The organism is Actinoplanes sp. NPDC051388 (assembly GCF_055586225.1).
Genome location: NZ_JBVJIP010000002.1, coordinates 311,234 through 359,137, shown reverse-complemented (window position 1 = coordinate 359,137; position 47,904 = coordinate 311,234). Strand labels below are relative to the sequence as shown.

At 70.6% G+C, this 47,904-nt stretch carries 49 protein-coding genes (1 of these 49 running past the window's edge); 36 read left to right on the top strand and 13 right to left on the bottom strand.

Annotated features, from left to right (window positions below):
• Positions 1–170 precede the first annotated feature (170 nt).
• From ACZ6TI_RS05870 to ACZ6TI_RS05860, 3 genes are all read right to left on the bottom strand, one after another.
• Positions 171–1,064 carry a DMT family transporter gene (locus tag ACZ6TI_RS05870; protein WP_465343844.1) on the bottom strand — a complete coding sequence of 298 codons (894 nt, stop codon included), beginning with the start codon at positions 1,062–1,064 and terminating at the stop codon, positions 171–173.
• 161 nt (positions 1,065–1,225) lie between these two features.
• Complete coding sequence (locus ACZ6TI_RS05865; protein WP_465343843.1) at positions 1,226–2,134, bottom strand: rhomboid family intramembrane serine protease; 909 nt, start codon at positions 2,132–2,134, stop codon at positions 1,226–1,228.
• Positions 2,135–2,146: 12 nt separating this feature from the next.
• Entirely contained in the window at positions 2,147–2,677 is a 531-nt protein-coding gene (locus ACZ6TI_RS05860) for a peptidylprolyl isomerase (RefSeq protein WP_465343842.1), read from the bottom strand.
• Positions 2,678–2,806: 129 nt separating this feature from the next.
• Here ACZ6TI_RS05860 and ACZ6TI_RS05855 point away from each other — a divergent pair, with 129 nt between their 5' ends.
• On the top strand, positions 2,807–3,415 hold the full coding sequence (locus tag ACZ6TI_RS05855; protein ID WP_465343841.1) for a hypothetical protein: 609 nt from the start codon (positions 2,807–2,809) through the stop codon (positions 3,413–3,415).
• A 67-nt stretch (positions 3,416–3,482) separates the two neighbouring features.
• Here ACZ6TI_RS05855 and eccB read toward each other — a convergent pair whose 3' ends face one another.
• The 3 genes from eccB to ACZ6TI_RS05840 form a co-directional block, all read right to left on the bottom strand.
• The gene (gene eccB, locus ACZ6TI_RS05850; protein WP_465343840.1) at positions 3,483–4,886 is read right to left on the bottom strand and encodes a type VII secretion protein EccB; all 1,404 of its coding nucleotides are present in this window, start codon (positions 4,884–4,886) and stop codon (positions 3,483–3,485) included.
• A gap of 44 nt (positions 4,887–4,930) precedes the next feature.
• Positions 4,931–6,052: a magnesium/cobalt transporter CorA gene (corA, locus tag ACZ6TI_RS05845; protein ID WP_465343839.1), complete on the bottom strand. Its 1,122-nt coding sequence runs from the start codon at positions 6,050–6,052 to the stop codon at positions 4,931–4,933.
• Between the two features lie 195 nt (positions 6,053–6,247).
• Complete coding sequence (locus ACZ6TI_RS05840) at positions 6,248–7,345, bottom strand: aminotransferase-like domain-containing protein (protein WP_465343838.1); 1,098 nt, start codon at positions 7,343–7,345, stop codon at positions 6,248–6,250.
• A gap of 69 nt (positions 7,346–7,414) precedes the next feature.
• Between ACZ6TI_RS05840 and ACZ6TI_RS05835 the strand changes: the two genes are divergently transcribed.
• Genes ACZ6TI_RS05835 through ACZ6TI_RS05825 form a run of 3 tightly spaced genes read left to right on the top strand, consistent with a single transcriptional unit; the run spans position 7,415 to position 9,889 of the window.
• Entirely contained in the window at positions 7,415–8,146 is a 732-nt protein-coding gene (locus ACZ6TI_RS05835; protein ID WP_465343837.1) for a phosphocholine cytidylyltransferase family protein, read from the top strand.
• Positions 8,134–9,195, top strand: a complete 1,062-nt coding sequence (locus ACZ6TI_RS05830; RefSeq protein WP_465343836.1) for an iron-containing alcohol dehydrogenase family protein — start codon at positions 8,134–8,136, stop codon at positions 9,193–9,195. The genes ACZ6TI_RS05835 and ACZ6TI_RS05830 overlap by 13 nt, the downstream gene beginning before the upstream one ends.
• Positions 9,170–9,889, top strand: a complete 720-nt coding sequence (locus tag ACZ6TI_RS05825; RefSeq protein ID WP_465343835.1) for a CDP-alcohol phosphatidyltransferase family protein — start codon at positions 9,170–9,172, stop codon at positions 9,887–9,889. Before ACZ6TI_RS05830 ends, ACZ6TI_RS05825 begins: the two co-directional genes overlap by 26 nt.
• Positions 9,890–9,916: 27 nt before the next feature.
• On the opposite strand, the gene ACZ6TI_RS05820 is transcribed toward ACZ6TI_RS05825, so the two are convergent.
• Together ACZ6TI_RS05820 and ACZ6TI_RS05815 are read right to left on the bottom strand one after the other, a co-directional pair.
• Positions 9,917–11,458 carry an arylsulfotransferase family protein gene (locus ACZ6TI_RS05820; RefSeq protein ID WP_465343834.1) on the bottom strand — a complete coding sequence of 514 codons (1,542 nt, stop codon included), beginning with the start codon at positions 11,456–11,458 and terminating at the stop codon, positions 9,917–9,919.
• 30 nt (positions 11,459–11,488) lie between these two features.
• Entirely contained in the window at positions 11,489–12,676 is a 1,188-nt protein-coding gene (locus tag ACZ6TI_RS05815; protein ID WP_465343833.1) for a glycosyltransferase family 4 protein, read from the bottom strand.
• 25 nt (positions 12,677–12,701) lie between these two features.
• Here ACZ6TI_RS05815 and ACZ6TI_RS05810 point away from each other — a divergent pair, with 25 nt between their 5' ends.
• The 3 genes from ACZ6TI_RS05810 to ACZ6TI_RS05800 all read left to right on the top strand — a co-directional run bounded on the left by ACZ6TI_RS05810 (position 12,702) and on the right by ACZ6TI_RS05800 (position 16,331).
• Positions 12,702–13,562, top strand: a complete 861-nt coding sequence (locus tag ACZ6TI_RS05810; RefSeq protein ID WP_465343832.1) for an Fpg/Nei family DNA glycosylase — start codon at positions 12,702–12,704, stop codon at positions 13,560–13,562.
• A 273-nt stretch (positions 13,563–13,835) separates the two neighbouring features.
• Complete coding sequence (locus ACZ6TI_RS05805; RefSeq protein WP_465343831.1) at positions 13,836–15,398, top strand: sugar transferase; 1,563 nt, start codon at positions 13,836–13,838, stop codon at positions 15,396–15,398.
• Positions 15,399–15,443: 45 nt separating this feature from the next.
• Entirely contained in the window at positions 15,444–16,331 is an 888-nt protein-coding gene (locus tag ACZ6TI_RS05800; RefSeq protein WP_465343830.1) for a class I SAM-dependent methyltransferase, read from the top strand.
• Between the two features lie 9 nt (positions 16,332–16,340).
• On the opposite strand, the gene ACZ6TI_RS05795 is transcribed toward ACZ6TI_RS05800, so the two are convergent.
• Positions 16,341–17,183, bottom strand: coding sequence for a helix-turn-helix transcriptional regulator (locus ACZ6TI_RS05795; protein WP_465343829.1), 843 nt, complete (start codon positions 17,181–17,183; stop codon positions 16,341–16,343).
• A 101-nt stretch (positions 17,184–17,284) separates the two neighbouring features.
• Between ACZ6TI_RS05795 and ACZ6TI_RS05790 the strand changes: the two genes are divergently transcribed.
• From ACZ6TI_RS05790 to ACZ6TI_RS05685, 22 genes are all read left to right on the top strand, one after another.
• Positions 17,285–18,013, top strand: coding sequence for an SDR family oxidoreductase (locus ACZ6TI_RS05790; RefSeq protein WP_465343828.1), 729 nt, complete (start codon positions 17,285–17,287; stop codon positions 18,011–18,013).
• 29 nt (positions 18,014–18,042) lie between these two features.
• The gene (locus tag ACZ6TI_RS05785) at positions 18,043–19,236 is read left to right on the top strand and encodes a sensor histidine kinase (protein WP_465343827.1); all 1,194 of its coding nucleotides are present in this window, start codon (positions 18,043–18,045) and stop codon (positions 19,234–19,236) included.
• Positions 19,233–19,979, top strand: coding sequence for a LytR/AlgR family response regulator transcription factor (locus tag ACZ6TI_RS05780; protein ID WP_465343826.1), 747 nt, complete (start codon positions 19,233–19,235; stop codon positions 19,977–19,979). The genes ACZ6TI_RS05785 and ACZ6TI_RS05780 overlap by 4 nt, the downstream gene beginning before the upstream one ends.
• 181 nt (positions 19,980–20,160) lie before the next feature.
• Positions 20,161–20,874 (top strand): response regulator transcription factor, encoded by a 714-nt coding sequence (locus ACZ6TI_RS05775; protein WP_465344294.1) that lies wholly within the window; start codon positions 20,161–20,163, stop codon positions 20,872–20,874.
• Complete coding sequence (locus ACZ6TI_RS05770) at positions 20,871–22,169, top strand: sensor histidine kinase (RefSeq protein ID WP_465343825.1); 1,299 nt, start codon at positions 20,871–20,873, stop codon at positions 22,167–22,169. Before ACZ6TI_RS05775 ends, ACZ6TI_RS05770 begins: the two co-directional genes overlap by 4 nt.
• 112 nt (positions 22,170–22,281) lie before the next feature.
• Entirely contained in the window at positions 22,282–24,213 is a 1,932-nt protein-coding gene (locus tag ACZ6TI_RS05765) for a DUF4153 domain-containing protein (protein WP_465343824.1), read from the top strand.
• 38 nt (positions 24,214–24,251) lie between these two features.
• A complete protein-coding gene (locus ACZ6TI_RS05760; protein WP_465343823.1) occupies positions 24,252–24,641 on the top strand; it encodes a DUF485 domain-containing protein in 390 nt (129 codons plus the stop codon).
• Between the two features lie 10 nt (positions 24,642–24,651).
• Positions 24,652–26,289: a sodium/solute symporter gene (locus ACZ6TI_RS05755; protein ID WP_465343822.1), complete on the top strand. Its 1,638-nt coding sequence runs from the start codon at positions 24,652–24,654 to the stop codon at positions 26,287–26,289.
• Positions 26,290–26,389: 100 nt separating this feature from the next.
• A complete protein-coding gene (locus ACZ6TI_RS05750) occupies positions 26,390–27,001 on the top strand; it encodes a hypothetical protein (RefSeq protein ID WP_465343821.1) in 612 nt (203 codons plus the stop codon).
• A 72-nt stretch (positions 27,002–27,073) separates the two neighbouring features.
• Positions 27,074–27,853: an ABC transporter ATP-binding protein gene (locus tag ACZ6TI_RS05745; protein WP_465343820.1), complete on the top strand. Its 780-nt coding sequence runs from the start codon at positions 27,074–27,076 to the stop codon at positions 27,851–27,853.
• 95 nt (positions 27,854–27,948) lie between these two features.
• Complete coding sequence (locus ACZ6TI_RS05740) at positions 27,949–29,481, top strand: ABC transporter permease (protein WP_465344293.1); 1,533 nt, start codon at positions 27,949–27,951, stop codon at positions 29,479–29,481.
• Between the two features lie 13 nt (positions 29,482–29,494).
• A complete protein-coding gene (locus ACZ6TI_RS05735; protein WP_465343819.1) occupies positions 29,495–30,019 on the top strand; it encodes a flavin reductase family protein in 525 nt (174 codons plus the stop codon).
• A 120-nt stretch (positions 30,020–30,139) separates the two neighbouring features.
• Positions 30,140–30,484 (top strand): DUF485 domain-containing protein, encoded by a 345-nt coding sequence (locus ACZ6TI_RS05730; protein WP_465343818.1) that lies wholly within the window; start codon positions 30,140–30,142, stop codon positions 30,482–30,484.
• Positions 30,485–32,164, top strand: a complete 1,680-nt coding sequence (locus ACZ6TI_RS05725) for a solute symporter family protein (RefSeq protein WP_465343817.1) — start codon at positions 30,485–30,487, stop codon at positions 32,162–32,164. It begins immediately after the preceding gene.
• A 68-nt stretch (positions 32,165–32,232) separates the two neighbouring features.
• The gene (locus tag ACZ6TI_RS05720; protein ID WP_465343816.1) at positions 32,233–33,189 is read left to right on the top strand and encodes a GDP-mannose 4,6-dehydratase; all 957 of its coding nucleotides are present in this window, start codon (positions 32,233–32,235) and stop codon (positions 33,187–33,189) included.
• A gap of 110 nt (positions 33,190–33,299) precedes the next feature.
• Positions 33,300–34,550 carry an LCP family protein gene (locus ACZ6TI_RS05715; protein WP_465343815.1) on the top strand — a complete coding sequence of 417 codons (1,251 nt, stop codon included), beginning with the start codon at positions 33,300–33,302 and terminating at the stop codon, positions 34,548–34,550.
• A gap of 156 nt (positions 34,551–34,706) precedes the next feature.
• Entirely contained in the window at positions 34,707–35,858 is a 1,152-nt protein-coding gene (locus ACZ6TI_RS05710; protein ID WP_465343814.1) for an LCP family protein, read from the top strand.
• A gap of 19 nt (positions 35,859–35,877) precedes the next feature.
• Entirely contained in the window at positions 35,878–36,213 is a 336-nt protein-coding gene (locus ACZ6TI_RS05705) for a rhodanese-like domain-containing protein (RefSeq protein WP_465343813.1), read from the top strand.
• Complete coding sequence (locus tag ACZ6TI_RS05700; protein ID WP_465343812.1) at positions 36,210–36,998, top strand: glycerophosphodiester phosphodiesterase; 789 nt, start codon at positions 36,210–36,212, stop codon at positions 36,996–36,998. The genes ACZ6TI_RS05705 and ACZ6TI_RS05700 overlap by 4 nt, the downstream gene beginning before the upstream one ends.
• Before the next feature lie 106 nt (positions 36,999–37,104).
• On the top strand, positions 37,105–38,292 hold the full coding sequence (locus ACZ6TI_RS05695) for a sensor histidine kinase (protein ID WP_465343811.1): 1,188 nt from the start codon (positions 37,105–37,107) through the stop codon (positions 38,290–38,292).
• 25 nt (positions 38,293–38,317) lie between these two features.
• On the top strand, positions 38,318–39,193 hold the full coding sequence (locus ACZ6TI_RS05690) for a DUF5926 family protein (protein WP_465343810.1): 876 nt from the start codon (positions 38,318–38,320) through the stop codon (positions 39,191–39,193).
• Between the two features lie 28 nt (positions 39,194–39,221).
• Complete coding sequence (locus ACZ6TI_RS05685) at positions 39,222–39,977, top strand: glycoside hydrolase family 16 protein (RefSeq protein WP_465343809.1); 756 nt, start codon at positions 39,222–39,224, stop codon at positions 39,975–39,977.
• Between the two features lie 169 nt (positions 39,978–40,146).
• On the opposite strand, the gene ACZ6TI_RS05680 is transcribed toward ACZ6TI_RS05685, so the two are convergent.
• Positions 40,147–41,340 (bottom strand): arginine deiminase, encoded by a 1,194-nt coding sequence (locus ACZ6TI_RS05680; RefSeq protein ID WP_465343808.1) that lies wholly within the window; start codon positions 41,338–41,340, stop codon positions 40,147–40,149.
• Positions 41,341–41,604: 264 nt separating this feature from the next.
• Here ACZ6TI_RS05680 and ACZ6TI_RS05675 point away from each other — a divergent pair, with 264 nt between their 5' ends.
• The 5 genes from ACZ6TI_RS05675 (at position 41,605) to pheA (ending at position 44,941) form a co-directional block, all read left to right on the top strand.
• Positions 41,605–42,351 (top strand): hypothetical protein, encoded by a 747-nt coding sequence (locus tag ACZ6TI_RS05675; protein WP_465343807.1) that lies wholly within the window; start codon positions 41,605–41,607, stop codon positions 42,349–42,351.
• A gap of 105 nt (positions 42,352–42,456) precedes the next feature.
• Entirely contained in the window at positions 42,457–42,921 is a 465-nt protein-coding gene (locus ACZ6TI_RS05670; RefSeq protein ID WP_465343806.1) for a hypothetical protein, read from the top strand.
• A 55-nt stretch (positions 42,922–42,976) separates the two neighbouring features.
• On the top strand, positions 42,977–43,366 hold the full coding sequence (locus ACZ6TI_RS05665; RefSeq protein WP_465343805.1) for an ACT domain-containing protein: 390 nt from the start codon (positions 42,977–42,979) through the stop codon (positions 43,364–43,366).
• Positions 43,367–43,411: 45 nt separating this feature from the next.
• Positions 43,412–43,972, top strand: coding sequence for a hypothetical protein (locus tag ACZ6TI_RS05660; protein WP_465343804.1), 561 nt, complete (start codon positions 43,412–43,414; stop codon positions 43,970–43,972).
• Between the two features lie 12 nt (positions 43,973–43,984).
• Positions 43,985–44,941, top strand: coding sequence for a prephenate dehydratase (pheA, locus tag ACZ6TI_RS05655; RefSeq protein ID WP_465343803.1), 957 nt, complete (start codon positions 43,985–43,987; stop codon positions 44,939–44,941).
• A 19-nt stretch (positions 44,942–44,960) separates the two neighbouring features.
• Here the strand turns inward: pheA and ACZ6TI_RS05650 are convergent, their stop codons facing one another.
• The 3 genes from ACZ6TI_RS05650 to ACZ6TI_RS05640 form a co-directional block, all read right to left on the bottom strand.
• Positions 44,961–45,692, bottom strand: a complete 732-nt coding sequence (locus ACZ6TI_RS05650) for an AIM24 family protein (RefSeq protein ID WP_465343802.1) — start codon at positions 45,690–45,692, stop codon at positions 44,961–44,963.
• A 66-nt stretch (positions 45,693–45,758) separates the two neighbouring features.
• Positions 45,759–46,100 (bottom strand): metallopeptidase family protein, encoded by a 342-nt coding sequence (locus tag ACZ6TI_RS05645; protein WP_465344292.1) that lies wholly within the window; start codon positions 46,098–46,100, stop codon positions 45,759–45,761.
• Between the two features lie 73 nt (positions 46,101–46,173).
• Positions 46,174–46,602 carry an OsmC family protein gene (locus tag ACZ6TI_RS05640; protein ID WP_465343801.1) on the bottom strand — a complete coding sequence of 143 codons (429 nt, stop codon included), beginning with the start codon at positions 46,600–46,602 and terminating at the stop codon, positions 46,174–46,176.
• A gap of 66 nt (positions 46,603–46,668) precedes the next feature.
• Here ACZ6TI_RS05640 and ACZ6TI_RS05635 point away from each other — a divergent pair, with 66 nt between their 5' ends.
• The gene (locus tag ACZ6TI_RS05635) at positions 46,669–47,493 is read left to right on the top strand and encodes an MnhB domain-containing protein (protein ID WP_465343800.1); all 825 of its coding nucleotides are present in this window, start codon (positions 46,669–46,671) and stop codon (positions 47,491–47,493) included.
• A gap of 49 nt (positions 47,494–47,542) precedes the next feature.
• Positions 47,543–47,904, top strand: the 5' end (the start) of a protein-coding gene (serS, locus tag ACZ6TI_RS05630; RefSeq protein ID WP_465343799.1) for a serine--tRNA ligase. Its footprint extends 898 nt past the window's final position; only the first 362 of its 1,260 coding nucleotides appear in the window; the start codon lies at positions 47,543–47,545; the stop codon falls past the right edge of the window.

Sequence of the window (47,904 nt, the reverse complement as noted above, 5' to 3'; positions counted from 1 at the left end):
GAGCCGCTCTGCTCCCCGCAAGGAAGCGCTGGCTATCAGGCCGCAAAGCCGCTCTGCTCCCCGCAAGGAAGCGCTGGCTATCAGGCCGCAAAGCCGCTCTGCTCCCCGCAAGGAAGCGCTGGCTATCAGGCCGCAAAGCCGCTCTGCTCCCCGCAAGGAAGCGCCGCCCCTCAGGCCGCAGGGCGCCCTGCTCCCGCCGAGGCAGCGCGGGCCGGCCTTGCATAGAGAGTGGCCACCGCCGACAGCAACAGCGCGCTCCCCGCGACGGCCGCCGCGGACAGCGTCTCGCCGAGGATCGCGGCGGCCAACAGGGTGGCGGTCAGCGGCTCGATCAAGGTCAGCACGGCCGCGACGCTGCCCGGCACCCCGCGCAACCCGGCATAGAACAGCGCATAGGCCACGGCCGTCGTGACCACGCCCAGGTAGATCAGCAGGGTCACCGCGCCGGGTGCGGGTGTGAACAGCAAGCCGGGCGCGGCCAGGGGCAGCAACGCCAGTGCGCCCACCGCCGACGTCGCCGCGGTCAGTGACGTGGCGTCGCCTCGGGTCGACAGGTTTCGGCTCAGCAGGGCTGACACCGCGTACCCGAGGCCTGAACCGATCGCGGCCAGCAGGCCGAGGAAGGGGCGGGGCGCGCCCCCCGCGGGTTGTGCGGAGATCAGCAGGAGACCGATGAGCGCGGCGGCCACGATGATCACCGTGCGGAATTCCAGGCGCCGGGCCCGCAGCGCGTCCCAGGCGGTGAGGCCGACCGGCGCGATGCCGAGGCTCACCATGGTGGCGATGCCGACGCCCGCGTTGGCGACGGCGATGAAGTACAGGGCTTGGTAGCCGCCCAGGAAGACGCCGGTCACCGTGACCCGGAAGGGTGCGATCCGGAAGAGCCGGACCACCCCGCGGGCGGCGGTGAGCAGGACCAGGGCGGCGATCGCCAGGCGGTAGAAGCCGATGGCGACGGGAGTCAGGGTCGTCGACTCGCCCAGCAGGGCTACGGCGACGCCGGTGGTGCCCCACAGCACGGCGGCGGTGGAGATCTGGGACAGGTGGACACGGTCGTGCGACATGAAACGCGCTCCGGACGTGAGTCGTGACGGCGGGCGGCTGTCGGAGCGCGGACAGCAGCCGGCGACCTCATCGCGGGACGAGACCCGCGATGAGGTTGGGCGCGCACGCTCCGATCAGGAGCGCGGCGGGGAAAGGACGAGACTCACGGCCGGAAGGCTAGTCAGTTGAGCAGGCTGACGGTATGGAATATCGCCGCGAAGAGCAGCACCACCACGATCACCGCGCAGCCGGCCGCCTGGATCATCGTGCGGTTCTTCGCCGGCGCATAGGCCAGCACCGCCGCGGCCAGGGCGCCGGTGACCAGCCCACCGAGGTGGCCGGGGACCGAGAGGCCGGAGATCGCGAAGGTGAAGACCACGTTGATGACCAGCACCGGCAGGATCGGCGCGACGCTCATCTTCATCCGGCGCAGGATCACGAAGATCGCCGCCATCAGGCCGAAGACGGCGGTGGACGCGCCGACGGTCTTCTGCCACGGGTACGCGAACAGGTAGGCCGCCACGTTGCCGCCGAGTCCGGCCAACACGTAGAGCGCCACGAACCGCGCCCGGCCCAGCACCGACTCGAGCTCGCGGCCGAGGATCCACAGTGCGTACATGTTCATCAGCAGGTGCAGCACGCCGTAGTGCAGGAACATCGCGGTGATCAGGCGCCACCACTCGCCGGTGGCGATGCCGTGCGCCGCGCCGCCCTCGACATATGCCCCGTAGGCCAGCACCGAGCCCCAGTTGGTCAGCGGGGTCTGCTGACCGAGCAGGCCACCCCAGCCGCCGCCGGCCACCGCGCCGAGCCCACCGGTGAACACCGACAGGATCATCGCGCCGATGTTGATGCCGATCAGCGCGCGGGTGGCGGCGCCCGCACGGCCGGCCACGCTTCCGCCGAAGACGGTGCGGGCCGACCGCTGCGTGCGCTGTCCTTCTTTCACGCAATCGGGGCACTGGTGGCCGACCGACGCCTCGGTCATGCAATCGGGGCAGATCGGCTTCTCGCACCTGGTGCACCGGACATAAGTCTCCTTGGACGGGTGTCGGTAGCACACCGGAACCGTCACGGGAGAGTCACTCATAAAACAAAGGTACTAGTCGTTCACGCGCTCGATCTCGACGCGTTGGATCACGACGTCCTCGCGGGGACGGTCGCCCGGGCCGGTCGGCGTGGTGGCGATCGAGTCGACGACCTTGGCGCTCTGGTCGTCGGCCACGGTGCCGAAGATGGTGTGCCGGCGGTTCAGGTGCGGGGTCGGGCCCACCGTGATGAAGAACTGCGAGCCGTTCGTGCCCGGCCCGGCGTTCGCCATGGCCAGCAGATAAGGGCGGTCGAACTGCAGGTCAGGATGGAACTCGTCGCCGAACTGGAAGCCGGGGCCACCGCGGCCGGTGCCGGTGGGGTCACCCATCTGCACCATGAAGCCGGAGATCACGCGGTGCGAGATGGTCCCGTCGTAGTACGGCCCGCTGCCCTTCTCGCCGGTCCGGGGGTCCGTGTAGTCCTTGGTGCCCTCGGCCAGCTCCACGAAGTTGCGCACCGTGGCCGGCGCGTGGTCCGGGAAGAGCTGAACCCGGATCGGGCCGTGATTGGTGTGCAGGATGGCGTAAAGCTTCTCTGCCACGGGTACTCCTGTCTCTGGAGACATGTGTATAGCAGTTCGGATCCTCCCCCATGTGTCTGATTCCGGCAGCGCGGGGGTACCCGAGAAGGCACGATGATGTGGGAGAGAGCCACAGGAGGTGGGGCACTGGTGTTCGCAACGATGCGGCGGAAACGCCGCGCGACGAAGATGAAGAGTGAGCTCGGGCAGAGCGTGGACCACTTCAAGCGCGCCGCCACGCTCGCCGCGCAGGAGACCAGCGCGACGGTCGCACCGCGGATCGATGCCGCGCGTGACCGCGTGCAGCCTGCGGTGACGCAGGCCAAGGACGCCGCGTCCAGCAGCTGGGGCTCGGCGGTGGCAACGATCACGCCGCTGGTCGCGGCCGTGGCGGACAACGTCCGGTCGGCCGGCCACGAGTCCGCCAAGACGGGCCGGAAGACGGCCAAGGTCAGCAAGAAGAAGGCGAAGAAGCTCGAGAAGCGCGCCAACAAGGTGCTGAACCGGAACCAGAGCAGTGGTCGCACCGGCAAGCTGGTCGGTCTGGCGCTGGCAGGCGCCGCGATCGGCGCGGGCGCGGCCTGGTGGATGCGCCGCCGGCAGGCGGCGCAGTGGGACGAGTACGACCCCGCACCCGCCACCACCGAGCCGGTGGGCGCCGACGACGCTGCTTTCGAGCCGGCGCCGTTGAACAAGCTGGCCTCGGTCGAGGACCCGACGATCGCCGAAACGACCGGCGGTCGTCACAAGGAGTCCTGAGCCTCGGTTCACAGCATGCGACGGGTGGAGCGCCGACACGGCGGTCCACCCGCCGCTGTGCGTGCGCCTACTGCGTGGAGACGGCCTCGCGGGCCCTCTCGGCGTCGAGTGACGGCCCCTGCGGGAGCAGGGCGACGAACTGGGCGGGCACCTGCCGCGGCGTGACGTTGCCATAACCCAGCCGGGCGAGCAGGTCGCGGTTGGCGATCGGGTAACGCGTGGTGGTGTCGGTGACGATGCTGACCGTGCCGGTGCCGGCCGGCGCGTTCTCCGACGCGGCGGCCACGACCAGCGCACCCTTGCCGCGGGCGATGTGCACGAAGTCGGCCTGCACCCCGCCGGGGATGAACGCGTCACTGCGCACCGGCGCGCCGGTCGGCGCGCCCGGGTCGACCCGCAGCCCGATCTGGGTGTCCTTCTTGATCGGCAGCGTCATGCACGCCCGCTCACGCGGCTCGAGCAACTCGGGCACGGTGGCCGGCACCCCCTCGCCGGCGGCCAGCCGGAAGCGCGAGGGCGGCAGCGTGTTGAACGCGTTGCCCAGCTCGACCGGCGACTCGGCCCAGGTCTCCGCCTGCAGCAGCCGCGCCTGCAGCTCGGTGACCGCGGCCGCGCCGTCGGGCATCGCGACCGACCACTGCTGCCCGTCGGTGAGCAGCTGACCGACGTCGAAGCTCTGCACTCCGGACGGCGCGCCCTGGCGCTCGATGCGCGGCGCGCGCAGGTCGGCGCCGAGCGGGATCGAGTTGATGAACGCGGTGGCGACCGGCCACGGCGTCTGCGCGTTCCACCCTAGCGCCCGCAGCGTCGCCGTGCGCCGGCTCGCCGGGACCTGGAAGCGCCGGTTGCCATAGAGCAGATAGACCCGCTGGGCGACGTCCTCCACCAGCAGCGCCTTGCTCGCGCCGGGCGCCGCCAGCACGGTGCCGCCGCTCAGCGGGGCGCCGACCACCAGCGTGCTCTGCGCGGCGGAGTCGGTGGTGGTCACGCCGGCCGGGGTGGGTGCCGAACAGACCGACCAGTCGGCGGTGACCAGGTCTTTCTTCACCGGCAGCGAGTCGGGCGCGTCCGGGATGCCGAGCGGGTCGCCGAGCGACATGGTGGCCAGCCGCTCCCGGGACGTGCTCTTCATCTTGGGCGCCTGGCCGTTGGCGATCAGCAGGCCGGACGTGTAATTGAGCACCGGGTGCAGCTTGTCGTCCGACTTCAGATAGACGAAACGGGCGCCGGAGCCCTTTTCCATGAACACCACGGACTCGTCCTTGAGCTGCACGTTGCTCGCGCCGGTGAGCAGGCCGTAGACCGCCGCACCGCCGACCGCGAGCGCGGCGATGACCAGGCTGACCAGCGCGGTCGTGCCGGCTCGGCGCAGCGGTGAGCGATGCGGGTCGGGGTCATGGGTGACCAGCGCGGCCACCACTCGCTGCAGCGAGTACTGGTACGAATGAAGCTGGTCCTGACGCGACGGCACCCCGTCACTCTAGAAGCTCACATCGATGCGTGGGGGGTGGGTCCTCACAGCCAGCCGTTGCGGCGGAAGGCTCGATAGAGCAGCACCGAGATCAGAACCATGATGGTCAGCATCACCGGGTAGCCGTAGAGCCACTGGGTTTCCGGCATGTGCGCGAAGTTCATGCCGTAGACGCCGGCGATCGCGGTCCACACGGCCGAGATGCCGGCCCACGCGGCGATCTTGCGCATGTCGTTGTTCTGGTCGACGGTGACCTGGGCGAGGCGCGCCTGCAGGATCGAGTTCAGCAGGTCGTCATAGGACGTGACCTGCTCGACCGTACGGGTCAAATGGTCCTGCACGTCGCGGAAGTAGCGCCGGATCTCCTTGGGCACCAGCCGGTTCTGCGTCGCGGTGATGGTGGCCAGCGGGCGCTGCAGCGGCACCACCGCCCGGCGGAACTCCACCAGCTCCCGCTTCATCTGATAGATCTGCTGGATGCGGGCGCCGCTGTCCCGGGAGAACACGCTCTCCTCGATGATGTCCAGATCGGCCTCGACCTGGTCGGCCACCTCGACATAGAGGTCGACCACCCGGTCGGTCACCGCATAGGCCACCGCCCACGGCCCCTGCTCGAGCAGCGCGGGCCGCTCGTTCTCCAGGTTGGCCCGCACCGGCGCGAGCTCGGAGGCGTCGCCGTGCCGCACCGTGATCACAAAGCGCTCGCCGATGAACATCATCATGTGGCCGGTCTCGACCACCTGCGACGTCTCGGTCAGCTCGCTGTGCGGCACATAGCGGGCGGTGCGCAGCACCAGGAACTGGACCGCGCCGAACTGCTCCAGCTTGGGCCGCTGCTCGGCCTTGACCGCGTCCTCCACGGCGAGTTCGTGCAGGCCGTAGGTGCTCGCGATGTCGGTCATCTCGTCCGCGGACGGCTCGTGCAGACCGAGCCAGACGAATGCGTTCTCCCGCTCGCACGCCTCGCGCAGCGCGTCGTCGGGGCTGATGTCGCCGGGCACCCGCTTGCCGTCCACGTACAGCCCGCAGTCGACGACCGCGCTGCCGTAGTCACGGGAGCGGGAGGGGCGGTTGCTCGCGTCGGTGGTGCCGAGGAAGCGGTTCATCGCCCGCACCGGGGCGGTCCACGCTCGTGACAGCGACTTGTTGATGCTGCTTTCGCTCATGGTTTCCCTCCCCTGCTCCCGGCGGACCGGCCAACGCTACGTGACGTCGGGCGGACCAATCGCATCCCGGAGGGGGTGTGGGTCGCGAGTGGTCCGCCCGTCGCCGGGGGCGGGGGGTGAAGTCCGATGCATTGTCTGCCCGCGAGGGTGTGCAACGGAAATCACCAATGAGTCAGAAACCCGACAGTTGCGTATTTACGAAGCGCTGAGCTCCTCGATGGCGGCCGCCATGCGCTGCACGCCCACCTCGATCTGGTCCACGGTGACCGCGGAGAACGCCAGCCGCACCGAGTGCCGGCCGCCGTCCAGCAGGAAGTCGCTGCCCTTGACGATCGCGACGCCCTTCTTCATGGCGACCGGGAAGAGCTGCTCGACGTCCACCGACTCGGGCAGGTCGACCCAGAGGAAGTAGCCGCCGTCCGGCTCGGTGAAGGTCGCGCCGGGGATGTGCTTGCGGATCGCCTCGGCCAGCACCCGGGCCCGCTCGCCCAGCGCCGCGCTCACCGTCGCGACCGACCGGTCGATGTCGCCGGAGACACAGAACTGGTGCACGATCGCCTCGGACACCATGCCGGGCGAGATGTAGAGGTTCGTCGCCTTCTTGGCGATCGCGTCGATCAGTGCGGCCGGGCCGACCAGATAACCGACGCGGACGCCGGGGCACACCGTCTTGGTGAAGCTGGACGCGTGCACCACCACGTTGTCGGTGTCCATCGACAGCATCGACGGCAGCGCGTCGCCGCGGAACCGGATGTCGACGTACGGGTCGTCCTCGAAGATCACGAAGCCGTATTGCACCGCGAGGGCGAGCAGCTCGCGCCGCTTGTCGAGGCCGAGGGTCACGCCGGCCGGGTTCTGGTAGTTCGGGATCACGTGCGCGAGCTTGGGACGCAGGCCGTTTTCCAGCAGGCCGCGGAACTCGTCGACGTCCATGCCGTCCGGCTCGATGGTCACCTGGTGCACCTTGGCGCCCAGGTTCTGCAGCCCGAGCAGGGTGCGGTCGTAGGTCGGCTTCTCCACCACCACGTCGTCGCCGGGCGAGACCAGGTGGTTGAACAGGAACGCGTCGGCCTGGAGCGAGCCGTTGGTGACGATGACCTGATCCGGCGAGACCCCGTGCTTGTCGGCGATCCACTTGCGCAGCGGCAGATAGCCGACGGAAGTGCCGTACGCCGTCATCCCGGCCGGGTCGGCGTCGAAAGCACGGGCAGCCGCGGCCTTGAGGCCCTGGACATCGACGATGTCGAGGGAGGGGGCGCCACGGGCGAACGAGATCAGCTGCTCAGCGGTCATGCGGACAAGCATAGGAGCCGCCGCTATCCTCGCTAGGCACCCCTCTGCTCTGGGAAGGACCCCAAGACCATGATCGGACTCGTCCTAGCGGCCGGCGCCGGCCGCAGGCTACGGCCTTACACCGACACGTTGCCCAAGGCACTCGTGCCGGTCGACGGCGAGACCACGATCATGGACATTTCCCTGCGCAACCTGGCCGCGGCCGGGCTGACGGACGTCACGGTCGTCGTCGGTTACTGCGCGAGCGCGGTCGAGGACCGCAAGGACGCTTTCGAGCAGAAGTACGGCGTCAAGATCACCCTCGTCCACAACGACAAGGCCGAGGAGTGGAACAACGCCTACTCCCTCTGGCTCGCCCGGGACCACTTCGCCCAGGGCGCACTGCTGGTCAACGGCGACACCGTGCATCCGATCAGTGTCGAGGAGACCCTGCTGGCAAGCCGTGGACCCGGCATCCTGCTCGCCATCGACAGCCTCAAGAAGCTGGGTGACGAGGAGATGAAGACGATCTTCTCGCCGGATGGCCAGCTCGTGAGGATCACGAAGCTGATGGATCCGGCCGAGGCCTACGGCGAATACATCGGCGCCACCGTGATCGAGGCCTCCGCGGCGGCCGGGCTGGCCGACGCGTTGCAGGCCACCTGGGAGCGCGACCCCAACCTCTATTACGAGGACGGATACCAGGAGTACGCGAACCGCGGCGGCGAGGTGCGCGGCGCCGAGATCGGCGACGTGTCTTGGGTCGAGGTCGACAATCACGACGACCTGGCCAAGGCGCGGGAGATCGCATGCCGCTACTGACCCGCAGCGTCCAGGCGCCGCTGCACATCGACGTGCGCCGCGGCGCGGTCGCCGACCTGCGGCGGATCCTCGCCGACGGCCGGATCTCGGCCGGCGGCGACGTGGCGGTCGTGGTCGGCGCCGGCCAGGGCGAGCGGATTGCCGAGCTGATCCGCCCCTCGCTGCAGTCGGCGGACGTCTTCACCACTTCGGGCGGCACCCTCGACTCGGCCCTCGACCTGGCCGCCAAGCTGCGCTCGGGGCACTACGACGCGGTGGTCGGCATCGGCGGCGGCACCACAGTGGACACCGCGAAGTACGCGGCCGCCCGGTGGGCCATCCCGATGGTGTCGGTGGCCACCAGCCTGGCCAACGACGGCATCGCGTCCCCGGTGGCGAGCCTGATCAACGACGGCATCAAGGGCTCCTACGGCGTGCAGATCCCGATCGCGGTGATCATCGACCTGGACTTCGTGGAGAACGGCCCGGAGCGCACCAACCGCGGCGGCATCGGCGACGTGATCAGCAACATCAGCGCGCTGGCCGACTGGGAGCTGTCCCGCGAGGTGCGCGGCGAGCCGGTCGACGGGCTGGCCGCGTCGCTGGCCCGGATGGGCGCCGAGGCCGTGCTCACGCACCCCGGCGACATGAACGACGACGGCTTCGTGACGGTGCTGGCCGAGGCGCTGATCTCCAGCGGCCTGGCGATGGCGGTGTGCGGCAGCAGCCGGCCGACCAGCGGCGGGTGCCACGAGATCATGCACGCCACCGACTCGCTCTATCCCGGCACCGCCTCGCACGGTGAGCTGGCCGGGCTGGGCGCGCTGTTCTGCACCTTCCTGCGCGAGGACGGGAAGCGCTTCGCGCAGATGTCCGCCTGCCTGTCCCGGCACCGCCTGCCCCGCACGCCGGCCGACGTCGGCCTGGACTCCGAGCAGTTCGTCCGGATCGTCGAGTTCGCACCGCGGACCCGCCCGGATCGTTACACCATTCTCGAGCACGTCGAGATGAAGCCCGACGAGATCGCCCGGAAGCTGGCCGAGTATGACGACGCCGTCGCCGCAAGCTGAGCCCACCGCGGCGGACTACTACCAGGTCAACCGCGGTGGCGGGCTCTTCAGCGAGCTGATCGGTCAGCGTCTGGGCGCCCGCATCGCGGTGTTCGCCAAGAAGCACCACCTCGCGCCGACCGTGCTGACCGTCGCCAACCTGGGCATCGGCTGCCTGGTCTCGGTGGCGGTGGTGGCGCTGGCCCAGCCGGTGGCGGACGGCCGGGTGTGGGCCTGGCCGGTCGGCCTGCTCGCGCTGGTCGGCTGGCATCTGGCATATGCACTGGACTGTTCCGACGGCCAGCTCGCGCGAGTCACCGGGCAGACCAGCCCGGCCGGCGCCCGGATCGACGTGCTGTGCGACGTGGCCTCGCAGATCGCCCTGGTCGCGGCCCTGTCCGCGACCGCGGCGGCCCAGGTGCCGGACACCCCGGCCTGGCTGCTCGCCGCCTTCGCGGGCAGCTGGATGGTCAACCTGGTCACCTCGGTGATGCAGTCCGGCCCGTCGGCGACCAGCATGGTGACCAGCACCTCGACGCCGGTCCGGGTGCTCAAGCTGGTCCGCGACTACGGCGCGGTGATCTTCCTGGCGGGCCTGGTGCTGACCGTCGCGCCGCAGCTGACCATCTGGCTGGTCGGCCTCTTCACCCTGATCAACGCCGCGTTCCTGGCGGCCAGCATCGCGTTCTCCGGCCGCGAGGCGATCCGCCGCTGAGCCGGCCATCCCTTTTGAGAACAGACCCTAGACGCGTACCGGAATGGCCGAGCTGGTGCCGATCACGTTCCCGGCGGCGTCCAGGGCGTCCACCACCACGTATTCCGGCGTGCCGGTGACCTGCATGCGCGTCTCGAAGCCCTCGCGCGTCGCCTCGGCCGCCGCGATCAGCTCGCGCGGCTGGCCGCCCGCCCGGGCCCGCCACTTCGCCACCTTCGTGCTGCCGTTCCAGCTCGCGCTCACCGCCACGTTGCCACCCTCGACGGCCAGGCCCAGGGCCGGCTGGTCCAGCGGTTCGCCGGCCCATTCCGCCTTGTAGGCCCGGTAGGACTGGTTGTCCAGCGGCAGGTGCCCGTTCAGTCGCACGGTGCCGTCCGCGGCGAACTCGGTGAAGTGCGGCAGCTGCCCCCAGCCGATGAAGCTGCCGCCGTCGGCCAGCTCGCGGAAGCTGCCCTGGGTCGGTGCGGACAGCTTGTCGGGGTGCACGAACTCGCGGACGAAGGTGGCGGTCTTGGCCGACTCGTCGAGCTCGAGCACCAGCCCGCGCGAGTACGGCCGCTCCTTGGTCACCCCGGCGCCGTTGTCGAACATCCCGTAGGAGCCGTCGCGGCGCCGGCGGAAGTCGTGCTGCCAGGAGAACGTGGCCTGCTGGGCGACCGTGAAGTCGCTCTTCTTGCCGCCCAGGCGCCACATCACGTCGCCGGTCTTTTTATTGATCTTGTAGCAGGTCCAGGTGTGCCGGGCCGAGATGATCAGGTGCCCGTCCGCGTCCAGCCCGACCGAGTTGGGGTGGAAGTAGTCCCAGGGCAGGTGCGCCGACTCGCCCTGTGGCAGCGGCGCATAGGACTCGTCGACCGAGACGTGGTCGCGCGCCCGCCACTCGAAGACCCGTTTGCCGGTGGCGATGTCGATCTCCTGGATCACGCCGTCGTGCAGCACGCCGTCCGCCGGGCCGCCCTTGGCGGTCAGGTCGAACGGGATCGGGTCGTACACCCAGAACAGCGCCGTGCCGCGCGGGGTGATCACGAAGTCGTGCTGGTCGGCCTGCTCGGTGCCGAACGCGCGGACCCGGGTGATCTCGCGGTAATTCTGGTCGGCGATCACGAACTCGCCCTGCCCGACGCCCTGCCCGCCGGTGCCGCCGATGGTCCCTTCCCACCAGGTCAGCACCGGCTTGTTGCGATATTGCTGGACCTTGAAGTCGATCGCGACGGTGGCCGGGTCGGGCACCTTGCGGAACCAGATCGGCGAGCCCTTCTCGTCCACGATCAGCGGTCCCCACAGGCCGGCGCCGGAGGCCGGCGTCAGGAAGATGTGGCCCGGCGCGGTGCCGTTGGCCGGCACGGTGATCGTCACGTCCGGCAGGGTGCGCAGGTCCGGCCGCGAGCGGTATTTCGGCGGCGGGGCCTGGGCGGCATCGGTGGCCGCCGGGGTCGCGGCCGGCTGGTCGTCGGTGTTGGCGATCGCATAGCCGGCGCCACCACCGGCCGCGGTGAACAACGCCGCGCCGCCGACACCCAGCAGCACGTTCCGACGAGAGGTCTTGGGCGAGGAGGGGGTATCCGTCACCGCACTACCTTGCCCATATTCGATGAAGATCTACCTGGGTCCGGGGTGTGAAGTGACTGTGAAACCGGTGTAGACGTCGATCAAACGACCGATGAGCAGATCGGGGTGAAAGGTGCTTACGTACCGCTCTCGGGCGGCTCCGGACATCGCCCTCGCCTCGGTCCGAGCCGTCGGCAGCGCCGCGGCGAGGGCCTCGGGCTCGGGCGCGACCGCCCACCCCGCCGGGGCCGCGGACCCGGCGCCGAGCAGATAGGGGATGCCGCCGACCGCCGTGCCGAGCACCGGCCGCCCGGCCGACATCGCCTCCAGCACCACCGTGGGCAGCACGTCCTCCCAGGTCGGCACCACCACGGCCACGGACGCCGCACGCCGGGCGGCGGCCATGCCGTCCCGGTCGAGCACCCCCAGATATTCCACGTCGGAGCGTGCCGCGGCCGCCTCCTCCGCGAGCCCGCGCAGTTCGCCGTCGCCCGCGATGCGCAGTTGTCCCAGCGAGCCCTCGGGATGCCGGCGCCACGCGTCGAGCAGCAGCGCGAGGCCCTTCTCGGGGGACAGTCGCGCCGCGTAGAGGAAACCGTCACCCAGCGGCGCCGGCTCGCCCGGATCCGGCAGCCCGTTCGGCTTGATCACGATGCGGTCGTCCGGAATGCCATAGTTTTGCAGATGCTCGGCGATCCGGTCGGTCAGCGCGATGAACCGGTCCACCGACTTCCAGGTCGGCCGATGCACCGCCAGCGTGGTCGCCATCAGGGCGCTCTGCGCGCTCGAGCCGCGGTAACACTTGTGCTGCACGGCCGGATAGCCGATCACCTTGCCGCGGCATTCGTAGCAATTGTGGCCGTCCCGGAAATACAGCCCCGAGGCACACACCTGCCGATAGTTGTGCACGGTCTGCACCACCGGCACACCGTGCTTGTGCGCGGTCTTCACGATCCAGGGCGAGATCAGCGGGTACGGGTTGTGCAGGTGCACGACGTCCGGCCGGTGCTCGGTCAGCAGCGCGGCCAGGTCCCGCTGCGCCGGGCCGCCATAGATCGGCGAGATCGGCAACAGCGCTTTCTGCAGGACCGGCAGGTCCCCGATCGAGTCGGAACTGCGCAGGAACGGCAGCACCTCGACCCCGGCCGCCCGCAACTGGACGATCTCGGTGTCGACGATCACGTTCTCACCGGACGGCATCGCCTCGCGATACCGGTTGTGCGCAACGACGACCTTCACGCTCAGGGAGGTTACCGTTAGGGACGTGCCTGAACTTCCCGAGGTAGAGGCGCTCGGCGCCTATCTTCGCGACCGCGCCGTCGGCCACACGGTCGAGCGGCTGGAGGTGTCGTCCTTCAGCGCGCTGAAGACGTTCGACCCGCCACCGAGCGCCGTCGCCGGGCTGGAGGTCACGTCCGCCGGCCGGCACGGCAAGTTCCTCGACATCGGCCTCGGCCCTCAGTTTCATCTGGTCGTGCACCTGGCCCGGGCCGGCTGGCTGCACTATCGGGACGCGTTCAAGTCGGCTGCCCCGCTCAAGCCGGGCAGCGGTCCGATCGCGCTCCGCGTACGGCTGGATGATGGGTCTGGTTTTGATCTGACCGAGGCCGGGACGCAGAAGTCCCTGGCGGCCTACCTGGTGCGCGACCCGCGGGAGGTGCCCGGGGTGACGCGGCTGGGCCCGGACGCGCTGGCCGTCGACCGTGACGAGTTCGCCGAGCGGATCCGATCGCGGAACGGGCAGGTCAAGGGCGTGCTGGTCGACCAGGAGGTGCTGGCCGGCATCGGCAACGCCTACTCCGACGAAATCCTGCACACCGCCCGGATGTCGCCGTTCGCGATGACCGCGAAGCTCACCGAGGAGCAGATCACCACGCTCTTCGAGGCGATGCGGCAGGTGGAGACGGACGCGGTGGCGCGCTCGGTCGGGCAGAAGTCGGCCGAGCTCAAGGGCGAGAAGCGGGCCGGCATGCGGGTGCACGCACGGACCGGTCTGCCCTGCCCGGTCTGCGGCGACACCGTGCGCGAGGTGTCTTTCGCGAGCAAGAGCCTGCAGTACTGCCCGACCTGTCAGACCGGCGGCAAACCCCTGGCGGATCGCCGCCTCTCGAAGTTGATTAGGTAGAGCACACTCTCATCGGGGTTCAATTCTGTTTTCCGCCGCGGGTTGGCTCCGCTCACTACTTCGGTGGATGTTGATCCAATCACTCAGCGTGTCGGGTGGGAATGTGGGCGTAACGTCCGCTTCTCCCGTCCCGATCCATCGGTATAGTGGCTCGGTCCCACGCTTCGCCCACGGTGCGAGCAGGATCGGCGAGCCATGCCGCAGAGCACCGACCGTGGCGGTGCGTAATGGGCCGGACGCCAACCGGACGGCCTCGGAGGTCGGGCGGTCGTGATGCGGGAGGACGTCGGCGAGGTGACGACCAGCCTCTCGAGACCGTCTACGCCGAGCAGCCGGAGCAACATGCCGTACGACAGCTTCGAGTGGCAGGAGCCACCGCCGAGCAACGGCGTGCCCAGATCCGCGTGGACCAGGTCACGCCGCCGGGTGTCGCGCTGGCATCGGCCCTACACGCTGATCCTGATCGTGCTCGACTTCCTCTCCGCGTTGCTGGCCAGCCGAGTCGCGGTGATCACGCTGGAGCAGGCCAACTCGGGTTTCCAGGACTCGCCGGGCATCTTCCGGGCGACGGCCTACCTGGTCCTGCCGGCCGCCTGGGTGATCACCCTGTGGGGTGTCGGCAGCTACGACCGGCGCTACCTGGGCCTGGGCAGCGAGGAGTTCAAGCGGGTCTTCCGCTCGTTCGTGGTGATCGTCGCGAGCGTCTCGCTGGCCTCCTTCGCCACCAAGACCCAGCTGTCCCGTGGCACCGTCGCCCTGGTCTCCGCCGGCGCGCTGATCTTCATCCTGCTGTGCCGCTACTTCGCCCGGCAGGTCCTGCACCTCGCACGGCGGCGCACCGGGCACGGCGCGCACCGGATGGTCCTGGTCGGCACGCTGCCCGAGGCGCTCGAGGTCTACACCGCGGTGACCCGCAGCCCGGCGGCCGGCCTGATCCCGGTCGCGATCCACATCACCGACGGTCTGGCGGCCGTGCGCGGCATCGAGACCCCGGTGCCGGTGTACGCGGGCCGTGACGTGCTGTCCCTGGTCCGGGAGGTCGGAGCGGACACCATCGCGGTCTGCGGCTCGGCCAGCGCGGAGCCCGGAGAGCTGCGCCGCCTCGCCTGGCAGCTGGAGGGCACCGGCATCGACCTGGTGGTCGCCCCGCAGCTCACCGACATCGCCGGCCCCCGAGTGCACATCCGCCCGATCGAGGGCCTGCCGCTGCTGCACGTCGAGGAGCCCACCCTCTCCGGTCCGAGCTGGCTGGCGAAGAACCTGCTGGATCGGGTCGCCGCCTTCCTCGGCCTGCTGATGCTGAGCCCGGTGCTGCTGGTCGTGGCGATCGGCATCCGGCTCTCCGACCCCGGGCCGGTGTTCTTCCGCCAGCCCCGCGTCGGCCACGAGGGCCGCACCTTCCGGGTGTGGAAGTTCCGGACGATGTATGTGGACGCCGAGGAGCGCAAGGCCACCCTCGAGGAGCTGAACGACTCCGACGGCATGCTGTTCAAGATGAAGGAGGATCCGCGGATCTTCTCCTTCGGCCGCACCCTGCGGGCCACGTCGCTGGACGAGCTGCCGCAGCTGATCAACGTGCTCAAGGGCGAGATGTCGCTGGTCGGTCCGCGGCCGCTGCCCGCCGACGACGGCGACTACCTGGGCGACGTGCGGCGCCGGCTGCTGGTGCGGCCGGGCATCACCGGCCTGTGGCAGGTGAGCGGCCGCTCCGACCTGTCCTGGGACGAGGCGGTCCGGCTCGACCTCTATTACGTGGACAACTGGTCGCTGACCTATGACCTGGCGATCCTGTGGCGCACGATCTGGGTGGTCCTCAGGCGCAAGGGCGCCTACTGAGGTAATTGGATCGATCGATCGGCGGGTCGTCGTTACGGTCGCTTGGTGGCATATCAGCACCCGCTCGCGTACACCCTGGCGTTGGAGGGCGTGGCGTTGCTGCGGGCCTTCGCCGGCGACTACGACCGGGAGTTCGTCGAAGCGCGGATCGCCGAGGTCCGGCGTCTTCTGGACAGTCCAGCCCTGCACGGTGAGGGCGTCTCCGCGCAGCGGCTCGACACCGTGGACGGTTACCGGGTCTGGTCCGTGACCTACGACGAACCGGGCAACGGCCTGTTCGGCATCGAAGAGCCGATCGTGCACGAGATGCTCGGCTCCCTGCCGCCCGGCGTCGCCCTGGACGCGGCCTGCGGCACCGGCAGATACACCGCGTACCTCGCCGGACAGGGCCACCGGGTGATCGGCGTCGACAGTTCGCCGGACATGCTGGCGCACGCCCGGGCGCGCGTTCCGGAGGCCGATCTGCGGCAGGGCGACCTGCACCGGCTGCCCGTCCCCGACGACCACGTCGACATCGTCGTGTGCGCGTTGGCGCTGACCCACCTTCCCGATCTCGGGCCGCCGATCGCCGAATTCGCCCGGGTCCTGCGTCCGGGTGGCCACCTGGTGATCTCCGATGTGCACCATGAGCTGGTGGCCCTCGGGTCGGTGCCGCGAGTGCGCACGGCCGGCGGCGAGCCCGGGCTGCTGCCCGGGTTCCGCCATCGGGCCGGTGACTATCTCGGCGCCGCCCTGCCGCTGGGACTGCAGGTTCTCCGGTGCGCGGAGCCGCGGATGTCCGGCGAGGTGGGTGCGGACATGCCCGCGGAGATCGTGACCGGGCCGTGGGATGCCTGGCCGTGGTCGCTGCTGGGCATCGTTCCGGCGGCTGCGGGCGCCGCCTGGGACGGCACACCCAGCCAGATCATCTGGCACTTCCAACTGGGGCGATAGACGCGCCGGTTACGACTCGGTGCGGTCGAGGGCCGGGGCGGCCATGCTGCCCAGCAGGCGCAACGCGTCGGCGGAGGGACTGTTCGGCTCGGCGTGATAGATGAACAGCAGCTGGCCGTCCGTGCCCTGTGGAGCCAGGCTCTCGTACTCGAGGGTCAGCGGGCCGACCGCGGGGCTCACCATCCGCTTCGTACCCCTGGTCTTGGCCTTGACCTCGTGCCGCGCCCACCAGGCGCGAAACTCCGTGCTCTTCACCGACAGCTCGCCGACGATCTCGGCCAGCCGCGAATTGTCGGGGTCCGCCCCGGCCGCCGCCCGCAGGCTCGCCACCGTCTCCTGGGCGATCTTGTCCCACTCCGCATAGCACTCGCGGGCGGCCGGGTGGAGGAACGTCTCGCGCACCAGGTTCGCGCCCTCGACGAAGAACGGATGCAGCGCGGTCGCCATCCGATTCGCGGCCAGCACGTCCAGGTAGCGGTTGGTGACCATGGCCGGGCTGCCGCTCAGCGCGTCGAGCAGCCGCCGCAGGCCGGGCTCGACCCGCTCCGGCCGGGACGCCCGGCGGCGTGACACCGGGGTCGGGCCGGCCAGCCGGCGCGCGTGCTCGAGACCGTCCGGGCCCAGGTCGAGCACCCGGGAGAGCGCCTCCAGCACCTGGTCCGAGGGGTGCTTGTCGCGGCCCTGCTCGAGCCGCACGTAGTAGTCCGAGCTCACCCCGGACAGCATCGCGACCTCTTCCCGGCGCAGACCCGGCACCCGGCGGCGAACCGCGCCCGAGGGCAGTCCGACCTGCTCGGGGCGGGTCAGCTCACGCCGGGCCCGGAGGAACTCGCCCAAACTGTTGTCCGCCACCCCTCGACGGTAGAAGGTGCGGCGGCCGGTTGGGTGGCCGTGCGACTACCAGGGTCGACGCGGCCTTCCCCGGGCGTCGCGGCCGGCGCAGCGTGGTCGGCATGACAAATCTGCAGAACCGCATCGCCGTCGTCACCGGAGCCTCCAGCGGGATCGGCGCCGCCACCGCCAGGTTGCTCGCCGGCCAGGGCGCCAAGGTGGCCGCCCTGGCGCGCCGCGAGGACCGCCTCAAAGACCTGGACGCGCTGGCCGTCGCGGTCGACGTGCAGGACGCCGGGGCGGTCACCGAGGCGGCCGGCCGGATCCGCGCCGAGCTGGGCCGCCCCGATCTGGTGGTGGCGAACGCCGGCGTGATGCTGGCCGCACCGTTCGAGAAGGCCGACACCCGCGAGTGGGCCGACATGATCGGCACCAACGTGACCGGGCTGCTGCACACCGCCCGCGCGTTCATCGACGACCTGATCGCGGCCGCCGACCAGGGCCGGCCCGCCGACCTGGTGCTGATCGGCTCGATCGGCGGCCACCAGGTCTTCCCGAACTATGCCGTCTACGACGCCACCAAGGCCGCGGTCGCCCACCTGGCCCGCAACCTGCGGACCGAGCTCGGCCCGCGCGGCGTCCGGGTGCGCAACATCGAGCCCGGCCTGGTACCCACCGAGCTGGGCGACGGCATGTCCGACACCACCCAGAAGGACTTCCTCACCGAGTGGCGCGGGTCGTTCGAGACGCTGCGGAGCGAGGACATCGCGGCCGGCATCGCCTGGTCCGCGGCCGCCCCGCGGCGGATGAACGTCGCCGAGATGGTGATCGTCCCGACCGCACAGGGCTGATCCGCCGAGCGGCATGGCACGATGCGCACGTGAGGGCTGATCTGCCGACCGTCCTGGCCGTGCTGGCGCTGGTCGGGGCCCTGGCCGGCGCGGTGGTGGCGGTGGTGCGCCTGCGTGCCCGGCGCGGCGTCGCGACCGCCATGCAGCGTGCGACCTACGACGTGCTGCACACCGCCGCCCTCGCCGCCGAGCCGTTGCGCGGCGGGCTCACCCGCAGCTCGGCCGGCAAGGCCGTGCGGCATCTGCGGACGCTGGTCGGTGCGGTCGGGCTGGCACTGTCCGACGGCGCCGAGTGCCTCGCGTACGACGGTCGCGGCAGCCACCACACCGACCAGCTCACCGCCGCCGCCAAGCGCGCGATGCAGACCCGCCGGTCGGTCGTGCTGAACGGCTCCGACCTGCCCTGCGACCGGATGGACTGCGTGGTCCGGGGCGCGGTGATCGCACCCCTGGCCGGTGCCGAGGCGCCCGCGGCGGGAGCGCTGGTGGCGGTGGCCGACGACCAGCCGGCGCCCGGTCTCGTGCAGGCCACCCAGGAAGCGGCGCGCTGGGCCGGGTCGCAGCTCGCTCTGGCCGAGCTCGACTCCTCCCGCGAGCGCCTGGCCCGGGCCGAGGTGCGGGCCCTGCGCGCCCAGATCAGCCCGCACTTCATCTACAACGCGCTGACCGCGATCGCTTCGTTCGTGCGCACCGACCCGGAACGCGCCCGCGAGCTGATCCTCGAGTTCGCCGAGTTCACCCGCTACTCGTTCCGGGCGCACGGCGACTTCACCACCCTTGCCGAGGAACTGCGCTCGATCGACCGCTACCTGACCATCGAGCGGGCCCGGTTCGGCGACCGGCTGCAGGTGCGGCTGCAGATCGCGCCCGAGGTGCTGCCGGTCGGGCTGCCGTTCCTCTGCCTGCAGCCGCTGGTGGAGAACGCGGTGCGGCACGGCCTGTCCCGCAAACCCGGCGTCGGTATGGTGAGCATCGAGGCGCGCGACGCCGGCGCCGAATGCCACATCACGGTCGAGGACGACGGCGTCGGCATGGACCCCGAGGTGTTCGCGCCGGGCCGGCCGGAGACCGACGACGGCCAGCACGTGGGCCTGTCAAATGTGGATGAGCGGCTGCGCAACGTGTTCGGCGACCACTTCGGGCTGGTGGTGGAGACCGCGCCCGGCGAGGGGACGAAGGTGAGCATGCGGGTGCCGAAATTCCATCCGGGGGTCCGCGCATGACCTCGAGCCTCGTCGTGCTGGCCGTGGACGACGAGCCACCGGCCCTGGACGAGTTGGCCTACCTGTTGAGTGCCGACGATCGGGTCACCCACGTGCACCGGGCCGGCGACGCCACCGAGGCGCTGCGGGTGCTGCGGGACACCGAGGTGGACGCGGTGTTCCTGGACATCCGGATGCCCGGCCTGGACGGCATGGAACTGGCCCGCATCCTGCGCCGGTTCGCCCGCCCGCCGGCCATCGTGTTCGTCACCGCCTATGACGACGGCGCGGTGGACGCCTTCGACCTGGGCGTGACCGACTATGTGCGCAAGCCGGTGCGGGCCGAGCGGCTGGGCGAGTCGCTGCGCCGGGTGGCCGGGCTGCGCGCGACGCCGGCGCCCGCCTTCCAGCGCGAGGACGAGCCGGCCATCCCGGTCGAGCTGGCCGGCACCACCCGCATGCTGCCGCGGTCGTCGGTGCGCTGGGTGGAGGCGCAGGGCGACTACGCGCGCCTGCACACCGCGGACGCCTCCCACCTCGTGCGGGTCTCGCTGGCCACGCTCGCCGAGCGCTGGGCGGATGCCGGCTTTGTCCGCATCCACCGGTCCTACCTGGTGCAGTTGCGCCTGGTGGCGGAGCTGCGCCTGACGCAGTCGGGCTATGTCGTGGCGATCGACGGCACCGAGCTGCCGGTCAGCCGCCGGCACACCCGCGAACTCAAGGACAAGCTGATCAGGGCCGCGAAAAACGACTGGACGCGCTGATCTCCACAGCCTTGTCCACAGGTTCCCCGGCTTTTCCACACAGTTATCCACAGGCTTTCTTGATCTCCACAGGTTCATCACAATCTGTCCCCCGGAACCGCACGAGCGATCCCTAAGCTCCCGGAAACAGGCCAGATCGGTGCACCACGGGGGTGCGCCGAGCTTGCCCCGACGCAGCATGATGCGGGCGTCGAGCAGGAGGTGCAGCGTGGAGACAGTGACCCAGCGCCGGGTCCTGGTGGTGGAGGACGAACCGACCATCGCCGAGTCCGTGGCCACCCGGCTGCGCGCCGAGGGGTTCACCGTCGAGCTGGCGGTCGACGGCCCCGGCGCGGTGGACGCCGCCCGGCGCACGACGCCGGACGCGGTGGTGCTCGACGTGATGCTGCCCGGCTTCGACGGGCTCGAGGTGTGCCGCCGGCTGCAGGCCGAGCGGCCGGTGCCGATCCTCATGCTGACCGCCCGCGACGACGAGAACGACATGCTGGTCGGCCTCGCGGTCGGCGCCGACGACTACCTGACCAAGCCGTTCTCGATGCGCGAGCTCGCCGCCCGGGTGCACGCGCTGGTCCGGCGCGCGGCGCGCACGGCCTCGCACGAGGCCACCACGCTCCGGGTCGGCGATCTGGAGATCAACCGGGCCGAGCGCCGGGTCTGCCGGTCCGGCGTCGAGGCGCAGCTCACCCCCACCGAGTTCGACCTGCTGCTGCACCTGGCCGAGCGGCCGCGCACGGTCCTGCCCCGCGAGCGCCTGCTCGCCGAGGTCTGGGGCTGGGCCGACACCTCCGGCACGCGCACGGTCGACAGCCACGTCAAAGGCCTGCGGCGCAAGCTGGGTGCGGATCTGATCCGCACGGTGCACGGCGTCGGGTACGCGCTGGAGGCGCCGAAATGATCGCCTTGCCGCGGCCTCTGGATCCGATCCGATCCATCAAGATCAAGATTGGCCTGATCCTGCTCGGCGGCCTGTTCGCCGGGATGACCTGGTTCACGCTGTGGCTCGGCTGGCTGCCGCTCTGGACGTCGGTGACCGCCGTGGTGGTCGCGCTCGGCACGCTGCAACTGCTCGCCCACGGGCTCACCTCGCCGCTGCGCGAGATGACCGCCGCGGCCCGCACGATGGCCCAGGGCGACTACACCCACCGGGTCCGCGCCACCTCCCGCGACGAGGTCGGCGAGCTGGCCAAGGCGTTCAACCAGATGGCCGCCGACCTGGCCGCCGCCGACCGGCAGCGGCGCGAGCTGATCGCGAATGTGTCGCACGAGCTGCGCACCCCGATCACCGCCCTGCGCGGCGTGCTGGAGAACATCGTGGACGGCGTCGCCGAGGCCGAGCCGCAGACCATGCGGGCGGCGCTCGCCCAGACCGAACGCCTCGGCCGCCTGGTCGCCGAACTGCTCGACCTGTCCCGCCTGGACGCCGGAGTGATCGCCCTCCAGCAGACCCAGATCCGGGTACGCCCCTTCCTCGACGACGTCATCCGGCAGGCCACGGTCACCGCCGAGGGCGCCGGTCATGACGTCCGGTTCACCGTGTCGGCGGCCGACGTCGAGGTCTCCGGCGACCGCGAGCGACTTCATCAGCTATTCGCGAATCTGCTGGACAACGCGACCCGGCACAGCCCACCCGGCGGTACGGTCGCGTTGCGTGCCGCGCCGCAGGGCGAACACCTGCTGTTCGTGGTCACCGACGAGGGCGAGGGGATCCCGGTCGCCGACCGCGAGCGCGTGTTCGAGCGCTTCACCCGCGGCGAGCGGGCGGTCGACGGCGGCACCGGACTCGGCCTGGCCATCGCCCGCTGGGTCGTCCAACTCCACCACGGCACGATCGCCGTCGCCGACCCGAGCGAACCCGGGCGGACCGGCTGCCAGATCCACGTGACCCTGCCCCTGACCAACCCCGCGTCCCCGGATTCCGCTGCCGCACCGGGCCGCGCTTCCTCTGAGGCCGCAGAGCGCTCTGCTTCCTCCCTGGCCTCCGCTACCTCGGCGGGCGCTTCCTCCTTGGCCCCTGCTTCCTCTGAGGCCGCAAAGGGTTCTGCTTCCTCCCTGGCCTCCGCTTCCTCAGAGGGCGCAGAGCGCTCTGCTTCCTCCTCGCCTTCCGCTTCCTCAGAGGGCGCAGAGCGCTCTGCTTCCCGAGAGGAAGCGCGGGCCGACGGGCTCGGACTCGCCGGAGCCGGCTCCACCTGATCCGCACGCCCACCCTTCTGGTCCGCACCGCACAGACCAGTCCGTCGACCCATCGCCTCGGCCGCCCGCCTGGCCCCGATTCATCCGTCATGCCGGTCCGCAGCGACCGGACATGCCCACAGACACGGAGGACACCGTGCCGAGCCAGCCCCACCAACCCACCGACGACCGCTCCGCCGCACCGAAGCCGACTGCGCCGGAAGGGGCCGCACCGAAGCCCGGCGCGCCGGCATCCGCGGCGTCCGGCCAGGCCAAGGCGACTCCGGCCACGCCCGCCACGCCCGTGCCCGCCACAGCTGCACCCACGGCTGCACCCACCACGCCCGCACCCGCCAAAGCTGCACCCGCTGCTGCTGCGACTCCGGCAGCCGCGGGCAAGACGGCCACGCTGACCGCGCCGCCGCAGGCGTACCAGCCGCCACCCGGAAAGGCCCAGCCGGACCGCCCGCTCGCCACCACCCGCCCACCGGCCCAGCAGCCGGCCCCGGTCGTGCCTCCGCTGCACGGTCCGTGGGCCGCATATTCGGTCTTCGGGCAGCGCTGGCCCGGCCCGGGACGCCCGGCCACCCCGGCGACCGTCGCCGTGCTGGCGCTGGCCGCGGCGGTGGCCGCCGTCAGCATCCCGCTCGACCGCGGCGGGGTCGGCTGGCTGGTCACCGTCCTGGTCGGCACCGCCGCGCTGATCGGCATCCGGCACCTGCCGCAGCGCGAGCGCAGTTCGGTGCCGTGGCCTGCGATCTCCTACCCCGGCCCGTCCCGCAGCCCGGCCCGCTACGGCTGGGCGACCGCCACCGTCCTGCTGCTCGGCGTGGGCACCTTCCGGTCGGCCGGCTGGCTGTTCCTGCTCTGCCTGATGACCGCCGTGGTCACCGCCGCGCTGGCTCTGATCGACGGCCGGGCGATGCGCGCGATGACGGTGGCCACGCTGATGACCTTGATCGCCGCGTTCCGGGCGCTGCCGTGGGTCGGCGGCGGTCTCGCCCGGATGCGCCGCGGCGGCCCGACCGGGAACAACACCCGAATCGTCGCCACCATCGCCGTCTCGGTCGCCCTGCTGGTGGTGTTCGGCGGCCTCTTCGCCTCGGCCGACGCCACCTTCGCCCGGATCCTCGAGAACGCCGTCCCGGACACCAACGGCGGCACCATCGGCCGTTGGATCTTCGTCTTCGTGGTGGCCGGCGGCATCCTCGGTGGCGCCGCCTATCTGCGCGCCGCACCGCCCGATCTGTCCACCTTGGAGCGTTCTCGGGGGCGCAAGGTCACCCGCTTCGAGTGGGCCGTTCCGTTGTCTCTGCTGGTGTTGCTCTTCGCCGCCTTCGTCGCGGTGCAGCTGACCGTCCTCTTCGGAGGGTACGAGCACGTGATGGACACCGACGACCTGACCTTCGCCGACTACGCCCGCGGCGGCTTCTGGCAGTTGCTGATCGTCACCGGCCTGACCCTGCTCGTGCTGGCCGGCGCGGCCCGCTGGGCGCCGCGCGCCACCGCCGCCGATCGCATCCTGATCCGCGTCGTGCTGGGCGCCCTGGCCGTGCTCACCCTGGTGATCGTCGCCTCGGCGCTGCACCGGATGAACGTCTACGCCGACACCTATGGCCTGACCCGGTTGCGGCTGCTGGTCGCGCTCTGTGAGGGCTGGCTGGGCCTGGTGTTCGTGATGGTGCTGGCCGCCGGGATCCGGCTGCGGGCCGCCTGGCTGCCGCGGCTGGCGGTGGCGGTCGGCGTGCTGGCGCTGCTCGGCCTGGCCGCCGCCAACCCGGACGGCATGATCGCGGAGCGCAACCTGGTCCGCTTCGAGCAGACCGGCCGGATCGACACCAACTACCTGGCCGACCTGTCCGCGGACGCCGTCCCGGCACTGGACCGGCTCGGCCGGCTCGACCCGGCGCGCCGCGACTGCGCCCTGCACTGGCTGTCCAACGACCTGAAGAGCGACCCGGACGACTGGCGCGGCTGGAGCTACGGCCGGGCCCGCGCCCGGGAGATCCTGGCCGAGCACCCGGCCGCATACCCGCAGGACTGCCTCGGCGGGTACCGCGACTGACGCTTGACATTGCCCGGGAGCCAACAAGACTCCCGGGCATGACAGGCACCGGGGACGAGCGCGCGTCCCGGCGGACCCGGGTGGTGCTCGGCGAGATGGCCGCCCGGCGCGCGCCGGCCGACCCCGCCCGCGAGGACCTCACCGCGCAGACCCCGGTCGGCGAGGCGCTGGTCCGCGGCCTGGTGCGGGCACAACTCGCCCTCGCGCTGCGGCTCTCGCTGGTCGTGGTGACCGGCCTCGGCGCGCTGCCGCTGTTGTTCGCGATCGCGCCGGAGGTCGGCCGGTACAAGGTGCTCGGCGTCAACCTGCCGTGGCTGCTGCTGGGCGTGCTGTCCTTCCCGTTCCTGTTCGTCGTCGGCTTGGCGTACGTGCGCTGGGCGGAACGCAACGAGCAGGACTTCACCGCGGTGATCCGGCGGCCGGAATGAAGGTCGCCGCGTGAACCCGTATGTGGTCCCGGGGCTGGTCGTGGTCGTGCTGGTCACGGTAGGGATCGGCGCCTACGGCCTGCGCTTCGCCCGCACCACCTCGGACTTCCTGGTCGCCTCCCGCTCGGTCAGCCCGTCCTGGAACGCCGCCGCGATCAGTGGCGAGTATCTGTCCGCCGCGTCCTTCCTCGGGGTGGCCGGGCTGGTCCTGCGCTACGGCGTGGACGTGCTCTGGTATCCGGTCGGGTTCGCCGCCGGCTATCTGGCCCTGCTGCTGTTCGTGGCCGCCCCGCTGCGCCGCTCGGGCGCCTTCACACTGCCCGACTTCTGCGAGGTGCGGCTGCGCTCGCCGTTCCTGCGCCGCCTCGCGACCGTGTTCGTGATCTTCATCGGGTGCCTCTATCTGGTGCCGCAGCTGCAGGGCGCCGGGTTGACGTTCACCACGGTCGCCGGTGGCTCGTACGCCTGGGGTGCCCTGCTCGTCGGTGCGGTGGTCACCGCGAACGTGGCGCTGGGCGGGATGCGGGCGATCACCTTCGTGCAGGCGTTCCAGTATTGGCTCAAGCTGACCGCGCTGGCCGTACCCGTGATCTTCCTGATCCTGCAGTGGCAGGCGGACGGCCGACCGGCGGTCAACCCACCCGCCGGAGCCGTCTTCCCGGTCACCACCACGGTCACCTTCGACGAGGCGGCGCGGCTGACCCTGCCGGACGGGAGCACCGACCGGGTCGAGGCCGGCGCCGAGCGCACCTATCCGGCCGGCGCGGCGGTGCCCTCGGTGAGCACGATCGACGACCGGCGCGGCCTGGACTGGCTGCTGCCCGGCGGCAACGGCAGCCTGTTCGCCACCTATTCGCTGATCCTGGCCACGTTCCTGGGCACGATGGGGCTGCCGCACGTGCTGGTCCGCTTCTATACGAATCCGGACGGCGCGAGTGCCCGCCGCACCACGCTGGTCGTGCTCGGCATGGTCGGCCTGTTCTATCTGCTGCCGACCCTCTATGGCGTGCTCGGCCGGATCTGGACGCCGCAGCTGCTGATGACCGGGCGCACCGATGCGGTGGTGCTCCTACTCCCGGAAGCGGCGCTCGGCGGCGGGCATCTGGGCCGGCTGCTCGGCGCGCTGGTCACCGCGGGCGCGCTGGCCGCCTTCCTGTCCACATCGTCCGGGCTGCTCACCAGCGTGGCGGGCGTGGTCTTCACGGACGTGCTGCGGGCCGAGCGCGGCGGTTCGGTGCGCGACTTCCGGCTGGCCACCGTGCTGTCCGCGATCCTGCCGATCGCGCTGTCGCTCTACGTCGCGAACATGGACGTGTCCCGCGTGGTCGGGCTGGCGTTTGCTGTGGCGGCGTCGAGCTTCTGCCCACTCCTCGTGTTGGGCATCTGGTGGCGCGGCCTCACCGATGTGGGCGCCGCGGCGGGCGTGCTGGCCGGCGGCGGCTCGGCGATGGCAGCCGTCATGATCACCGTGGTAGGACCCCCACTGACCGGCTGGCCTGCGCAGCTGGTCGGGCAGCCGGCGGCCTGGACGGTGCCGCTCGCCTTCTTCGTGATGATCGTCGGCTCGCTCGCGACCTCCAGGCGGGTGCCTCGGGACGTCGGCGCGACCATGCTCCGCCTGCACGCTCCGGAGTCACTCCGTCTCTAACGTGAAGAAGATAAATATTTAGGCTTGTTTTCTGAACCGTCCCGCCGGTGCGCTCCGTAACTACCGGTGCAGTCAGGTAACGACGCTAAGGGGCGATTTCATGAAGGCACGCAAGGTGATCATCGGATTGGCAGCCGCGGCGATGGCGGCCGGCGCGCTCGCCGTGGGCACCGGGATGAGCAACGCCGGTGAGAACTGCGCGGGCCTGGACCAGGCTCTGCAGAACAACCTGAACTTCATCGCCGGCCAGCGGGCCGAGCCGGATGCGCTGTCCGACGCGCGCATCGCGAACCGCCAGGCCGTGGTCGACCTGATCAACCAGCGCCGGGCGGTGGCCGGGTGCGCGGGCGACGTCCAAGCCGCACCTCCGGCCGCGCCGCCTGCGGAGAAGCCGCCGGCCGCCCAGCCGGCCAACCCCCCGGCGGCCCAGCCCGCGAACCCGCCGGCCGCAGGTGGAAACACAGGCGACGTGGTCTGCAAGGGCTCGACCGTGACCCTGTCCGGCGAGGCCGGCGAACCCTTCGCCTCCAGCGGCACCTTCCCGATCGGCACCACGCTCAAGGTGACGAACCTGGACAACAACAAGAGCATCACGGTCAAGGTGGCGACCCCCTCGGGCAGCTGCGTGCTGCTCAACAACGCCGCGTTCGAGCAGGTCCGCGAACCGGGCAAATTCCTCATCCGGCGCGCCGTGATCGAAAAGATCGGCTGACCGTCACGGATTGCGACGGCCCGGACCATCTGCCGACTGGTCCGGGCCGTCCGTTGCATCTAGGTTCGACCAATGACGGTGCCGATGCAGCGAACGCCCGCCGACGGGATCGCGCTTTCCCTGCGCGGGCTCGTCAAGCGGTTCGACACCAAGATCGCGGTAGCCGGGGTCGATCTCGACGTCCCGGCCGGATCCTTCTTCGGCCTGCTCGGCCCCAACGGCGCCGGCAAGACCACGACGTTGTCCATGGCCGTCGGCCTGCTCCGGCCCGATGCGGGCCAGGCATTAATTCTCGGGTACGACGTGTGGACCGACCCGTCCGCCGCCAAATCCCGGATCGGCGTGCTGCCCGACGGCATCCGCCTCTTCGACCGGCTGAACGGCGCCGAACTGCTGGCCTATCACGGCCTGCTGCGCGGCATGGACGCCGCGACCGTCGACCAGCGCGCCGGTGAGCTGCTCGAAGTCCTCGAGCTCGGGGTCGACAACCGCACCCTGGTGGTGGACTACTCGGCCGGCATGAAGAAGAAGATCGGCCTGGCCTGCGCGCTGTTGCACGGCCCGCGGCTGCTGGTGCTGGACGAGCCGTTCGAGGCCGTCGACCCGGTGTCGGCCGCGCTGATCCGCGACATCCTCCAGCGGTACGTGTCCGGCGGCGGCACCGTCGTCTTCTCCAGCCACGTGATGGAGGTCGTCGAGCGGCTCTGCAGCCACGTGGCGATCCTGGCCGCCGGGCAGATCCGGGTGGTCGGGACGCTGGCCGAGGTGCGCGGCGACCGTTCGCTGGAAGACGTGTTCGTGCAGGTGGTGGGCGGTCGCACGGCCACCGGGTCGGAGCTGGCGTGGCTGTAGGCGCGCCGAGCCGGCCCGCGGCGGAGAACAAGAAGCACATCAACGTGCCGGCGCGCACCTTCGTCAAGCTGAAACTCCGCCTCACCGTCAACGGCATGCGCGGGCACAACTGGCGGGTCGCGCTCTTCATCATCGGCATGCTGATGGCCGGCTTCTGCGCGATCGGCGGCTATGCCACCCTGGCCATCCCCGGCCTGCTGCAGGAGTTCGAGGCGGCCCGGATCATGCTGCCGCTGCTCGGCGCGGTGATCGTGCTCGGCTGGCTGTTCCTGCCGCTGGTCTTCTTCGGCGTCGACGAGTCGCTCGATCCGGCCCGGTTCGCCCTGCTGCCGCTGCGCCGCCGCACGCTGATCACCGGGCTCTTCGCCGCCGCCCTGGCCGGCATCCCCGCGGTCGCCACCCTGGTCGCCACCGGCGGCATGATCGACACCGCGGCCCGGCTCGGCGGACCGGCCGCGGCCCTCGCCCAGCTCGCCGGGGTGGTGCTCGGCCTGCTGCTCTGCGTCGCGGTCAGCCGCGCGGTGACCAGCGCGTTCGCCACCGCGTTGCGCTCCCGGCGGGCCCGTGACCTGGCCACCGTGCTGCTCGCGCTGGTCGCGGCGCTGCTCGGGCCGCTGCAGATCGCGGCGCTGGCCGGCGCCGAACGCGCGGACTGGGACCGGGTGGCCGTGGTCGCGCGGGTGGCCGGATGGACGCCGCTGGGCGCGGCGTACTCGCTCGGGACGGACGTCGCGGAGGGCCGGGCCTGGACCGTCCCGGTGAAGCTGCTGATCATCGTGGTCACCATCGTCGGGCTGCTCTGGTGGTGGTCGGTGACGCTGGAGCGGGCGATGCTCGGCACGGCCGGCGGCGCGGCGAGGCGTCCGGTGAAGGTCGATCGGCAACGCTCGGCGGTGGCCCGGCTGATGGTGCTCGGCCTGCCTCGCACCCGGTTCGGCGCGCTGATGTCGCGGGAGATCCGTTACTGGGGACGGGAGACACGGCGCCGGGCCAGCCTGCTCACGCTCTGCGTGGTCGGGATCTTTCTGCCGGTGATGCTGACCGCGAGCGGGAGCGGCGGCGGCACGGCGCTGTTCGTCGGGGCGCTGGCCGCGATCAGCCTGGCCAACCAGTTCGGCTTCGAGGGCAGCGCGTACGCCGCGAACATCGTGTCCGGCGTGCCGGGCCGCACCGAGATCCAGTCCCGCGCGGCCGCCTTCTCGGTCTTCATCGTGCCGCTGCTGATCGTGGTCGCGGTGATCGTCTCGTTCGCCGACGGGCATCCGGAGAACATGGCGGCCCTGCTCGGCACCCTGCTCGCGGCCTACGCCATCGGTCTCGCCGTCGTCCTCCCGGTCTCGGTACGCGCCGCCTACGCCCTGCCGGACACCACGAACCCGTTCGCGATGTCCCAGGGCGCCGGCCTGACCAAGGGCCTGATGACCTTCGGCGCCCTGATCGCCGCGGTCGTGTTGACCATCCCGCTGCAGGTGGCGGCCTATCTCGTCGAGGAGCTGTGGCGCTGGATCGGCCTGCCGATCGGTGTCGTCTACGGCGCCGCCGCCTATCTGATCGGCTCCCGCCTGGCCGGCAACCTGCTGGACCGCCGGATGCCCGAGGTCCTGGCCGCGGTCACGCCGAACCGCTGACAGACTGGTTGCCGTGAACCCAACCGAACCCGGCGCCCAGATCCACACCGGCGACCCGTTCGCCACGCCGGAGCGGGACAGGTCGCCGATCCGCCGGTTGCGCGGCCGGCTGGCCAGCGCGGTCACGCTCTGGACCACGCCCGGCCCGGCCGGCCTGACGGTGAGCTCGATGATGGTCGCCGACGGTGAGCCCGGCCGGGTGCTCGGCCTGGTCGACGAGGAGAGCGACTTCTGGGCCGCCGCCGAGCGCTCCGGCCGGTTCGCGGTCACCCCGCTGACCAGCGCCGATCAGCAGCTGGCCGACCGGTTCGCCGGTCTGATGCCGGCGCCCGGCGGCCTGTTCGCCGCGGGCGCCTGGGACGAGACCGACTTCGGCCCGGTCCCGGCCGGCGCCGCCACCTGGGCCGGCTGTCGCTTGGACGGCCATCGCACGGTCGGCTGGGCGCTGCTGCTCGAGGCCATCGTGGAGACCGTGCGCCTGGACCCACCCGCGGCGCCGCTGCTGCACCTGCGGGGCCGGTACCGCACGCTGCCCTGACTTTCCGCTCGGCGCACTCAGGTGGCCGCTCGGCGCACCCGCCGACCGGCAGCCAGTGATCGCCCTCACTCCTTCGTACGGTGCCCGAAAAGCCTTGCCCCCACGAAGGTGGTGAAACCGTTGACGACTGAAGCGCACGACTCGAGTACCACCGAGAAGTACCTGGCCGTCCAACGTTCCGAGGACTTCGCGCGCTTGCGCAAGACGCTGCGCGGCTTCATCTTCCCGATGACCGTCGCGTTCTTCCTCTGGTACGCGCTCTACGTCCTGCTCTCCGCGTACGCCCGCGGCTTCATGGGCGTGAAGCTGGTCGGCAACATCAACGTCGCGCTGCTGCTCGGCCTGCTGCAGTTCGTCACGACGTTCGTGATCGCCTGGTACTACTCGCGATTCGCGGCCCGCCGGGTCGACCCGATCGCCGACAAGATCCGCAACGAGCTCGAGGGCGAAGGGGTGGCCAAGTAGATGGAACCGCACACCCTTCTCGCGGCCGAGGCATCCTCCTCGACCTCCCGCACCCTGACCATCACGCTGTTCCTGGTCTTCGTCGCGATCACCTTGGGGATCACGATCTGGGCCAGCCGGCAGACCAAGACCGCCACCGACTTCTACGCCGGCGGCCGGTCCTTCTCCGGCTTCCAGAACGGCATGGCGATCGGCGGCGACTACATGTCGGCGGCGTCCTTCCTGGGCATCGCCGGCCTGATCGCCCTGTACGGCTATGACGGCTTCCTCTATTCGATCGGCTTCCTGGTCGCCTGGCTCGTCGCGCTGCTGCTGGTGGCGGAGTTCCTGCGCAACTCGGGCCGCTACACGATGGCCGACGTGCTGGCCTTCCGGATGCGTCAGCGCCCGGTGCGCACGGCGGCCAGCGTCTCCACCATCGTGGTGTCGATCTTCTATCTGATCGCCCAGATGGTCGGCGCCGGCGCCCTGGTCAGCCTGCTGCTCGGCATCACGCCGGACACCACGTTCCTGGGCATGGACGCGAACACCGCCAAGATCGCCACGATCATCCTGGTCGGCGCGTTGATGATCGTCTACGTGACGGTCGGCGGCATGAAGGGCACCACGTACGTGCAGATCGTCAAGGCGTTCCTGCTGATGTCGGGCGCGCTGATCATGACGATCCTGGTGCTGGCGCACTACAAGTTCAACCTGTCCGCGCTGCTCGGTGACGCCGCCGCGCAGTCCGGCAAGGGTGACGCGTTCCTCGAGCCGGGCCTGCGTTACGGCGTGGAGACGGCGGGCGACGCGGCCAAGACCTTCTACAGCAAGATGGACCTGCTCTCGCTGGGCATCGCGCTGGTGCTGGGCACGGCCGGCCTGCCGCACATCCTGACCCGGTTCTACACCGTGCCGACCGCGCGCACCGCCCGCAAGAGCGTGCTCTGGGCGATCGGCATCATCGGCACCTTCTATCTGTTCACCCTGGCGCTGGGCTTCGGTGCGGCGGCCCTGGTGGGCGGCAAGGCGATCACCGCGCAGGACAAGGCGGGCAACACCGCGGCGCCGCAGCTGGCACAGGCGCTGGGCATCGACTACCTGGGCGGTGATACCGGCGGCGCGGTGATGCTTGCGGTGATCGCCGCGGTCGCGTTCGCCACCATCCTGGCCGTGGTCGCCGGTCTGACCCTGGCGTCGTCGTCCAGCCTGGCGCACGACTTCTATGCCAGCGTGATCCGGCGTGGCGAGGCGTCCGAGCGGGACGAGGTGCGGGTCGCCCGGATCTCCGCCCTGGTCATCGGCGCGATCGCGATCGCACTGTCGATCTTCGCGCAGAGCCTCAACGTCGCCTTCCTGGTGGCGCTGGCCTTCGCGGTGGCGGCGTCGGCGAACCTGCCGGCGATCATCTACAGCCTGTTCTGGAGGAAGTTCAACACCTCCGGCGCACTGTGGTCCATCTACGGCGGCCTGGTCGCCGCGGTGGTCCTGGTGTTCTTCTCGCCGGTCGTCTCGGGTTCGGCCACGGCCATGTTCCCGGACAGCGACTGGCACTTCTTCCCGCTGTCGAACCCGGGCATCATCTCGATCCCGTTCGGGTTCCTCTGTGGCTGGATCGGCACCATCGTCTCCAAGGAGAACGACGAGGCCAAGTACGCCGAACTCGAGGTCCGCTCGATGACCGGCTACGGCGCGCACTGACCGCACGGTTGCCAGGCTAGGGAGAGGGTCCAGGCGATGCCTGGGCCCTCTCGCTTAGAGTTACTGCCATGGCAGTGACGCAACGGTACGGCGAAGGACATCGGATCCTGGTCAGCGGCGGCGCCGGATTCGTCCCCTCGCACACGGTCGACGCGCTGCTCGCCCGTGGCTGCGAAGTGGTCGCGATCGACAACTTCGTCACCGGCTCCCGAGACAACATCGCGCACCTCGCCGACGAGCTGAGGTTCACCCTGATCGAGGCCGACCTCTGCGACGGCCTGCCGCGACTGCCCGGCCGCTTCGACGCGATCCTGCACATGGCGTCGCCGGCCAGCCCCACCGACTTCGCCAAGCTGCCGCTGGAGATCCTCAAGGTCGGCTCGATCGGCACCCTGGCGCTGCTCGACCGGGCGGTGCACGACGCGGCCCGCTTCCTGATGGCGTCCACCTCGGAGGCATACGGCGACCCGCTCGTGCACCCGCAGCCGGAGTCCTATTGGGGGAACGTCAACCCGAACGGCGTCCGCAGCGTCTACGACGAGTCGAAGCGGTTCTCCGAGGCCGCGACGATGGCATACCACCGGTTCCACGGGCTGGACACCGCCATCGTGCGCATCTTCAACACGTACGGTCCGCGGATGCGGCCGGACGACGGCCGCGCCATCCCCACCTTCATCAGCCAGGCGATCCGCGATCTGCCCATTCCGGTGCACGGCACCGGCGCCCAGACCAGATCCATCACGTACGTCGATGATCTGGTGCGCGGCATCCTGCTGCTGCTCGACTCCACCGAGACCGGCCCGATCAACTGCGGCACCGAGCACGAGATGACGGTGCTCGAGCTGGCCGAGCTGATCATCCGGCTGACCGGCAGCGAGTCGAAGATCGAGATGCTCGAGCGCACCCCGGACGATCCGGAGAAGCGCCGCCCCGATCTGACCCTGGCCCGCGAGCGTCTGGGCTACGAACCGCAGGTCGGTCCCGAGGAGGGGCTGCGCCGGACGATAGAGTTTTTCACCCGATGAGGGATATGCCGCAGTAATGAACGAACCGCGGACGGTAATTGTCTCCTCCCTTCGTGCCTAGCCGGTGTCGGTGCGAGCTTTGCCGGGTCCCTGGTACGTAACCTGGGAACATGTCAGCGCCCACGTCTTCGTACGGCCGGTCCTCCTCCGGCCGGGCCTCGGTGCCCGGCTCCGGCGGGAGTGGAGAGGCCCAAAACCGTCCGGCGGGTCGCGCCGGTGTGCCCAGCGACTACCGCCGTGGGCAGGCGGGCAACGATGACTGGCCGCCGCGTGGCTCGGCCCCGATCGGTCCGGGTGGTCCTCCGCCCCGTGATCCCGGCCGCGGGCCCGGCAAGCCGTACAAGGGCCGGCGCAAGCCGCGCTGGGGCCGGATCGCCATGGTGGTCGGGGCCGTCCTGATCGTCGGCGGCCTGATCGCAGGCATCTCGCTCTACGGCTACGCCTCGGGTCTCGACAAGGACCTCAAGCGCACCGACGCGTTCTCCGACATCACCAACGGCCGCCCGGTCAAGGAGGTCGAGGGCGCGTTGAACATCCTGCTGGTCGGCAGCGACTCGCGGGACCCGGACAACGACGACGGCAGGCAGAACGAGTGGCGCGCGGACACGCTGATCCTGATGCACATCCCGAAGGACCACAAATCCGCCCAGCTCGTCTCGATCCCGCGTGACCTGTGGGTGAACATCCCGTCCGCGAACGACGCGCCGTGCGACTCGGGCAGCCGGTCCAAGATCAATGCCTCCTTCGCGTTCGGTGGTCTGCCCCGCGCGGTCCGCACCGTCGAGTGCATGAGCGACGTGCACATCGACAACGTGATGGCGATCGACTTCGGCGGCTTCAAGGAGGTCACCGACGCGCTCGGCGGCGTGGACCTGAAGGTGGACTACCCGATCACCTCGATCCACAAGCCGTTCCGGAAGTTCGAGAAGGGCACCATGCACATGGACGGCGCCCAGGCCCTCGACTGGATCCGCCAGCGCAAGCAGTTCCCGCGCGGCGACTTCGACCGGATGCGCCACCAGCAGGAGTTCCTGAAGGCGCTGATGGACAAGGCGGCGAGCAGCGGCACGCTGGCCAACCCGGCAAAGCTGAACAGCTTCCTGAAGGCGGTCACCGCGGCGGTCACCGTCGACAACAGCTTCTCGCTGACCGACATGGCGGTGCAGTTCCGCAACCTGCGCGGCGAGAACCTCACCTTCATCACCAGCCCCAACAAGGGCAGCGAGACCATTGCCGGACAAAGCGTCGTAGTCAGTGACAGAGAGAAGGCACTCGCTTTGTACGAGGCGATGTCTGCCGACAAGATGACTGAGTGGATGGCAGCCAACGAGGCCAAGCCGTCGACCCCGGCAGGCGGCTGAGCGGATGGCGGCATGGCGGACGGGTCGGTGGTGAACACCGGCCCGTTCGTTCGTTAACTGCTCGTGTCACGCACCTGAAACAGCGAAGACGTTTCGCTTGATCGATGTTGAACGTACAGTTACGTCGCTCTGCCGCCGACCGCCTTGGAGTCCTGCATGGCCGTACAGGCCCCACGACGCACCGTGTCGCCGCCTCCGGCCGTGCCCGTGCCTCCGCCGCCCCGAAAGCGGAAGGACCCGCTCTGGGCGAAGATCACGCTGATCTTCGGCGCCGTGCTGATGATGGCCAGCGGCGCCGGCATCGTCGGCAGCAAGCTGCTGATCAGCAGCGCGACCGGCGCGGTGACCACGTCCGACCTGCTCGGCGGCACGAAGAAGACCCAGGCCGAGGGCGGCAACAGCCTGGACGGCCCGATCGACCTGCTGCTGATGGGCGTGGACGCGCGCAAGCGCTGGGCGGTCGACGACCTGCACGCCGACACGATCATCGTGCTGCACATCCCGGCCAGCCACGACCAGGCCTATCTGGTATCGATCCCGCGGGACACCGCGGTCATGGTGCCGCCGTTCGCGAAGAGCAAGTTCGCGGGCGGGCCGGCCAAGGCGACCGAGGCGTTCTTCCACGGCGCGCAGAACGGCGGCGGCTGGGAGGGCGGCGCGCAGCTGATGGCGCAGACGCTCAAGAACACCACCGGGATCAGCTTCGACGGCGCCGCGATCATCGACTTCAACGGGTTCAAGAGCGTGATCGACGCCCTGGACGGCGTCAACATGTGCGTCGACCAGCGGGTCAAGTCGCACCACATGGCGATGGTGGACGGCAAGCCGGAGTGGCTCGGCGAGGCCCGCAAGTCCGGCCGGATGAAGACCATCTGGCACGAGGTGGGCTGCAAGGACATGGAGGGCTGGGAGGCGCTCGACTACGCCCGGCAGCGCTACGGCCTGAAGAACGGCGACTACGACCGCCAGCGCCACCAGCAGCAGCTGATCAAGGCGATGGCGAAGAAGGCCAGCAGCAGCGGCGTGCTGACCAACCCGGTCAAGGTGGCCGCGCTGATCAAGGCGGCCGGCAAGGCGTTCGTGCTGGACACCGGCGGCGTGCCGGTGGCCGACTTCATCTTCACGCTCAAGGGCGTGGCGGCCAACGACCTGGTCCTGCTGCGCACCAACAACGGCACCTTCGCGGGCGACGGCAACGGCCGGGAGGCCATCGCGCCGCTCAGCAAGCAAATGTTCGCCGCGGTGCGCCAGGACAAGCTCAGCAGCTTCATCATCAGTAACCCGGGGGTCGTCGCAAAGGAGAAGTGAGCCTTCTACGCTGATGGACGTGTTCGGACCCGAGGTACCCAGCGTGACCGCCCCCGACGTGCCCGACGACGCCTACCTGCTCGACGTCCGTGAGGACGACGAGTGGCAGGCCGGCCACGCGCCCGGCGCACATCACCTGCCGATGAACGACGTGCCGGCCCGGCTGGCCGAGATCCCGGACGACACCGACGTGGTGGTGGTCTGCCGTTCCGGCGGGCGCTCCGGCCGCGTGGTGTCCTACCTGACGAGTCAGGGCCGGGACAACATCCGCAACCTGGATGGGGGCATGCAGTCCTGGGCGGCCACCGGACGTGCGGTGGTCAGCGAGGACGGCCAGCCTCCACGAGTCTTGTGAACGGCGGCCGGCCGCTGGTGTTCGCCCATCGTGGTGGCGCGGACGCCCGGCCGGAACACACCCTCGCGGCCTATCTGAAGGCGCTCGAGGACGGCGCGGACGGCCTGGAGGCCGACGTGCGGATGACCCGCGACGGGCATCTGGTCTGCGTGCACGACCGCAAGCTCCACCGCACCAGCAACGGGCGCGGCCGGGTCAGCACGAAGACGCTCGCCGAGCTGGACGCGCTGGACTTCGGTTCGTGGCATCCGGGCGCGCAGGAGATCCCCGAGCCGGAGCTCAAGAAGCTGCTCACGCTCGACCGGTTGCTGGGAGCGATGCGTGACAGCGGGCGGCCGACCCGGTTGCTCATCGAGACCAAACATCCGTCACGCTACGGCGCGGAGGTCGAGCGCACACTCGTCTCCGTGTTGCGCAGGCACGGGCTGACCGAGCCGAGAGACGACGGTCCGCTGCAGGTGACGGTGATGTCGTTCGCCGCGCTGGCGCTGCGCCGGCTGCGCATCCTCGCGCCGCGCATCCCGACGGTCTATCTGCTGGAGATCCTGCCGCCGCTGGTGCGCCGTGGCCGGTTGCCGTTCGGGGCGGCCGTCGCCGGCCCGCGCGCCGGCCTGGTCCGCGCCCGGCCCGGCCTGGTCGAGGCCCTGCACGCGGCCGGCCATCAGGTGTACGTGTGGACGGTGAACGACGAGCAGGATCTCGACCTGGTGGTGCGCCAGGGGGTGGACGGCGTCATCACCGACCGCCCGGCCTTCGTTCTGGAACGACTCAAGGTACGAGAATGATCAGTTCGCGACAGGCGTGTGACGTCGGACACTGTTGAGCCATTCTTCTCATGATCATCCGAAAGCGGTCTGCCGAAAACGGCGGAAGCGAGGCAGACTCGCAGACATGCCCGAGCGACCCGATTACGCCACCCTGACCCGGGGTCAGATCGCGGTGCTCGACCGGATCAACACCGGCGAGGCGGGCCTGCCGGTGCTGCACCAGATCGTCCGGCTGGCCCAGGAGTCGCTCGGCGGCGTCGGGGCCGGCTTCGCGGAATACAACACCGACCACGGCCGGGTGATCGCGGCGAGCGGCGTCTGCGCGCGCGCCCTCGGTCGGCGGGTCCGGCGCGACGACACCCGGCTGACCGGGCGGCGCACGCTGCTGATCCCGCTCAACGAGCTGAACGACGAGTTCGCCCGGCACGTCGAGGGCGGCGACCTGCACCGCATGCTGGGCGCCCGGTGCGAGGCGGGCGACACGATCGTCGGCTCCCTGCACGTCTATTTCGCCGAGGGCGACGGCGAGCCCGGGCCCGAGCACCACGCCGTGCTCGAGCTACTCGCGTCCTATGTGGGCCGGCTCTATGGCTACCGCGCCGGCCTGCCGGTGCACGGCGACGGCCGCCGGCAGGAGGATCGCGACCTCTGGGTCGCGGTGACCAGCCACGAGCTGCGCACGCCGGTCACGGTGATCAAGGGATACGCGGACACGCTCACCAACCACTGGGCGTCGATGGGCGAGGACGGCCGCCAGGAGGCCGTGCGGATCATCGGTGCGCGGGCCGCCGAGCTGGCTCGCCTGGTCGACCGGCTGCTCTCCGCGACCAGTGAGGACGGCGAGGTCGGCGGCAGCCCGGCCGGCCCGTTCGACCTGGTGGACGCGCTGCGGTCGGCGGTCGAGGAGCTGCCCGCCGCGCTGCGCGACCGGATCGCGGTGACCGAGCTGCCGACCGAGCTGCCGAAGACCTTCGGCGACCGTGACTCGCTGGCCACCATCCTCACCGAGCTGGCGACGAACGCCGACAAGCACGCGCCGCCGGCCAGCCCGATCGAGCTGTGGGCCTCCTCCGACGAGGAAACGGTGACCTTCCAGATCGGCGACCGCGGCGTCGGCATCAAGCCCGAGCACGTGGAGAAGGCGTTCGAGCGCTACTGGCAGGGCGAGGGCGGCGACCGCGGCCGGCACCCGGGCGCCGGCCTGGGGCTCTACCTGGTGCGCCGGATCGTCGAGCGGCAGCACGGCTGGGTCTCGCTGCGCCCGCGCGAGGGCGGCGGCACGGTCGCCGAGGTGCGCCTCCCACGAGCCTGACCGGTGTGACCTACTCTGGTTCGCCATGAGCAAGCGTCGGAAGAGCCAGCAGACCACGCCCAAGCGTCAGAAGGTCCGTGACATCTTCGTCGCGCGCCCGTTCGAGGGCCTGGTGGACGAGCCGGAGTGGGTCGCGCTGCGCGAGCTGGTCCCGGCCGCTTCCGCGCCGCTCACCCTCAAACCCGAGATCGTCGAGGAGTACGGCGACCGCCCGGTCACGCTCTCCACGGTGCTCCCGATGGCCTGGCCGGCGATGACGCGCCAGGACGGCCGGGTCTTCATCGGCCTGCAGCGGCACGTGCAGTCCGGTGACGTCTCGCGTGACCTGGCGGTCGCCGTCCTGAGCGCGCTGCGCACCGAGCCGGGCGACACGGTGGCCGTGCCGGCGCTGCCCGGTGAGGGCCCGCGCCTGCAGGACATCCTGGTCGACGGCCCGCTCGAGGTCACCATGCACGACGGCTTCGAATACTGGCTGGACGCCGACCAGGCCGAGGACCCGAACGTGAAGGGCTCCCTCGAGCGCGCCAACGCCTCGATCTACCCGACCGTGCGGCTGAGCGCGGCGCACGCCGCCTATTGGTGCCGGGTGCCGGAGAAGTCGCACGTCCGCTGGGTGCTGTCCGACCCGGAGGACGCCGCGCTGGACGCGCTGGCCCGGCTCTCCGCGAGCGGCGACCTGCTGCTCGGCGACGGCACCAAGTTCGCCGGCATGTTCCGCGCGCACGGCCTGCTGGTGCCGGTCTGGGACGTGCCCCGCGACCCGGAGGCGGCGGACTGGGAGGCCCCGCTGGCCGACTTCGCCAAGCGCTACGCGGACATCCTGGGCGAGACCGGCCCGCTGGACAGCGCCGCGCGACGGGCCAAGCAGGGCCTCGTCGGCCGCCAGCTCACGCTGCGCTGAACCGGTTCTTCTCCTATCCTCTCTGCTCATGACCAAGCTGGACGAGCAGTTCGAGGGTGACGACCTGGACCCGGCCGTCTGGGTGCCCCACTACCTGCCGCACTGGAGTTCCCGGGCGGCGTCCACGCCGACCTACCAGGTGCGCGACGGCGAGCTGCGGCTGAGCATCCCGCCGTCGCAGGGCCTGTGGGCCTCCGGTGTGCACCCGACGCCACTGCGCGTCTCCTGCGTCCAGACGGCGAATTTCTCCGGTCCGGTCGGCAGCACGATCGGCGGCCAGCCGTTCCTGCCCGACCAGCAGGTCCGCGAGGAGCAGGAGACGCTCTGGGGTTACACGCCGCTCTACGGGCACGTCGAGATCCGGATGCGCGGCGAGGTGTCGCCGCGGTCGATGGTGGCGTTCTGGATGTCCGGCATCGAGGACCAGCCGGACCGGTCCGGCGAGATCTGCGTGATGGAGGCCTTCGGCGACTCCGCCTCGCCATCGTCCGCGGACATCGGCATCGGCTTGCACAAGTTCCGCGACCCGAAACTGACCGAGGAGTGGTCGGCGCTGCCGCTGGAGATCGACATCGCGGAGTTCCACACCTATGGCGTGGACTGGCGGCCAGGCTCGCTGATCTTCACCGTGGACGGCGCCGAGGTGCGGCGCATCGACCAGGCGCCGGACTACCCGGTGCAGCTGGAGCTGGGCGTCTTCGACTTCCCCGACAAGGCCACCGGCGACGGCGAGCCACACACCCCACTGCTCGTGGTCAGCCACGTGATCGGCCACGACCTCTAACCCCAAGAAACTGGTAGCCCAGCCGTGCATCCGGGCCTCGGATGCACGGCTGGGCTACCACTACTTTCGGGGCGGGACAGCCCGGCGGGTGGGCGCGGAGGTCTCCCCGCGCCTGGCCGGCCGTCGGGGCGGGACTTCAGAGGATTCGTACTTCAGAAGGGGGTTGGGTTCAGAGGGGTGCCCGCTCGATGGGGCAGCTCATGCAGCGGGGGCCGCCGCGGCCCGAGCCCAACTCTGAGCCGCTGATCCGGACCACCTCGATGCCGGCGCGTTCGAGCTGCGCGTTGGTCTCGACGTTGCGCTCATAGGCCACGCACAGGCGCGGCGCGATGGCCAGCGTGTTGTTGCCGTCGTCCCACTGCTCGCGCTCGGCGGTGACCGGGTCGAGTCCGGTGTCGATGACCCGCAGCCGGTCGATGCCCATCGCCTCGGCGGCCGCCTCCAGGAACGGCCGCGGCGCGACCACCCGCAGCTCACCCTCCGCGTCCGCGGTCACCGTCCAGGCCTGCAGCGTGTCGGCGATGTTCGGGTACATCACCACCGCGTCCACGTCGACCATCGTGCAGACCGTGTCCAGGTGCATGGTGGCGCGCTCCTGGGCGATCGGCACGGCCAGGATGGTGTGTGCCAGCCCGGCCGCGAAGACGCGGCGGGCCAATCGCTCGGCGCCGGCCGGGGTGGTGCGCTCGCCGACCCCCACCGCGAGTACGCCCGGCGCCAGCAACAGCACGTCACCGCCCTCGACGTGCTCGAGCTCCGGCGTGAACAGCAGCGTGGTGCCGGCGAACCGCGGGTGGTAGCGGTAGATCGCCCGGGTGAGCGTGGTCTCGCGGCCGCGGGCGGGCATCGCGAGGCTGGTGACCGCCACCTGGTCGCGCACCCAGACCGAGGAGTCGCGGGTGAACAGCAGGTTGGGCAATGGGTCGATGACGAAGTCGAGATCGTCCATCATGCGATAGACCAGACCGCCCGGTCCGGGCTTCATCTCCTCGTGTGCGAGACCCGCACGCAGCACGTCGGCCAGCCGGTGCGCGTCCTGATCCGCCAGGTATTCGCCCACCCGCGCGCGCAGCGAGTCACCGAGCCGGCGATCGTCCAGCACGCTGGCGATCAACTCGTGCCGGGCCTGTTCGACCTCCAGCGCCTCGGCCAGCAGCTGTCCGAGATAGAGCACCTCGACGCCCCGCTCGGTCAGCGCGGCCGCGAACGCGTCGTGCTCCTCCTGCGCCCGGCCCACCCAGGGGATGCCGTCGAAGAGCAGCGAGTCGTTGTTGCGTGGTGTCAGTCTGGCCAGCTCAGGACCCGGTCGGTGCAGCATGACCGTGCTGAGACGGCTGACCTCACTGTCGACGTAGTGCGCCACGGCCTGAGCCTACTGTGACTTTCCGCGGAGATCACCTGCGCATAGTGCATCCGAGATAAGGTCACGCTAACTTGGGCTGGTCACCTGTCCGAGCCTTGGGGGGATCAAGGGACGTATGCACCATCCGCATAAAGAGGCCGAGCGTGAATGTGGCATTCATCCCCCTTCACTCCCCTTTTCTCACGGCTCTGGGGGTTCTTCCGTATGGGGTCCGACACATACGGTAGTCGAAAGAGAGCCGAAGACCTTTTGCCGGAGGTCGCAATGACTGTCTTCCCCGCACGCCCCGCCCTGCCTGTGACACAGCCCTCGAAGGCGCTCGCGCCGGTCGATCGTCGCAGGCCCGCTCCCCCAGCACCGCTCGAGCCGCCGCGCACCAGCCCCGTCGAGTGGGCTCGCCGCCGACGCGCCGAGCGGGACGCACGTCGTCTCGAGGCCGCCGGTGCTCGTGCGCTGACCCGTCTCGATCGACTCGGGCCGGCGTGGCACATCGTGGACTGGCCGCGCACCGACTTCGCGCAGAGCTACCACGAACCCGACCCCGCCGACGAGCGCGCCGGCTTCCTGGCCATCGGCCCGGGCGGTGTCTATGCGGTGACCGTTGCCGATCACGGCCGCGCCCGCGTGCTGATCGCCGGTGACGTGGTGCAGATCAACGGGCGGCGGCCCGCATTCGTCGCCGAAGCTCGCCGGGACGCCAAGCGCGCCGGCCGGGCGATGTCCGCCGCCGTGGGCCTGACCGTGCCGGTCACCCCCGTGCTGGCGTTCGTCGGCTCCGGTGTGATCAGCGTGCACGGCCTGCCCAAGGACTGTCTGGTGGCCACCCACCGAGAGCTCGACCGGCTGCTCATCGCCGGTGGCGCGCGCATCTCCCCGGCCACGGCCGGCAAGCTTCGTGCGGTGGCCGAGCATCCGGCGACCTGGGCGAACGCGCCCTATCGTCCGGCGGGCAACTACCGGTGGTACCCCGACGGACAAACGGCCGCTGACAAGCGCTCGGCCCGCCGGTAACGTTCCTCTCCGAGTACCGTTCGTAGCCGAAGGGCTGCGGTCGCGACATCGCGCCGGGGCGAAACCCCGGCTCGGGTCGCGGGCGGGCAGATGAGGGAGGTGCGGGTGGCGCACGTCGAGCTCTCGTTGTCGGGAGCGTTCGTGCCGCAGGCACGGACGCCGGCCGAGTCCGAGTTCGTCGGCAACGTCGATCGGTGGGCGTCGACCGTGGCCGGCGCGGTGGAGCCGTGCCTGGTCATCGATCTGGCCACCACGATCCGCGCGCTGTCCCCCTCGTGTGGCGAGTTGCTCGGGCTGGGCACCCCCGCGGACGCGGTCGGCCAGCCCCTGCTGGGCAACGTGCTGCGGCTGATCGATTTCACCGCCGGCGGTGGTGAGCTCGACGAGCCCGAGGTGGAGAAGATCCCGCCGCTGCTCGCCATCCGCAGCGAGCGTCTGGCCCGCGGACTGATGCGGGTGCAGACCAAGGGCGTGGACGGGCATCTGACGGTCGACGCGATCGCGACCCCGCTGGTGGATGGGGGCCAGGTGGTCGCTTCCCTGACATTCTTCTCGCCGGTCCGATACTGACCTGGCTTAACGGCCGATTAGCACTCGACCCATCCCGCCGCCTAGGGTCTGAGTCATGCTCGATCTTGATCTGCTGCCCGAGGAGTACGCGGTCTGTCGGCTGCCCGCCGGGTCCGCGTTGCCGGCCTCGCTGAGCGGCAGTCCGGACGACAAGAGTGTGGTCTCGGTGACCTGGGCGCCCGACGAGATGTCGATCATCTGCCCGACCGACCGGGTGCCCGAGGGCGCCACGGCCGAGACCCCGTGGCGCTGCCTGCGCGTGGTCGGCCCGCTCGATCTGGCGCTGACCGGGGTGCTCGCCTCGCTCGTCGGCCCGCTCGCCGAGGCCAGGGTCAACATCGTCACCTTCTCGACGTACGACACGGATTACCTGCTCGTGCCCACGGTGCGGTTGAGCGAGGCGGTCGACACGCTGACGAAGGCCGGCCATCGCATCACAGGCTGATCTCTCTCGATTCAATCGACAACCTTCGCGGCCTACGATGGGCGCGTGTCGCGCTCCGCTGTGCCCCTCCTGGCGGCCATCGCCCTGGTGGCCTTGATCGCCGGTTGCGGCGCCCCGCCCGAGCCGCTGCCCACCGCGCCGCCCGAGCCGGTCGGCAGCCCCGGCCTGCCGTCCGGGTCCGGGCCCGTCCCGCCGCTGGGGAGCTCATTTCCGGCCGGCACGCTGCCCCCGACGACGCCGGCCTTCCCGCTGCCCACCATCCCGGTGGTGCCCACCACGACCTCGCCCTCGCCCACTCCGCCGCCGCCCGCGCCGGTCTGCACCAGCGGGCCCAGCAAGCAGCAGGTGCTCGACGTGGTGAAGGGCAAGCCCGGCATCCCGGCCGACGCGCTGGAGGTGCGTCTCGGGCCCTACTGCGCGAGCACCTGGCAGTTCGCCATCCTCGGGATCGTCGGCCAGGACGACGACTCGGTCGATCCGCTGCTGGTGATCACGACCGGTCGGCCCAGCTCACTGCGGCTGCTCGAGGCGGGCGCCGACGTCTGCACCGACAAGGTGGAGGACGACGCCCCACCGGGCATCCGAGTGCGCGCCTGCGGCTCGTGAGAGGCTGACGGCATGCCGGGCACACCACCAACGCATTTCGTCTATCTCGGGCCCGAGGGCACGTTCACCGAGCAGGCGCTGCGCACCATCTCCGCGGCCGAGCACGGTCTGCGCACGCCGGCCCGCAGCGTCCCCGAGGCGCTGGAGGCGGTCCGCTCGGGCGCCGCGGACGCCGCCCTGGTGCCGCTGGAGAATTCGGTGGGCGGCGCCGTCCCGGTCACCCTCGACGAGCTCGCCACCGGCAGCCCGCTGATGATCACCCGCGAGGTGGTCATCCCGGTCGAGTTCCAGCTCGCCGCGTCCCGGCTGATCCCGCTGGCTCAGATCGGCACCGTTGCCGCGCACCCGCAGGCATCCGCCCAGTGCCGCAACTGGCTGCTGGCCAACATGCCGGACGCCACGGTGGTCGACGTGCTCTCCAATGCGGCGGCCGCGATCAGCGCGGCGGCCGGCGAGCACGACGCCGCGATCTGCGCGCCGATCGGCGTCCCGCGCAACAACCTGACCGTGCTGGCCGACAAGATCGCCGACCGGGCCGACGCGGTGACCAGGTTTGCCCTGCTCACCCGCCCGGCCGAGCCGGCCGCCCCGACCGGCGACGACATCACGTCGCTGGCCGTCTCGATCCGCCACGACCAGGTGGGCGCGCTGCTGGCGGTGCTCACCGAGCTGGCCGTGCGCGGCATCAACCTGAGCCGCATCGAGTCTCGTCCGACCGGCGAGCAGCTCGGCACCTATGTGTTCTTCCTGGACTGCACGGGCCACATCGCCGAGCCGCGGATGGGCGAGGCGCTGCAGGGCCTGCGCCGCATCTGCGCGGACGTGCGGTTCCTCGGCAGTTACTCCCGCCACCGCTGGTCGACGGCCGCGGCCGCCGAGCCGGTGCCCACCACCCAGGGCCTCACCGACGCCAGCTTCGCCGACAGCGCCGCCTGGCTGCAGCGCCTCCGCTCGGGCACACCGAGCTGAGGCGCCGCGCCAAGCCTTCTTAACTGAACAGATTGCCGATCACGCCGCCGGACTGTTGCTGGCCGCCGGCTGCCCCGGCGAGGCCGCCCGGGGGCTCCTCGGAGGGCTGGACCACGACGAAGCCCTGGCCCGCGAAGCTCATCGTGAAGCGCTCGCCCGTGCTGCGACCCAGCAGGGTGCCGAGGCCGAGCTGCTCGGCGCGGTGGTAACCGGTCTGCAGGTTGGCCGACCAGCAGATCGCCGCCTGCGGGTCCACATAGGTCGGCTGATCGACGTTGAGCACCACCGGGGTGCCCTTGGTGGTTACCGCGATCCGGCCGTAACCGCTGAACACGCAGTTGAAGAGGCCGGCGTTGGACATCATGCCCGCACCCTGGACCATCTTGATGTCGTATTGCAGCGTCGAGTCGAAGGCCAGCACGTTGGCGCCGTTGATGGACAGCGCGTCGCCGTGCTCGAGGTCGATGATGTGGATGTCGGCGGCGTTTTCCGCCAGGAACACGTCGCCCCGTCCGCTGATGCGCATCAGCGGGACGCCCTCGCCGGTCAGCTTCTGCTTGAGGAATTTGCCGATGCCGCCCGAGCCGAGCGCCTCGAACTGCACCTGCCCCTGATATGCCACCATCGAGCCGACGCGCGCCATGAAGTCGCCGTTCAGCTCGGCCTTGAGCAGCTTGGAGTTCTGCAGTCGGAGCCCCGGCTGGTTGCCCTCCTTCTCGAGGTTCTCCGCCGAGAAAAGTTCGCTGCGCATGAACGTGCCTCCTGAATAAGTGGAAGCTCAGCGTAGTGGCCTCGAACAAGGGCTGACCTCGCCCGTTCAGCCCCAGCCGAGCTCGTGCAGCCGATGGTCGTCGATGCCGAAGTGATGCGCGATCTCGTGGACCACGGTGATCGCCACCTCGTCGATGACGTCCGTTTCCGACTCGCATACTTTCAGGGTCGGCAGGCGATAGATGGTGATCCGGTCGGGCAACACCCCGGCGTAATCCCAGCCGCGCTCGGTCAGCGCATATCCCTCGTAGAGCCCCAGCAGGTCGTCGCTGCCGTCGGGTGGCTGATCCTCGACCAGCACCACCACGTTGTTCATCAGGCTGAGCAGCTCGACGGGGACCTCGTCGAGCGCTTCGCCGACCAGTTCCTCGAATTTCTCACGGCTCATCTGCACCGGCACGACACCATTGTGCTCCGCCGGCCCCCTGGTGTGGGGCCGGCGGCTGTGACGGGCGGGTTGGTCAGGCCAGCTTGGCGGACAGGCTGATCTCGGCGCCGGGCGAGAGCAGCCGCGAGATCGGGCAGTTCTCCTTGGCGCCCTGAGCGATCTTCTGGAAGGTGCCGTCGTCGATGCCGGGCACGTTTCCGACCGTCTCGAGGTCGATCCGGGTCACGCCGAAGCCGCCGTCGGTCTTGTCGAGGTGCACCTTGGCGGTGGTCTCCACCGAGTCCGGCGTGAAGCCGGCGTCGGCCAGGCCCTTGGAGAACGCCATCGAGAAGCAGCCGGAGTGCGCGGCGGCGATGAGCTCCTCGGGGTTGGTGCCCTCGCCCTCCTCGAAGCGCGACTTGAACGAGTAGTTCCCTTGAAGGCCACCCTTGCCGGTCTTGACGGTGCCCGACCCCTCGGTCAGGTTGCCTTCCCAGCGGGCGGTAGCAGTGCGAATTGGCATGTCACAGACGCTAGCCCATGACGGCGTCGCTGGCCGGTGGACCGGGGGGCGGTCATGATGGGACTCATGTCGCGCGAGACCCCGCCCGCCGCCGCGGAAGATGCGCCCGTGGAGGCGGTCATCGAGTTCGGCCCCGAGCCACCGGCGCCGGACCGGCCCTCGCGTGGCCGGCCGAGCCTGACCGAGCTGGTGCGTGGCCTGGGCGCGGACCGCCGCACCGTGCCGGTGACCGGTGCGGTGGGGGCGGTGGCGCTGTTCGCGTCGCTGGTCTCGGAGTGGCAGATCACCGTGCTGGACGCCGCGCAGTTCGGCGAGAGCCGCGGCGGCAACCGTCCGCTGGCGGCCGGGATCGCCGAGCTGGGCGCGCTCGGCGGCGGCTTTGTCGCGGGGCTGTTCGTGCTGGCCGGGGCCCTGGTGCTGGTGCTCTTCGGGCCGGCCGCGGGGCGCCGCCACGTGCGGCTGCTCGGGCTGGCCGCGTGCGGCGTGCTGCTCGCCCTGCTGGCCGCGATCGGGTCCGCGCTGGGTGACTCGAGTCGCGCGGTGAGCACGATCTTCACCTTCGACCTCGAAGAGGATCAGATCACCCTGACGTACGGGCGGGGCATCTGGTGTGCCGTCCTCGGGGTGCTGGCCGTGCTGCTGGCGCTCTGGCTGGCCGGCCGCCACGAGCCGGCGGAGGCGCCCGCCCGGGCCACCGCCGACGACGTCGAGGCGGACGAGCCGCCGCCCGGCCCGGTGGTGTGGTCGTGGCGCCGCCCGGGGCGCGACGACGTGGTGGACGACGAGGACCAGCCGGACGCGCCGATCGACCTGACCGTGTCGCCGACCACGCCGTTCACGTCGCGTTCGGAGGATCTGGACAAGGCGGCCCGGCGCGACGAGACCTCTTGAGCGATATCGAGGTGAAGGTCCGGATGCGTCGCCGGTAGGCTCGACAATCGTGATTGACCTGCGTCTGCTTCGCGAAGATCCGGAACTGTTCCGTGCCAGCCAGCGGCTGCGCGGCGAGTCCACCTCGGCGGTGGACGACCTGCTGCGCGCCGACGAGGAGCGGCGGGCCGCCACGCAGCGGTTCGAGGCCGTGCGGTCCGAGCAGAAATCGCTGGGCAAGCAGGTGTCGAAGGCCTCCGGGGACGAGCGGGTGGCGCTTCTCGCGCGTACCAAGGAGTTGTCGGGCGAGGTCAAGACGGCCGAGGCGGCCGCGACCGAGGCCGACCACGCACTGCGCCGGGCGCATCTCGCGGTGTCCAACGCGGTGATCGACGGCGTGCCGCCGGGCGGCGAGGACGACTTCGTGGTGTT

Bases quoted from the DNA above. Each gene is read 5' to 3' on its own strand.
- ACZ6TI_RS05870 (WP_465343844.1), bottom strand. From the start codon at position 1,064: ATGTCGCACGACCGTGTCCACCTGTCCCAGATCTCCACCGCCGCCGTG.
- ACZ6TI_RS05715 (WP_465343815.1), top strand. From the start codon at position 33,300: ATGTCAGCGCCCACGTCTTCGTACGGCCGGTCCTCCTCCGGCCGGGCC.
- ACZ6TI_RS05805 (WP_465343831.1), top strand. From the start codon at position 13,836: ATGCGGGAGGACGTCGGCGAGGTGACGACCAGCCTCTCGAGACCGTCT.
- ACZ6TI_RS05675 (WP_465343807.1), top strand. From the start codon at position 41,605: ATGACTGTCTTCCCCGCACGCCCCGCCCTGCCTGTGACACAGCCCTCG.
- ACZ6TI_RS05695 (WP_465343811.1), top strand. From the start codon at position 37,105: ATGCCCGAGCGACCCGATTACGCCACCCTGACCCGGGGTCAGATCGCG.
- ACZ6TI_RS05725 (WP_465343817.1), top strand. From the start codon at position 30,485: ATGGAACCGCACACCCTTCTCGCGGCCGAGGCATCCTCCTCGACCTCC.
- ACZ6TI_RS05685 (WP_465343809.1), top strand. From the start codon at position 39,222: ATGACCAAGCTGGACGAGCAGTTCGAGGGTGACGACCTGGACCCGGCC.
- ACZ6TI_RS05745 (WP_465343820.1), top strand. From the start codon at position 27,074: ATGACGGTGCCGATGCAGCGAACGCCCGCCGACGGGATCGCGCTTTCC.
- ACZ6TI_RS05835 (WP_465343837.1), top strand. From the start codon at position 7,415: ATGATCGGACTCGTCCTAGCGGCCGGCGCCGGCCGCAGGCTACGGCCT.
- ACZ6TI_RS05720 (WP_465343816.1), top strand. From the start codon at position 32,233: ATGGCAGTGACGCAACGGTACGGCGAAGGACATCGGATCCTGGTCAGC.
- ACZ6TI_RS05690 (WP_465343810.1), top strand. From the start codon at position 38,318: ATGAGCAAGCGTCGGAAGAGCCAGCAGACCACGCCCAAGCGTCAGAAG.
- ACZ6TI_RS05665 (WP_465343805.1), top strand. From the start codon at position 42,977: ATGCTCGATCTTGATCTGCTGCCCGAGGAGTACGCGGTCTGTCGGCTG.
- ACZ6TI_RS05750 (WP_465343821.1), top strand. From the start codon at position 26,390: ATGAAGGCACGCAAGGTGATCATCGGATTGGCAGCCGCGGCGATGGCG.
- ACZ6TI_RS05635 (WP_465343800.1), top strand. From the start codon at position 46,669: ATGTCGCGCGAGACCCCGCCCGCCGCCGCGGAAGATGCGCCCGTGGAG.
- ACZ6TI_RS05760 (WP_465343823.1), top strand. From the start codon at position 24,252: ATGACAGGCACCGGGGACGAGCGCGCGTCCCGGCGGACCCGGGTGGTG.
- pheA (WP_465343803.1), top strand. From the start codon at position 43,985: ATGCCGGGCACACCACCAACGCATTTCGTCTATCTCGGGCCCGAGGGC.
- ACZ6TI_RS05650 (WP_465343802.1), bottom strand. From the start codon at position 45,692: ATGCGCAGCGAACTTTTCTCGGCGGAGAACCTCGAGAAGGAGGGCAAC.
- ACZ6TI_RS05780 (WP_465343826.1), top strand. From the start codon at position 19,233: ATGACCTCGAGCCTCGTCGTGCTGGCCGTGGACGACGAGCCACCGGCC.
- ACZ6TI_RS05830 (WP_465343836.1), top strand. From the start codon at position 8,134: ATGCCGCTACTGACCCGCAGCGTCCAGGCGCCGCTGCACATCGACGTG.
- ACZ6TI_RS05640 (WP_465343801.1), bottom strand. From the start codon at position 46,602: ATGCCAATTCGCACTGCTACCGCCCGCTGGGAAGGCAACCTGACCGAG.
- ACZ6TI_RS05710 (WP_465343814.1), top strand. From the start codon at position 34,707: ATGGCCGTACAGGCCCCACGACGCACCGTGTCGCCGCCTCCGGCCGTG.
- ACZ6TI_RS05790 (WP_465343828.1), top strand. From the start codon at position 17,285: ATGACAAATCTGCAGAACCGCATCGCCGTCGTCACCGGAGCCTCCAGC.
- ACZ6TI_RS05865 (WP_465343843.1), bottom strand. From the start codon at position 2,134: ATGAGTGACTCTCCCGTGACGGTTCCGGTGTGCTACCGACACCCGTCC.
- ACZ6TI_RS05775 (WP_465344294.1), top strand. From the start codon at position 20,161: ATGCGGGCGTCGAGCAGGAGGTGCAGCGTGGAGACAGTGACCCAGCGC.
- ACZ6TI_RS05765 (WP_465343824.1), top strand. From the start codon at position 22,282: ATGCCCACAGACACGGAGGACACCGTGCCGAGCCAGCCCCACCAACCC.
- corA (WP_465343839.1), bottom strand. From the start codon at position 6,052: ATGAGCGAAAGCAGCATCAACAAGTCGCTGTCACGAGCGTGGACCGCC.
- ACZ6TI_RS05825 (WP_465343835.1), top strand. From the start codon at position 9,170: ATGACGACGCCGTCGCCGCAAGCTGAGCCCACCGCGGCGGACTACTAC.
- ACZ6TI_RS05740 (WP_465344293.1), top strand. From the start codon at position 27,949: ATGCGCGGGCACAACTGGCGGGTCGCGCTCTTCATCATCGGCATGCTG.
- ACZ6TI_RS05645 (WP_465344292.1), bottom strand. From the start codon at position 46,100: ATGAGCCGTGAGAAATTCGAGGAACTGGTCGGCGAAGCGCTCGACGAG.
- ACZ6TI_RS05770 (WP_465343825.1), top strand. From the start codon at position 20,871: ATGATCGCCTTGCCGCGGCCTCTGGATCCGATCCGATCCATCAAGATC.
- ACZ6TI_RS05840 (WP_465343838.1), bottom strand. From the start codon at position 7,345: ATGACCGCTGAGCAGCTGATCTCGTTCGCCCGTGGCGCCCCCTCCCTC.